This window comes from Streptomyces sp. NPDC041122 (assembly GCF_055592445.1).
Map to the genome: position 1 here is coordinate 443,493 of NZ_JBVIYQ010000004.1, position 55,710 is coordinate 499,202.

A 55,710-nucleotide genomic window follows, 5' to 3' on the forward strand; every position below is an offset into this window, starting at 1 on the left:
GGGCGGTGCTGGACGATCCGGTGGGTGTGGCCGGTGGCACGGGGCCTGGTGCGGGCCCATCTCGGTAGTTCTCTGCCCCTCCCTCGATCGGGTGGCGGAGATATCCACAACCACGCTGCTGTACACAGATCAGCGCCACCACCTTCCGCCTCAACCGGCAAGCGCCGTACCGTAATTCACGTGAGGCCAGCGGTCCCGACGCCAGAGCTGAGGCAGCGTCACTCGGGCTAAGCAACTCTCACACCCCGATGAATGCGTGCCACCACGACGGGCCCGATCAGCCGAGCAGAGGGCCGACCGGCCAGAGCGGAGCGAACCCGAAATGAGCGAACCCCGAGTCCTGACCGTGCGGCCCGAAGCTGACGACTGCGCCTGGACCTTCGGCGGCGCCCCGCCCGTGGCCCGCATCGCTCCAGGCACCCGGGCCCGGCGCACGGCGCGGTTCACTGTGCGGGACGGGGACGTCGACATCGACCTGCCCCTGGGCCCCCTGCACGGGACGGTCGGCGTCGCGCCCGCGCATCCGGAAGTGCGCTCGGCACTCGTGCACGACGCGCACGGCGGCTACACGGACACGCCCGAGATACGTGCCGGCGTCATCTGCTACCTCGGAGTCACCGTCGAGGGCGCACTGCCGAGTCTCGGCGACGGGCACGAACGGCAGAACAAGAGCGAGACATGCGGGGTCGCCGTCGAGTGCGCCATGAACACCGTGGTCATCGTCGAGCCCCTCTGCGACACCAACTACACCTGCGTGGCCAAGATCCGCAAGGAATGGCTGCCCAACCGCGAGACTCACCGTGGACTGTACGCGCGGCTGCGTGAGTCGGCCGCCGCGCTGCCCCACGGATCGGCTCCGTACACGTCCTAGAACCGAGCGCCTTCAGCAGGGTGGCCCTCCCCACCCTGTGTCCGGCGCCGTGGCTCCGCCGACGTGGTGGCCCACCGAGCCAGGGGGCGCCCCGGTGCGGTGGATCTCTCAAGTACAGCGCCAGCCCAGCCGTTCCCCCCACCGAGAGGCAGGCAAGTCATGGATCAAGCAAGACGCTTCCCCACCAGGCGCCGACTGCTGCAGGGTGCGGTCGCCGCCGCCGCGCCCGCGGCCCTCCTGCCCGCCGTCCGCGCGACCGCCCAGGCCCGCGCGGTCGACTATCCCCTGGCCGAGTGGAAGGCGGCCAGCACCTCCAACTACACCGCCGCGAACCGCCCCAGCACCTATCCCATCGACTACGTGGTCATCCACGTCACGCAAGAGACCTACGCGGACGCCATCGCCATCTTCCAGAATCCGGCAAAGCAGGTCTCGTCCCACTACGTGGTGCGTTCCAGGGACGGCCACATCGCCCAGTGCGTACGGGAGCGGAACGTCGCGTGGCACGCGGGCAACTGGACCTACAACACACGCAGCATCGGAATCGAGCACGAAGGGTGGGTCGACAAACCCGAGTACTTCACCGACGCCCTGTACGAACAGTCCGCAGCGCTGACCGCCGCGATCTGCGCGAAGTACGACATCCCAAGGGATCGCGAGCACATCATCGGACACAGTGAGGTTCCCGGCGCGGACCACACGGACCCAGGTCCGTACTGGGACTGGTCGCGCTACCTTCGCCTGGTCAATACCGCCTGATCGCGCCGAGGCTCCGAGGCCACCTTCGGAATCAAGCCGACGGCTTCGAATTCAGGAGCCGCCTGCGTGCCGCGTCCTTGTCGGCTCACGGCTCCGGGGCGACGATGGCAGTACCGCACCGCCGTCCCGGGAGGCCGTCTTGACCGAGCCATGGGTGGCCTTGGAAGCGGGCGCGGACCCGGCCGAGCGTTCGAAGGTGTTGCGCCGTGCGCATCAGAGGTTCACCGAGGGCGGGGCGATATCCCTGCCGGTGCGTTCAGTGGTCGCCGAATCCTGGCGCAGATCGGCCAGGGCCCGGGTCAGCCCCGAGGCGGACGGCGCGCCGGTGGAGCTGACCGACGGCGACCTCGGTGCCTATCGGGCGGAGCATCCGCTGACGCGGGTGATGCCTCTGTTCCGTGAGCTGATGGGCACCTTCGCGGCCGACGGGGAGCATCTCCTCGCGGTGTGTGACGCGCAGGGCAGGTTGTTGTGGGTCGAGGGCCATGCGGTGACACGGCGGCGCGCCGACCGGATGAACTTCGTGCCGGGGGCGCGGTGGGCGGAGTCCGCGATGGGGACGAACGCGCCTGGGACGGCCGTTGCCCTGGACCGGCCGGTGCAGGTCTTCGCCGCCGAGCACTTCGCGCGGCGGGTCCAGCCGTGGACGTGCGCGGCGGCCCCCGTGCACGATCCACGCACGGGGCGGCTGATCGGCGCGGTGGACATCACAGGTGGGGACGGCTTGGCGCATCCCCACAGCCTGGCCTTCGTGCAGGCCGTCGCGCGGGCCGGAGAGTCACAACTGGCGCTGCTGGCACCTTCGATGGTCGTCGACGCGACCGTGGAACTGGCCGCCCTCGGGCGGGACGAGGCCCTGTTGATCGCCGGCGGGCGCAGAGTTCGACTCAGCCGGAGGCACAGCGAGATCGTCGTGCTGCTGGCCCGTCATCCGGAGGGGCTGACGGGGGACGAGCTGTTGTGCGCGCTGTACGAGGACGAGTCGGTGTCGCAGGTGACGTTGCGGGCCGAGATGGCGCGGCTGCGGCGCATTCTCGGGGCCGAGTTGTTGCGCTCGCGACCCTATCGGCTGGCGGTTCCGGTCGAGTGTGACGTCGATGTCGTCGAGCGTCGCCTGGCAGCGGGGGCGGTGACGGCAGCAGCCGCGGCGTACGCGGGACCGCTGCTTCCGCAATCGCAGGCCCCTGCCTTGGTGCGGATGCGCAGGCGGCTGGCGGACCAGGTACGGGCGGCACTCGTGGACCGCAACGACCCGGATCTGCTCGCGGACTGGGCACACGCGCCGTGGGGGGAAGGCGATCTCGCGGTGTGGCGAGCGTTGGCCGCGCTGCGTCCGACCCCGCCGGTGCTGGCGTGCCTGAGGGAGCTCGACGCCGAACTGGCCGCACCGGGCCGCCGGCCCGCGTAGAAACGGAATGCTCGCAACGTCGATGCAACCTCCGCACACCTAGCCTCCGATCCACAGCTGCCCGACGGTGGGCAGCCTTTCCCGGGAGGCCAGCCAGCATGACCCGTTACGCAGCGCCCGGCACCGAGGGCGCGATCGTCGCCTATCAGTCGCGTTACGACCACTTCATCGGCGGCGAGTACGTGGCGCCCGCTCGCGGCCAGTACTTCGAGAACCCGAGCCCGGTCAACGGACGTCCCTTCACGGAAATCGCGCGCGGCACCGCGGAGGACGTCGAGCGGGCTCTCGACGCGGCGCACGCGGCGGCGCCCGCCTGGGGGCGCACCTCCGTCACCGAACGCGCGGACGTACTGCGGAAGATCGCCGACCGGATGGAGGCCAACCTCGAACAGCTCGCGGTCGCCGAGAGCTGGGAGAACGGCAAACCGATCCGCGAGACCCTGGCGGCCGACATCCCCCTCGCCATCGACCACTTCCGCTACTTCGCGGGGGTCATCCGCGCGCAGGAGGGGTCCCTGAGCGAGGTCGACGAGGACACCATCGCGTATCACTTCCATGAGCCGCTCGGCGTCGTCGCCCAGATCATCCCGTGGAACTTTCCGATCCTCATGGCGACGTGGAAGCTGGCGCCGGCTCTGGCGGCCGGAAACGCCGTCGTCCTCAAGCCCGCCGAACAGACGCCTGCCTCCATCCACTACTGGATGAGCCTGGTCGCCGACCTGCTGCCGGCGGGGGTCGTCAACATCGTCAACGGGTTCGGTGTCGAGGCGGGCAAGCCGCTGGCCTCCAGTCCGCGCGTCGCCAAGGTCGCGTTCACCGGGGAGACGACGACGGGGCGGCTGATCATGCAGTACGCCTCCGAGAACATCAAGCCGGTGACGTTGGAGCTGGGCGGCAAGTCGCCGAACATCTTCTTCGACGACGTGTGGGCGGCGAACGACGACTTCCGGGACAAGGCACTTGAGGGCTTCACCATGTTCGCCCTGAATCAGGGAGAGGTGTGCACCTGTCCGTCGCGGGCGTTGGTGCAGCGCGGGCACTACGGCGAGTTCCTCGAGGCGGCGATCGCGCGCACCGAGCAGATCAAGGCCGGGCATCCGCTCGACACCGACACCATGATCGGCGCCCAGGCCTCGAACGACCAGCTGGAGAAGATCCTCTCCTACCTGGACATCGGCCAGCAGGAAGGGGCGAAGGTCCTGACGGGAGGCCAGCGTGTGGAGTACGACGGTGAGTTGGCCGGCGGCTACTACGTCCAGCCGACGATCTTCGAGGGCGACAATCGCATGCGAGTTTTCCAGGAGGAGATCTTCGGCCCGGTCGTCTCGGTCGCGTCCTTCAACGACTTCGACGATGCCATCAAGATAGCCAACGACACGCTCTACGGTCTGGGGGCCGGGGTGTGGACGCGTGACATCAACACGGCGTACCGGGCGGGCCGCTCGATCCAGGCGGGCCGCGTATGGACGAACTGCTATCACGCCTACCCGGCGCATGCGGCGTTCGGAGGCTACAAGCAGTCCGGTATCGGCCGTGAGACGCACAAGATGATGCTGGAGCACTACCAGCAGACGAAAAACCTTCTGGTGTCGTATTCGCCGAAGAAGCTGGGCTTTTTCTAGGCAGCAGAAAAGGGCGCCTGACCAGGTGTTTCACCTGTCAGGCGCCCTCCCTGGGCACACCTTAGACCGTGAGGTCGATCGCGAAGTAACTCCCGATATCTCCCACTACTATCCCACCAGTGACCAGCTGTTCCGGGGCATTTCCGGGCCAAGGCCCGGCTCATGTGCTCTCTACGCTGCGGTCCTGCCCCTCCCACCTGCGCATCGAGTCCTCGATCAGACTGTTGGCGTGATTCCGCGCCTCGGCCAGAAACTTGGCGTAGTAGCGAAAGAGGACCTGGATGCTCTGCCCAGCGCGGCGCGCACACTCCGCGGGGTCGACACCGGAGGCAAGCCAGAATGAGATCCCTGCGTGGCGTAGATCGTAGGGGCGTTTCGCCAGCTCAAGGGCAAGTTCATCGAGAGTCAATGCCGCCTCACGCGCACGCCTCCATGTGATGTTGTACACGGAGGTATCGACGTAGTTCCCCGCGCCATTGCGGAACAGACGCCCATCAGGTGCAACACCGAAACTCTCTATGTGCTCGCGCAGCATGCACACCAGCACAGGTGGGATGGGCACGGGCCTGGTCGCCTTCGCCGCCCGTCGCTTCAGTGAGTGGACCTCGTGAACGGCACCGTTGTTCGTCCACTCCTTCCCCGCCGTGACGACCCCGCCCTTCAGGTTGAGGAGCCCCCACCCAGTCGCTGGCAGTCGGCACTGGGACTTCTGCAAGTGAATCACCTCAGCAGGGCGCATCGCGGCGTAATACATGCAACCAAAAAAGGCGTACAGGTGTGGGCCTCGACCGGCCAGCCCCCTGACGGCTGCTAAGGGCTGTCCCGTAAATGATCTTGGAGTTGGCGGGGGCGTGGCGGCTCGGTCGTCAGCGGCGTTGCCTATCCGGCGAGGTTGTGGTTGTGGAGGCAGGCGATGCCGAGCCTGGCGTGGTGGACGCCGTCGCCTTTCAGGCGGCAGTCGCGGAGAGTCTTCCAGCACTTCATGCATGCGAAGACGTGCTCGACGCGAGCCCGGACCTGTTTGTGTGACATGTTGTGCGCTTCCTTCCACTCGGGCAGTTCCTCGCCCTTGCGGCGCCGGTGAGGCATCACGAGTCCGGTGCCTGGATAGCCGCCGTCGGCAATCTTCATCGTCTTGCCGACGGCGGCTTTGGCCCCGGATTCCGCCCACGCCTTGCAGTCGTTGCGGTTGCCGGGCAGGGGCTGGCCGACCACGACGAGTAGGCGGGTGTCGGCGTCGATGACGACCTGGCGGTTGGTGGAGTACCGGTAGTTCTTCGACTGCTCGGCCACCGTGTGGTCGCGGGTCGGCACCAGGGTGCCGTCCACGATGAGCACGGTGTCCTTGCGGAACTGATCCGGGGCTTGAACGCGAGCAGGGGGCCGAGGTGGTTGATGATGCGGTCGGCCGCGGACTTCGAGACACCGAACAGCGGGGCGAGCTGGCGCAGGGGCAAGTTGGTGCGCCAGTACGCCGCGACCAGCAGCACCCGGTCCTCCAACGGCGAACCCCATGGCCGGCCCCGCCGGGCCGAGTCCGCCCCTTTACGGCGCAGTGTGCTCACCAACTTGCCAAAACAGCGCGGGTTCAGCCCGGTGAACGGGGGTATCCAGGACGGCTGCGACGCCGTGATGACACCAGCCACGCTGTGATCATTTCACTGTGACGGGGTGGGCAGAAGGCCGTCATCCGCCCTCTACGCCGTCGGCGAGACAGCGACGCCACCACAGATCAGAGCGCCACTGTCGATGATGGGCGAATGGATCGGGCAACGTGCGCCCGAGGTATGCGGCGTCCAGGAAGACCACTTGGCGTTTCAGCTCCAGGCGAGGTCGGGGTGGCAGCTCCTGAAGGACCTGTTCCAGCACGTCGCGTGCATGCCGCACGTCGTCGAAGGAACAACCGCGGCACGAGCACCGCGCGTACCGCGGATAGAGAGGGCCGCGTCCCTGCGGTGCCAGGAACTCTTGATACCGCCGCAACGCGCGTTCAGTGGCGCCGGGGTAGACGTAGTAGTCGCCGGAACGCCACTCCACCCGATGTATCGCAAGGCTGGTGGGGGCAGAAAGCCCGTGGATCCGGTTGGAGGACAGGGCCTCCCAGGTACGTGGGCCACATCGTTCGGCGCGCAGGGCGCCCGGCCGTCTACGCGGCATCGGCCTTTCGTTGTGCAGTCATGGAGGTCATCATGCCAGCCCCCACGCCCCTGCCACCGCTGGGCCGGAATAGCGGGACAGCCCTTAGATACAGCCCATTCCCATGGTGGAAGTGACCCTGTTTCCCGCGTAGATGTGCGTGCCGGTGCGGGCAGAATCCCGCGCACGTATTGGTCCTCCAGCAGCGGCGCGTAGACGCCACCACTCACGCAGTAACCGCTCCTGCCTTCGAGCCACCCGCGCACGTCACGACGCCGACCCACCATGCGCCCCCCGATCAGCGGGCTGCACACCCCCCGGTCAGCAGGTGAACCCCCCTGATTGACAGATGAGGGCATGGCGTCGACACGGTCCCGTTGTGCCCTCTTTGCGCTCTCTTTCTTGAGGCGTCGCAGGCCCCCGACCAAGATCAAGTCTCGGTCCCGGCAGACGCGCCGGACCGAGCCTTCGACGAGGAGACAACGTGCAGATCAAGGCGTCCCGACGTATCCGAACCGCCGGCGTCGGCGCGGTCACCGCGGCCGCTGTCCTGACCACACTCGCCCCCACGGCGCTCGCGGCGGAACCTGCTCACGGTGACGACAGAGGCAACGCCGCTGAAGGCGTCGCGTACAACGACCAGGAGATCGTCGGGCTCTTCGCGCTCGGCAGCGGTCGCGCCGCACAGGAAAACCCGGACGTGCTCAGCAAGTTCGGCATCCCGCACCAGAACGTGGACGCCGCCAAGACCGCCGCCTTCACCGGCGCGCTGCGTGCGGCGGACCCGCAGTTCCACGAGGCGGTCACCGAGAACGTGCAGAGCGGCGACCCGTACAAGGTCGACGCCGGCCTCACCCGTCTCGCGGCCGACGTGAACAAGGTGACCGACAAGAAGTCCCTCCCCGACGGCGTCGCGCGCGGTTCCTTCTGGGTCAAGACGGACAACGTCGTTCTCCAGACCGGCACGGTGGCCACCACGGTGGCGGCCGTCGCCGAGGTCGGCGTGGTCGTCGTGGTCGCGTACCGGCCCGCCGACGACACCTCGCAGTTCACCCGCGAGGCGCTGAATGTCGCGGTGGCCAAGGCTCTGTAAGCGTCCCGGTGGCCGAGGCGCGCGCTCGTGCGCCGAGGCTCCGTGCACACCGTGTGCCGGATGCCGCCCCTGCAAAGCGGGCGGCACCCCGCACATCCGAGGAAACGTACATGAGCGACACGTCCCAGGCCGTACGGCGAGAGCGCCGGGCCTTCGTCACAGCTGCCGCCGCGCTGTCCGCCGTCCTGATCGCCTCCATCTACTTCGCCATGCCGCGCAACGTGACCACGCAGCCGTGGATGCCTCCGGTGAAGACGGCCTTCTCCGCGTTCGTGCCGCAAGGCTGGGCCTTCTTCACCAAGGACCCGCAGAGCGAACAGTTCGGCGCCTACCGGCTGCGCGGCGGTGGAGCGCGGCCGGAGAACCTCTCCTTGACCCCGCAGGGCAGGCCAGGGAATCTCTTCGGCCTGTCACGGCGGCAGCGCGCGCAGGGGCCCGAGGAGGCGCTGCTCGCCTCCAAGGTCCGTGCTTGGGAGACCTGTCAGGGCTCCAACGACGATTGCCTGCGCGCGGCCGCCGCCCGGCCCGCCGCCTCGGTCACCAACCCCTCACCCCTGCCCTCGCTCTGCGGAGACGTCGTCGTGACCAACCAGAGGCCCGTGCCCTGGGCCTACCGTGAATTGCTGTCCGAGACCTCACGCGTGACCCGTGCGGCGCATCTGAGGATCCGGTGCGATGACTGAGACGACAGAGACCGGGCCGAGAGCGGCGCGAGCCTCGACGGCTGACGTCGACGGGCCGACGACCGAACCGAATACGGCGAAGACGGCGAAGTCGGCAAAGGCGAGCGGCGCCCCATCGGAGACCGGTCAGAGCAGGAAGACGGCCGCGCGAGCGGCGGATCCGCCACCGGGCCGGCTTCCCGACGCCGTGGACCGGGCGCTGCGCGAGTTCGACCCACGCTCGGTGTGGTTCGGCTGGGGCCGGACGGTCATCGCCCTGGCGCATCTGGTCACGCTGGCCTTCACTCCGTCCGCCGCGCTCCTCCACCCTCTCCTCGGCGAACAGCCCTACCCGCACTGTGCGGGCGTGCAGGCCATCTCCACGTACTGCGTGGGTGGTGACGCGGTCTCCCAGGAGTGGCGTCGCTGGATCATGGTCGCGCTGCTCGCCCTGGTCGCCAGCGGATACCGGCCCCGCTGGACGGTGTGGGTCCACGCCTGGATCGCGTACTCGATCGGCGTCAGCACCGCGTTGCCCGACGGCGGCGAGGCCATCGCGCGGATCGTCTGCCTGCTCCTGATCCTGATGGGCTTGGCCGACGACCGGCGTTGGCATTGGCAGCGGCCGACCACCGCGCTCGGACCGCGGCGTCGTGGCGTGGCCTTCGCCGCGTTCTGGGCACTGCGCGTACAGCTGGTGATCCTTTATCTGCAGTCCGGCATCAGCAAGTTCGGTGTCGCGGACTGGTTGAACGGTTCGGCCGAGTACTACGTGTTGCGCGACCCGGTCTTCGGAGTGGCCGAGCCGCTCGCCGCGCCGCTGCTGAAGATGTCCGGAAACGGGCTGCTGGTCAGTGCGATGACCTGGGGTGCGATCCTCATTGAGGTGGTCATCGCCGCATTGTTGATCGGCCCGCAACGCTGGCGGAAGTTGGCCTTCCGGATGGATGTGCTGCTGCACGGCGCCATCATCGCGACCATCGGGCTGTGGAGCTTCAGTCTGATCATGATCGGTGCCGCCGCCGTCGCGGCCACTCCGGACCGCGTGGATCCCGATCGAGAACCGAAGCCGACCTCAGAACCGAAGCCGACCTGAGAACCGAAGCCGCCCCTCACCCCCCACCCCGGCTCAAGGAGAGACACATGACTGCGGACACCATCATCGCGTGCGGAAAGGGCCACGTCTTCTGGGGAAGGTGGGTGCACGGAGCCTCGGTGACCACCATTCGCCTCGGACCGCGCCGGCTGGGCATGTGCAAGGCGGGCCGGCATCTGTCGCTGCTCCGCCGCGTCGACGAGAGGGACCTGACCGCCGCGCAGCGCGCCGCCCTCTTCGACGCACCGTGACGGGAGTACGCCTCGACGGGGTCGTCGCCGGATACCGCGGACGCCCGGTGATCGGCCCCGTCGACACGGAACTCGACCACGGAGTGCATGTCCTGCTCGGGCGCAACGGCGCCGGGAAGACCACGCTCATGCGGGTGTTGGCCGGTATTCTCCCGCCGCTCGCGGGCCGGGTGCTCATCGACGGCACCGACGTGGCCGACCACCGAGAGGCGAAGCGCGCCATCGGCGTACTGACCCACCGTGCCGCGCTCAGCCCGCAGCTGAGCGTGCGCGACAACCTGGAGTTCTGGGCCCGGGTGCAGGGCCTGGACGCCGCGCGACGCGGCACGCGCATACGGGAGGCGGCCGCGCGGTTCGACATCGAAGGGCTCCTCGACCGCCGTACCGCCCGGCTCAGCAGAGGCCAGCTCCAGCGCGCCGACCTGGCCCGGCTCACCCTGCCCGACCCTCATGTCCTGCTGCTCGACGAGCCGTTGACAGGGCTCGACCCGGTCAGCGCCGAACACACCCGCGCACTCGTACGGTCGTGGGGCGAGCGGAAGACCGTCCTGTACTCCACGCACAGCGTGCCGGAGGCGCTGACGCTCGCCTCACGGCTGCTGGTCCTCAAGGGCGGGGTGCTCACCGGACTGCCCACGGCCGCGGAGCCGGAGCGGAGCACGTCGCCCCCCGTGCACGACCTGCCGTCGCCCTCCGTGTACGACCTGCGGACCTCGCGCGGCGGTGGAGGCTGGGAGCGGATCAGCGTCGGGCCGGACACGACGATCGGTGAGCACATCGCCGGGCTCGTCGCCGACGGCGTCGAGGTCACCGGCGTACGCCCGGTTTCCGCGGTCGCCGTGGACACCGCTGACGCCCCCGACACCATCGGGACCCTCGACGGCCGTGCGGGCGGCATCGGGGGCGTCGCACGGTCCGCCGTCGAAACCGCCATCCATCGACTCCTGGATGATTCCTCATGACCACGGATGGACTCCTCGGCGCCCTCCTCCTCCGCACCTGGCGTCATCAGGGCCGCCAGGCCCTGCTCGTACCCCTGGCCGCCGGGACAGGGCTCGTTGCCCTGCTGCTCGTGCTGCCGCACGTCTTTCCCGACGCGGTCCATGGAGAGCTCGTCGCCGCCGACAACGGTCTGGTCGCCGTGTCCGGTCTCCACTCCGACACCGCCCGTGCGCTGAGCACCGCGCTGCTCGTCGCACCCACGCTGCTCGGCGTGGCCGCCGCGCTGATCACGGGAGCGGTCAGCCGCGCCGTGATCTCCGGGGATCTCGTCGGCGGCTCCATGGAGGCGCTGCTGGCCACACCGGTGCGCCTGCGTTCCGTGTATCTCGCCTATACCGCGTGCGCGTTGATCACGGGCGCGCTGTCCTGGCTCGTCCTGGTCCTCTGCTTCACCGGATTCGCCTGGGCGTCCCTGGCGTTGGGCGGCAGCAGCGTGCATCTCAGTGCCGGCTACTTGCTGTTGGGGCTGCTCGTCCCGGCCGCGTCCGTGATGTGGGCCGCCGCCGCCACCGTGTTCATCGGCTTCCGCTGGCCCGCCGGACTGCGGCCGACGTCGGGGTTGGGCGGGGGACTCGCTCGGGCGGTCGCCCTGCTTCCCGCCCTGGGAGTGACGACGGCCGGGAGCGTGGCGCCGGACGCATACACGACGATGACGGACTGGTACGTGAGCGGCACCGTCGCTCTGGCGGCCGCACTGCTCGTGCTGCTGCCGCTGGTGTTCCGGGCGGAACGGGTGCTGGAATAGCGGGTTCCGCCTGGAACAGCGGTTCCGGGAGGGCCCCCCTCGGCCGCTCAGGGACGTGCTCGCCCGGTTTGCGCAAGTCAGGGCCGGAATCCCATGATGGGTACTTGATCATCAGGGGACCGCGGGGGCGACGGGGGCTACGGGGACAGTGGCGGGCAGACGGGTGGGCCGACCTGGTGAGGTCATCGACGCCAGGGACTCCAGGGACTCCAGGGGTGCCGACAGCAAGAGCGCCAAGGATGACAGAGACGCCGTGAGCGTGATCGACGTCGTGATCGTCGATGACGAGGAGCTGTTCCGTACGGGGTTGCGGATGCTCCTGGAGACGGCCGGCGACATTCGCGTGGTCGCGGCGTGCGAGGCGGACGGCGTGCTGAAGGCCGTCGCCGCCCACTCGCCCGACGTGGTGCTGCTCGACATCCGAATGCCTCAACGTGACGGCCTCGCCGTGCTCGAGGACCTCAAGGGGCGCATCCCGACGCCGGCCGTGGTCATGCTGACCTCCTTCAGCGCCGACGCGTACGTGGTGCGGGCGTTGCGCGCCGGGGCGGACGGGTTCCTGCTCAAGGACAGCGATCCGGACGACCTCATCCGCGCCGTGCGCGCGGCGGCGGTGGGCGGTGGACGGCTCTCCCCGTCCATCGCCACGGCGGTCGTGGAGGGGTACGCCTCCTCGCTCGGTGCCAGTACGGTTTCGGGCGCGGAATCGTCGGCGGGGCCGCGCGGTCGGCGGGACGCGATCTCGTCGCCGTCCGACCTGTCGGAACGCGACGCCGTGGAAGGCGACGCATCGGGGCGCGATGTCGTGGAACGCGGCGCATCGGGGCACGACGTCGTGGGACGCGACGCTGCCGGTGCGGAGCAGCGGGCCGCGTCGCGTGCATTGCGGGGGCGCCTGGCCCGGCTCACCGCCCGTGAGCGCGAAGTACTCACCTTGCTCGGCACCGGCCTGTCCAACCCGGAGATCGCGGAGCGGCTCGCCATCACTCCCGGCACGGCCAAGGAGCATGTCAGCGCCACGCTGGCGAAGCTCGGCACGGACAACCGGGTACGAGCCGCGGTCATCGCCTACCGGGCCGGTCTCTTCGACGGGCCCGGCGCCGCCCCCATGCCGGGACGCGCTGACGAAGCGCCCCCGGAACCGGCGCGATGACCCCCGCCGTGCCCCGGCTCCGGCCCTTGCGTCGCCGCTGTGCCACAGAGGCCGTCGTGCTGCTTTTCACGGGCATCGACCTGCTGGTGGAGATCCTCGAGGGCGAGAAGCAGCGGCCGGGCCCGTACGGGCTGGCGCTGACGGTTCTCGCCCTGGCGGCGCTGCCGTGGCGGCGGCGCCGACCCGTGCTGGTGCTGGCCCTGACGCTGCCCGCGCTCCCGGCAGGCATGCAACTGGCCTCCATGGTGGCTCTGGTCGCGGCGGCTCGGGTGCTTCCGCTCCTGCTGGCGTCGCTCTGCGCGACCGTGGTGTCCGGGAGCGAGCTCCTGGACCAACTACTGTGGCGCGACGGAACGTCGCACGCGCCCGGCGATGTGCTGGAGGCGCTGGTGTATTGCGCCGTGTTCGGGGCGGCGCCGGCCGCGCTCGGGCAGTTGCTGCGTTCCCGGGCACGCGTGGCCGAACAGGTCGTGGCCCTGCGGCGGAGCCAGGAGCGTGCCCTGAGAAGTGAACGAGCCACCGTTGAGGAGGCCGCGCGAGCCGCGCTCGCCCGCGAGATGCACGACGTGGTGGGGCACGAGATGAGCCTGATCTCGGTGAGGGCAGCGGTGCTGGCGCGGCGGGCCCCGGACGCGGAGACCCGCCATGAGGCCGAATTGATCCGAGCGGTGAGCCTGCGCGCCCTGGACGAGACCCGGCACTTGGTCAGAGCGTTGCGGGGACAGCGTCCCGAGGAGTCGATTGTGCCGATCGGCTCGCGCCTGGCCGACATCCCCGTCCTCGTCGAACGCAGCGGACTCACGGTGCGGCCTCTGATCGTCGCTCCGGGGGCAGAGACCCATTGGCCCGCCACAGTGGAACTCGCCGCCTATCGCACGGTGCAGGAGGCGCTGACCAACATACTCAAACACGGTGACGTCGAGGTCCCGGTCGCCCTGCGCGTCGAGTCCGTGGACGGCGATACGTGCCTGGTCGTCGAGGTCCGAAGCGGGCTGACCTGGGGCGCCGGGGGTGCGGCCGCGTCCGACAACACAAGGTCAGCCAACTTCCCCGAGGGCGGCGGCCATGGTCTGACCGGTCTGCGCGAACGCGCCCGCATCCTGGACGGCGCGCTCACCGCGGGCCCGACTCCGGACGGATGCTTCCTGCTCCGAGCCGCGTTTCCGGCCCCGGGACACGGGCTCATGGGACCGGAGAACGAACGTGGGCGTGGTCGCCGTCGCCCCGGGTGATGCTCGTCCATCCCGGCCACCGCATCTTCGAGCAGCCCGCCCGCCCCTCGTCGAGCGCCCGGACGACGTCACACCACAACAGCGAGCTTGCCCTGGAGGTGTCCCTCGAGGAGCCGGTGGGCGTCGGACACTTGGTCGTACGGGAACGTGCTTTTCATGCTCTTGATGCTCTTGGTGCCCTTGACCCTTGACGCGGGTGGGGCGCCGACGTGAGGGCCTCGCTCGGCGAATCGCCGGGATGGCATCCAGGAGCGGCAGGAGTTGGGTGACGTCGTGTCGGTTGCCGCCCGTGAGCGTGACGGCGAGCGGGGTTCCCTCGCGGTCGACGATCAGATGGTGTTTGGAGCCAGGACGTGCGCGGTCGACCGGTGAGGGGCCGACATGATCCCCCTTTTGAGAGCCCGGATGTGCGATCCGTCCGCGAAGCAGTCGTCCAGCTCCAGCAGGCCCTCGTGTCGAAGCTCGGTCAGCAGCGCGGCGTGCAGGCGTGGCCAGACACCAAACTCGGTCCAGTCCCGCAGCCGACGCCAGGCCGTCACACCGGAGCAGCCCACGGACTTCTTCGGAACGTCGCGCCAGGCGACACCGGTGCGCAGCACGTACATCACGCCGGCGAGTGCCACTCGGTCGGGAACGCCCAGGCGCCCGGGGTGGCGTCGTCGTCGGTCGGGGGTGGGCGGCAGCAGAGGGGCCACGCGTTCCCACAGATCGTCCGGAACAAGATCAGTACGCACCCGGACACCTTGCCCACCGTGACCGCCAACGGCAAGACCCGCAGCTCGACTTGGCCCAGAAAGCGCCTGGTGTGGTGAGGCGACGGGCGCGAGCCGGATCAGTTCAGCGACGGCGGGACCCAGGCGTGGTGACGCAGGATCATGTGTATGGCGACCCGGGAGGGTGTCAGTCGCATTGCCGTGTTCCGCAGGGTGACGGCCAGCGGGTGGGACAGTTGCTGGCCCATTTTCCCGGCCTGACGGGCGGCTGCTGCAACAGCCTGGCTCCGCGGTCGGCGTTCGTCGTCGTAGCGGGTGAGCGCGGCCTCGATGGTGGGCTCCGAATCGAGGGCGGCGGCCAGAGTGACCGCGTCCTCCAGAGCCTGGCAGGCACCCTGTCCGAGGTTGGGGGTCATCGCATGGGCTGCATCGCCGAGCAGTGCGATCCGACCGACCGCGTAGCAGGGGAGAGGGGTGCGGAGTTCGTTCACGTCGTGATGCAGCACGGCCTCGGGGCGGGTCGCGTCGAGCAGAGCGGGGATCGGGTCGTGCCAGGTGTGAAATCGTCGGCGCAGTTCGGTCAGCGGGTCGGCGAACCACGTCCCGGCGGGAAGGCCGAGGACGGCGTGCCATTCGGCCTTCCCGTCCAGGAGAGCGATGTGTCCGAACTCCGCCCCCCGGCCCCAGGTCAGCTCGAAGTCGGTACGCAGATCGACCGCGTGCTCAGTGATCGCGCGCAGCACCGTCGAGCCGCTGTGGACCGGGCCGGGGTGGTCTGGGAAGAGTTGGCCGCGGATGTTGCTGCCGGTACCGTCGGCCGCGACTACTAGATCGGCCTCCAGGACGGTGGTGCCGTAGCCGACGCGAACCGTTCCCGGGCCGACCTGCTCGACCGTTGCCGCTTCGGAGCCGATCGCCAGTGCCCCCGCGGGCAATGCCTCGCGCAGCAGTCGGTGCAAGGTGGAACGGGGGATGCCCATGATCGGTGTGCCCACCGCCTTCTCCAGTGCGGAACCGTCCATCCGGGCCAGCCAGCCACCTCGGGGCGTCCGGGTGCCACCGCTGTACTGGCCCCGCGACGCGCCCCGGACCGCCCCGCCGACGCGGAGTTCGTCCAGTGCCCGCAGGCCGTTGGCAGCCAATGAAATGCCTGCACCCGCATCCTCCAGCAAGGCCGAACGCTCAAGGACCGTCACGTCCCAGCCAATGCGGTGCAGGCCGATCGCGGCGGCCAGTCCGCCAATTCCCCCTCCGACCACCACTGCCGTGTTGCCCATGACGGAGCCCCCTTCTTCTACATCTGTAGAAGCCGACTCTAGCCGGAGTCTCTACGGGTGTAGAAAGGGGGCATGGCTTCGGATCGGCGCACACTCCTCGCAGACGCAGCTCTCGACGTCCTCGCCGACGAAGGGATGCGCGGTCTGACCCACCGCGCGGTCGACCGCAGAGCAGCCATGCCGCCCGGCACCACCTCGGCCTACTACCGCACCCGCGCCGCGCTGCTGACCGGACTCGTCGCCCGCCTCGTTCAACTCGACCAAGCAGAACTTCACGCGACGGCCGACAAGCTGCCACCCGTGCGTACCGTCAAAGAACTGGTCGACGGCTTGGTGACACTCACCCAACAGCGACTCACCGGCGAAGGCCGCCGACGCTCACTCGCCCGCCACGCTTGCGCCATCGAGAGTGTGCGCGACAAAGAGCTGCGCGAGATCCTCGTACCCCGCGAGAACGCCGGCCGCGAGACCGTCCGGCTGTTCCTTGCCACGCACGGCGCCACCGACGTTGAGAACCGCACCCATGCTCTGCTGACCTGCATCGACGGGCTGGTCTTCGACCGGCTGGTGAACGGCGGCGAAGTGCAACGCGAGGCACTCGAAGGCCTGGTCGCCTCCGCACTGCGTTAAGTCCCAGTCGTCCATGATTCCGCTCCAACCAGCCGGCAGCCCCAGCCATCTCCGCCGCTTAAGAACCTCATTCTGAAACGATCAGTAAGAGGTCGTTTTGCTCTTGAGTGTGTTGTTATCGGCTGCTTTTGTTCGCGCCTTGCGATGGTACGCATGTGATTGCCGGGCTCACCGTGCTCTTTGAGACGAGTGGTGTGACCCCTGGGATGTGAGTTGCCTTGCGTCTGTCTCATCCCAGGACACCCCGTCTGTCCTGCGCTTCCACGAAGCCGGACACACGCCTGGGCGCACGCCCCCGAACGGCGGTACGCCTACGGCATGACACCTCGTCGTGCGTATCCGAGTGATCTGTCCGATGCCCGCTGGGAGTTGATCGAGCCCGTACTGACCGCCTGGCGCTTCGAGCGCCGCGGCCGAGCTCTGGACTTCGGCCGACCACCGCGCCACGACCTACGGGAGATCATGAACGCGATCCTCTACGTGGACCGCACCGGCTGCCAATGGGCCTACCTGCCGCACGACTTCCCGCCCTGGCAGTCGGTCTACGGCTACTTCGCGCACTGGCAAAAGGACGGCATCTTCGCCCAGCTCAACGGCCTGCTGCGCGAACTCGTCCGCCAGCAGGAGGGCAAAAGCCCTCACCCGTCGGCCTGCGTGATCGACGCGCAGAGCGTGAAGACCTCCACCAGCGTCCCCGCCTCCAGCCAGGGCATCGACGCGGGCAAGAAGATCGTGGGACGCAAACGCAGCATCATCACCGACACCCTCGGCCTGCTGCTGGCCGTCCTGGTCACCGCGGCCGGCGTCCAGGACTCCACCGCCGGCCGCATCCTCCTCGAACAGGTGGCCGCCGATCATCCCAGCCTGCGCAAGGTCTGGGTCGACGGCGGCTACCGCAAGCATTTCATCGAGCACGCAGCCACCCTCGGCATCGACCTCGAAATCGTCCAACGCACGCCCGGGACCAGGGGCTTCACCCCAATCCGGAAACGCTGGGCGGTGGAGCGAACCTATGGCTGGCTGATGCTCCACCGCCGCCTGGCCCGCGACTACGAAACCCACCCGCACCGCTCCGAAGCCATGATCCACCTCGCCATGACCGACCTCATGGCCCGCCGCCTCACCGGCGAGAGCCCCATCTCCTGGCACGACCCGACATCAGCACACCAAAGCCGCATTCCGGGATGAAACAACAGGATGAAACGACCTCTAAGCCGAAGCCTCCGGCCAAGCCGGAGAAGCCCAAGCCGACCGACAAGCCCAAGCCTCCGACCGCAAAGCCGAAGCCTTCAACACCCCCGTCGAGCGGGGGCACTTACACGGTCACTGAGGGCGACTCACTCTCCTCGATCGCCAACCGCTTCGGGGTGAGCCTGAGCCAGCTCGCGAGCTGGAACCCCGGCCTGGCGGACACCCCCACCTGATCTACCCCGGCCAGAAGGTGAAGGTCCGTGGTGGCAAGGACGCGGCCACCCCGACTCCGACCGTCACGAAGGAGCAGAAGCCTCGTGAGCAGTCCCATCTCTGCACGCCCGTCTCGAAGCCTGTTGCGCCTGCGGTTCCAAAGCCCTCACAGGATGACCGCCTGGCCCGGATCGAGACGGAGTTGCGAGAGGTCTAGGGCAAGCTCGATGAGGTCTCCGGGAAGCTCGACAAGCTGACTCCACAGCCCAGTCGGAACCCGCCCGCCAAGCCCTCCGAGCAGTCGAAGCCGGACGCGAGCGACAAGCCCGTGCCTACCAGGCCGGCCGTGCCGGTCCATCCCGAGTTCTCGAAGCCGGCACAGGTGCCCGTCGTCCCCCAGCTCGTCATTTATCTGCTACTCCTCGAACTGCTTCACGACCTTGTCCAGGATCGGGAGCTTGCTCGGGCAGTGCTTCTTGCAGACGGCCCGGTAGGCGTCCTCCGCGGCTTTGTCAGCCCTGGCGTCGGTCACTCCATTGTCAACCGCGAGGACGCTGATGGTGATCAGGTCGGCGCTAACCGCTGCCACTGCGCTGGCCTCATCCTTGGAGTCGGAGCACATCTTCTTGACGGACAGGCTCCGAACCGGCCCGGCTCTTCTCGTGATCGGGTGGCCGGCTCAGAAGACGTTGTAGAGGATGACGTACACCCACAGCAGCTGAGGGATGAGAAAAACCCCCTCGATCACCCACATGGAACGGTTTGTGAACCGCTGCCCGGGTTCACCGTCCAGCCATTGCTTCAGCTGGACCCGAGCCGGGTTGAGAGGGTCGTAGACGAGCTCGACCGCCTCGCCCATTTCGATCGGCATTCCGTAATTGGGACGAGTCCGATGTATCGACCGCGCACCTGCGGCGCCCACGTACCTGATGGTCGAGATCGAGGAGTTCTCATCCCATGAAATGCCTATGCATTCACCGGCGACGGCAACTCCGCGTTCTTTCAGAATGCGGGCGCGCCTCCACGGCGCGATCACGAATGCATAGAAGAATGGCAGAGGGGAGAGAGCCCCTAAACCCATGAAGAGAATGACACCCACTGCGGTAACAAACCCCCCAAGAAACTCCAAAGAGAGAGTCATCTTAACACCCGGAAACACTTCCATCGCTGACCCGATTTACGAGGATGGCCCGTTATGTGTGCAGCCAAGGATCCCACTCTTCCATCCCCGGGCGACAGCGTCCCCGGCTGGCTCAATGACCTGGGCAGGCTGTATTTCTCCAAGGATGACGGCGTCCAGGTCAAGGCCAAGATCAATAGGCTGAGCGTCGGCATCGATTATCTGAAGGTCGCCATCGGTGCGGCCGCTGTCGGCCTCACGTTGGTCAAGGCCGACTTCACCGCGCTCAACGTGGACGAGAAGGGAATCGTCCTCTTCGGAAAGCAGAAGGTGACCTGGCCGCACGCCAGGGATGACAAGGCCAAGGGCGAGGCGGCCGAGAAGTACATTGTTAACCGCATGGCGAAGATCGACGCCCGAGTGAGGGAGATCGAATCCCTCCGACGGGCTGGTCAGAACACATACCTGCGGCGGGGACCGGTGGAAGCAAGCAAGCACAAGATCGAAGGCCAGTAGCTTCTTCTCGACCAAAATGCCAAGCATTTCAAATTGATCGTGAAGTTGCCAGAACGAGTGACAATCGTCAGTACTCATGTTGGCCGGATCAAAATTCTCAGGCGATCCGAATTCGCCGCTTGTGAGACGGCGTCGAAATATCCGCGCCGCCGACACGTGGTACTTCTCCTGGAAGGAGAGGAGGAGTTGCACGTTCCGCGACAGGCGGGCTTCCTTGAACTGCGAATAGGTGAAAAAGGAGGCGGTGATCACGAATCCAGTGCCAACTGCGGCACTCGCAGCCCCGATAGCCTTCCAGATCCCTCCCATGTCTGCAGTTAAACATTGGTTCGGGTTCGAGGGTAGACGTTACAACGCAAGTCCCGCGCTTCCGGCTGCGCGGCTTCTACTCCTACGGACAGGTCCGGCGACGAGAGCAGAGACTCACACGCCACAGCCGCACCTTGTTCACTCGCAGCCCTGCTGGCTGTACCCGCTCGAAACCGGGCAGGTCCCTGCGCCACTACACAGAGATCAACAACCACACTGCGTACACGAACACAAGAAGTGGACCAGAGCCCCAACTGACATTCACAGCCACACTGCCGCGGAGAAGGCGCTGGACACCGTGTCGTACGACCCGGCGCCCGCCTGGTGCTCGTGGATGTCACCCGCCGACCTGGCTTCGGACGGCGGCCGGTGCCTCGCCAATCTCGGTCAGCGCCGCCAGGCTCACCAACTCATGAACGAGGGCATCACCCTTCTGCCCACCACCCGCTCCAAAACCAAATCCGTTCTTCTGGCCTACCAGGCCGAGACCTACCTCCGCGACTGCGAACCCGACATCGCCGCGGAGACAGCCACACGCTCCCTCGACCTGGCCGACATGACCGACGCCCCCGGTGCGTGGCGATGATCCGTGACCTCGAACCGGCCTTCGCGCCGTACGCACACACGGCAGGCGTGGGCGAACTCCTCGAACGCCTCCGAGCCGTTGGCTGAGGCGCATTCACCGGCTTCTCAGTCCTGCTCACAAGGTTCAGACGGATGGTCGTGAATCGGTACGTACGAGGATGCCGTCACGCAGCGGGGCCCCGCCGGCCACGAGCATCCAGGGCTTCCGGTCGGCCCGAACAGGTTCGGCGGTGCTCGCGCGGAGGGCGGCGAGGTATTTGCGGACCGTCTGGTGGCTGCCGCGGTAGCCGCGGGCCTGGATCTCCAGGAACAGTCGGGTGCCGCTGCCCTCCCAGGCGTCGCCTGCGGTCTTCCGGTCGGCGAGCTGACTCTCTAATTCGGGCCGACGGATACCGTGGGGGTATGCACACCGACCTCTCTTGGATCGGCGAACACGCCTACGCCGACACGTCGTCTCGCGACACACCAGGTATGCGTGACGGGATCTCGTTGACCGCGATACGCGGCATTGACACGTCCACGTGGCTGGCCCGCCTGGGAGCTGTCACGACCGGTACGCCGGTCGCATACCGGGACTACACCGTCCCGGACGACGTCGAAGGGTCGCTCGCCATGGTCGGCACCAGTGGCGACTGGTCCTTTGTCCTGGAGGACGGGGACGCGGCCACAGTGTTCCTGGCCCAGTTCGACGACGATGACGTTCTGTCCCGTGAAGGGGAGGAGATGGTGTGCGTGACGCTCAACCGCCACGATGCGCCTGCCATGATCCTCTACTCCTCTCCGGCCGATGACCGGATAGCTTGGTCGGCTGAGTTCGCCACGGCCTTCCTGGACGGATACTCCGCGCTTCCCGAAGACACCGCGGCCCGCCTGTCCGTTCTTGACGACGGGCTCGCTGCTCACGGTGCCGTCCATGCCCGGCTCGCTCCTCCGGCCCGTCCGTGGTCGGAGATGGGCCTGGCGGACTGGGCGACGGCCGTGTACCGGGCCGTCGGCCGCGTGTTCGGCATCCGGATCGACCGGGACGCCGTCGAACAGGGACAGCTGCCCGCGGTGGTACTGCCGGAGCCCGTGTAGACGCGACCAGGACATACAGAGGGAGCGGCACGCCTGGCTGTCGGTCGCATCCTGCATCGCGCCCAGGTCGCCGTACTTGTTGGCCCAGCCGTCCTCGTCGCAGACCACGGCGCGGTTCTTGCCGTTACGGCCACCGGGCAGGTAGTAGAGCGGCGTGTTACGGGTCTTGACGCCCATGGTGTTCGGCAGCTTCTCCTGCAGCAGCCAGGCGTGGGCTGCGGCCTGCGGGAACTTGGCCGCGTTGAACGTGTACGTGGGGGCGACGTTAACGAAGACGCATCCGCTCTTGCCGAGGTTCTTCTTCGTGTCGCAGCGGATCATTTCGAGGTCGGACGGGTCGTCCATGCTCCACTGGTAGCCGACGTCCTGGACGCCGGGCGTGTTACCGGCTTGGAGGATTCCGGCGATGCGGAAGTCGAAGGTCCGCTCCTTCTCCGTGTCACCCCAGGTAAACGTGGTCCTGAGGTTGTCTTCGTGGGTGTCGGCGGCCGACGTCCACAGCGCCTTGCCGGGCAGTAGTGCGAACTCTTCGATGAAACGGGAGTGTTCGCCGATCGCGACGACGCGGGCGTCCTTGACGAGGTCGCGCAGCGGTTCCAGGTCGTCGAGCGGAGCCCGGGGGTCCAGGCTTGGGTTGATGCTGGCGTGCGAGCTGCGCCTGGCCGAGAACGTCGCGCCGCGGAAGTACACCTTGCCGCCGGAGAACGTCGCGTTGTCGAAAGGCACCACGCTGCCGGAGAACGTCGTACCGCTGAAGGACACCTTGCCGCCCGAGAACGTCGCGTTGTTGAAAGACACCACGCTGCCGGAGAACGTCACCTGGTAAAAGGACACGTGGCGGCCGGAGAACGTCGCGTTCTCGAAGTACACGTGGCTGCCGGAGAACGTCGCGCCGCCGAAGTCCAGATCGCCGTCGATGGCGACCTCAGTGAGATCAAGAGAGCAGCCCTGCCACGAACGGTGAGCGCCCTGGGGAACGCGGTAGTGGTCTCCGATAGGTCGCAGGATCGTATGCCGGACCTCGCGTAGTGAGCGATACCGGTCTTTCTTGCCCTGGTGGGCCTCGCGCTGTTCTTCGGAGGACGTGTCGCCGGGAGGGTCACCCGGGTCGAGGGGGAAGGGCAGGCGGAGGTAGGCGCACAGGACGTCGATGCAGGTCTGGCGCAGGCTGTCGTCGGGGGCGTCGTCGGCGAGGCCTGCGAGGGCGTGGACGCCGCCGAGGCTGACGGCTGGGGAGTCGGAGCCGAGCTTGTCGACGGCCTGGGAGAAGCGTTCGGTGTGGAGGCGGGTGGCTTCGCGGTGGGCGCCGGCCTCGTCGACGCGCTGGCGCCGGTAGGAGACGACCAAGGCGACGAGCGCGCCCGCCCCGGCGACCACCCCGAAGGAGAGCTTCACCAGGTCGAAGAACGTCTTAGCGTCGAGCTTCGCTGTGCTGTCGATCTCCTCGAAGTCGAACAGCACCACCAGACCGTAGAAGATGCCGCCCGTGACCAGGACCGCAGCGGCGAAGGCAAGGCCCAGCGCCCAGCCGACCCTCCACAGCCGCAACTCCCGATCATTCTGGGCAGATCGGGGCTTCCGGTTGGCTGTCATGAAGCTGAAGACCAGGATGGGAAGTCAGCGGTTGCAGCCCAGTCTGCCAGGCTCCTCACCGCACGTCGGCAAGCCCGCCTCCAGCTCCCCAGCCGCAAGCCAGACCAGCAGCGCTGTCTCATGAGACATGCCTCCCCCGCAGGACGGCGACCGCCGGTCTGCGGCACGAGCGACGTACTGGGCACGGTCGAAGTCGACATGCCGTTCCCCCTTCCGGTCCCACGACGTGTCGCGTTGCCGGTACGAGGCCGCGCCAGGCCGTCAGAATCGTGAGAACGCCACAACCATCGGCAGGCCCCTATCGAGACACACCCCGCCAGCCCAGCACCGACAACGCACCATCCCCGGCCAACAGCCGACACTGCGAAATTCAGACGCTCCGGTCAGAGATGTCATGAGTCAGACCCCAGACCCGGGACAGCACCCATCAGTCCTCCCGCCCGCCACAGCATTCCCATCCGGAAACAGGGAGCATGCTCAGTCCCAGCTCTTACGACATCGTGATCTGACACCGGCCGATCGTTCGCGACCCATTCACAACAGGTAGCCGAGCAGCAGTGCTACTCACGACGGGCACTCGATACGCTCGCAGACGCCGCATCCGTAGGACCGGCACCTGTTTGGCAGAGACCTCACCTGTCACATTGCTGTCACAGCCCCCCCCTATGAGCGGGGTACTGGCTGCCACTGTGTGACCAGGTGGAAGACCTTTCGGGCCGCATAGCGCTTGAGGCGACGGACGATTTCTCGGCGGGTCTTACCCTCCTTGATCCGACGCTCGCAGTAGCCCTGGCTGCGCGGGTCGACCCGCGGAAGGCAACGCGCCGCGCCTGCGCAATGCCCTCACGCCACGCTGGGCAGCACGCGGGTCCGGCCGGTGGCGCCGAGCCAGGCGGCCGAGGGCTTGGGGGTACGGACGAAGGTCTCGCGGTCTACGGCGATCAAGCCGAAGGTGGGCTCATAGCGGCCCCACTCGTAGTTGTCCAGGGCGCTCCAATGGAAGTAGCCGCGGACGTCGATGCCGTCGTTCATGGCGTCGGCAAGGGACGCCAGGGCGCCGGTGGTGTACTGGATCCGGCGGGAGTCGTCGGCGGTCGCGATGCCGTTCTCGGTGACGATCAGCGGGGTGTCGCCGCTGATGAAAGCGCTGTGCCGCACGGCATCGCCCAGTGCCTGCGGGTAGTACTCCCATCCCATGAGGGTGCGTTCCGCGTCCTCGGGCACGGGCAGTCGGCCGTTCGGGCCGATGAGAGTGCGGGTGTACGCCTGCACACCGAGCCAGTCGTCGCCGCGGGCGGCTTCGAGGAAAACGTCCACACGTGGATGCCGGAATGCCGCGGCGACCTCCTCGGATCCGGGCAGGGCCTTGCACACCAGGTTGGCTACGGACCAGCCGGTGCTTACGTGCGGGGCAAAGGACTTGACCGCTTCGACGGCTCGGGTGTGCGCCCGTACCAGAGCGTCGGTGGTGGCCTCGTCCGGAGCCGGCGGGTCCTCGGCGAAGTTCACGGCCTGGCCGGAGGCGAGGGCGGCCTGGGCGGCGGCCATGACGGCGACGATGTTGGGCTCGTTGATGGTGCACACGTGCGCCACGTCCGTGGCGAAGATCGGTGCGGCCGCGGTGAGGTAGCGGGCGAACAGCTCGTCCGATCCGGTGGCGGCCCAGCCGCCGCGCCGGGCGAACCACAGGGGTGTCGTGAAGTGGTGCAAGGTCACCATGGGCCGCAGGCCGCGTTCACGGGCTCCCTCGACCATGCGCCGGTAGTGGGCGATGGCGGCGCGGGAGAACTCGCCCGGGGCCGGTTCGATGCGAGCCCATTCAATGCTGAACCGGTAGTCGGTGAAGCCGAGTTCGGCCAGGAGATCCATGTCCTCGCGCCAGCGATGGTAGCTGTCGCAGGCGTCACCGCTGGGCTCTTTGACGTAGGGGATGTTGCCGTGCTCGAACTCCCACCAGTCGCTGTTGGTGTTGCCTCCCTCGATCTGGTGGGCGGCGGTGGAGGCGCCCCACAGGAATCCGTCGGGCAGACGTCGTGCATGCGTCATGAGTTGCTTCTCTCTTGTGTGTGGCCACGTGCGTGACCAGTCGCGGCGAGCAGGCGGAACGGCGGTCGGGAGGCGGTTGCGGGTGGCGCCTGCGTGGGTCTGAGGGGTCAGGTGGTGGGGTCGAGGGCCTGTTCGCGGCGCGCGTGCAGTTCGCTCTGGACTCGGGCCACGTCCTCGGCGTATGAGCGGTGCAGGAGCGTCAGGACAATGCCGTTGACCAGCATGAGAATGACGAGCGCCCACAGGAAGACGGTGCGGAGCCCGATCGCGTCGCCGAGGAAGCCGGCGCCGAGGCTGAAGGAGGCCCAGGCGATCGCCTCGAAGACGGAGACGTAGATGGCGAAGGCGGCGCCGCGCAGCTCGGGTGGAGTGATGGCCATGACCATGGGGCGATTGACGCTCGGGTTGATGCCTTGGGCCGCGCCCATGAGGGCGAAGAAGACACCGAACAGGGCGATGCTCCCGTAGTCGAACTGGGTCCCGAGATAGGCGAAGCCCGCAAAGGCGAACTGGGCCGCCTGAAGGACGGTGACCAGGCCGTGACGGGGGCTGCGCCGGGTGGCCCAGTCCGCCGCGAAGCCGCCCAAGAGCGTGCCCAGGAAGTAGCCGATGCCGAAAGGGAGCAGCACGATGGACGCCTTCTGCGTGCTGAAGCCGTACACGTCCACCAGGTATACGACGCCGAAGGTGCCCACCAAGAGATGTCCCGACAGGAGACGGGAGACCAGGAGGACGACCAGACTGCGGATCTTGAGGAGCGAAAGCGCCTTGGTCCAGGTGAGCTTCGAGTGGGCGTTGCGCGTGGTGCGGTCGAGGCCGGCGAGCTGTGCCTCGGCCGCACCCCGTCCCGGGTCGCGGAACCACAGCCAGATGGCGAGGCCGAGCAGAATGTTGAAGGTGCCGATGGCCCGGAGGCCCCAGCGCCAGCCCTCGTCGATGCCCGCCAGCTGGCCCTTGAGCGGGCCGATCACCGCGCTCACCAGGGAGACGGCGCCGTAAACCGCACCGATCGCGCGGCCGCGGGTCGATCCTCCGAAGAGGTCGCCGATGAGTTCGGTGATGATGGGGTGCGCGGCCGCGTAGCCGGCCGCCAGGATGGTGTAGAGGACGAGGAGCTGGGTGAAGTTCTGTGAGAAGCCCGCGGCCACGCCCCATACACCCCAGAGCCCGGTGGCCACGACGAGGACGCTCTTGCGCGACCAGCGCTCCGCCACCCACACCCACAGGGGCCCGGTGAAGGCGCCCGCTATCTTCCCGGCGGCGGTCAGTACGCCGAGCGAGCCCAGCGAGACCCCGAGGGACTGCCGGATCAACGGGAAGAGGCTGCTGACCAGGCTTGCCTCGGTGCTGTCGACCAGCATGGTGCCGCCGAGCAGGGACAACTGCCGCCAGCGTCCTTTCACCTGCACCTCGGGTTTAGGCAGGACGGGGCTCTGGCTAAGCTCTGACATCGGGCCGTCTCTCTTCTCTGTGACTTTCTTCGCGGGAGGTCTGCGGGAAGGGGAGGTCGTACGCCGGTGGCGGGGCTGCAACCCCGTCACCGGCTCAAGTGACCGCAGCTGTCTCAGAGTTGGGCGAGTTCCTCGGCGACCCTGTGGAGACTCGGGGGCGGGAACAGCGCACCCGCCATGGCGGCGACGTCGATGAGCGGTGTCGCGCCGATCATCTGCAGCAGCTCCGAGTCGGCGACACCGGGCAGGTGGGTGCGCAGCACCTCGACGGCGACCGGATCGGAGATCAGTGCCTTGAGTGGGGTGCGCAGCGAGAGGCGGCCCTGCGGATAGTCCTCGGCCCGCGGCAGTGGCTGCGCGGCACGCTCCGCCTGCTCACGCTGGGAGCGGACCAGCAAGTGCTGCTCGGTGACCGGTCCAAGGGCGGGCAGGCCGAGGCGTTCGTACTGGCTGGGCGGGGCGTCGTTGGCCCGCATCAGCTCCACCAGCAGGGTGGCCATGCGCAGTTCGGCTGCGTCGTCGATCAGCGGAGTGCTCTGGTCGGGGGCGGTTTCCAGGTCGAAGAGGAGCGTGCCGTGGTGGTAGGGGTTGACGAGGGTGCGGCCCGGCACACGCAGGGTGCGCACGTTCTTGGTGAATCCGAACGGCTCGGCCAGTTCCAGGTCCACAAGTTCGGCGGGTGAGAAGCGGCCCCGCATGTGGGTCGGCATCAGGGTGTGTTCGTACAAGGGCGCGTTGTCGGGTGAGGCGGGTGCCCGCATGTAGACGTAGCGGCCGTCCGTGATGTTGACGTGTCCGCCGTGGATGCCGAACAGGCCCGCCTCCCGCACCGGGGTGTCGTGGGCGACCGGGAGTGGCGCTCCCTGCATGTCGGTGGGACGGTCGACGCCGAAGAACTCCAGCAACGTCGGCGCCACGTCCACGGTCTGCACCAGCGCCGAACGCCGCTGGCCCGCGGCGCGGTTGCGCGGGTCCCAGGCGAACAGCGGCAGATGGACCAGTTCGTTGAACCATGGCTGGACGCTCTTGCCCCACCAGCCCTTCTCCCCCAGCAGCAGCCCGTGGTCGGTGTTGACGATCAGCAGGGTGTCGTCCCACAGCTCCAGCTCGTCCATGGTGTCCAGGACCCGGCCGAGCGAGTGGTCGCACATCGACAGGAGCGCCCCGTACTCGAAGCGGGCGTGCTCCACCTGGCCATCGGTCTCGACCACACGCTTGTAGTCGGGCCAGTCGAAGTGCGGGCCGTCGTAGTCGTGAGGGTAGAGGTCCTTGTAGGGCTGGTGGCTGAAGAACGGCTCGTGCGGGTCGAAGGTCTCGATCTGCACGAACCACCGGTCGGCGTCCTGGTTCGTCCGCACGAACTCCAGGCCCGCGTCGAAGGTGAGGGTCTGCGGGTGCCGGTCCTCCGTCGCCATGTGGGGCCGGTTCACCCAGTCCTGGCGGTAGGAGCCGAACCGCATCCGCTTCAGGTCGTCGGGTATCTCCGGGTCGGACACCTGGCCCTTCCAGGGGTCACCCTCCTGGCCGCGGAAGAACTCCCAGGTGTTGTAGCGGCTGTGGTAGGTGGCGCCGCCGTCCTCCCAGTAGTGCGGGTGGTCGCTGACGAGGTGGGTGTAGACGCCGTTCTGCTTGAGGAGTTCGGGCATCGAGTCGTCGAACGGCTCAAGGGGGCCCCAGCTGCGGTGCAGGAAGTTGTGCCGCCCGGTGTGGATCTCGCGGCGGGCCGGCATGCAGGGCATCGACCCGGCGTACGCATTGTCGAAGGTGACGGCCCGCTCCGCGAGGCGGGCGAAGTTCGGTGCGTGGGTCCAATCGCCTCCGTACGGCGGCAGCATGTGCCGGTTGAGGCTGTCGAACATCACCATGATCGCCCTCATCGGACGGGTTTCCCTTCTGTCAGGTTGCGCAGAGTCCGCTGCAGCCAGGCGACCCAGCGGTCCATGGCGGCCGCGCCGAGCGTGTGGAGGGCCTCGTGGACCTGCAGGTCGAGGTCCTGGTCGAGGCCGGGTGCCGGGTCCTCGTAGTGCAGGGTGCGGTCGCGGTCCCGGTTCTTGGCGATCTGCGCGCGGCGGTGATCGAGTTCGGTTCCGACGATCCGGATCGCGGCGTCCTTGTCGAGGGGCGCCGCGACGCTGAACCGCGCGAGGAAGTCGATCTCCTGGAAGCGGCTGGGCGGCTCGTAGGGCGAGCGCACCCATTGCAGGAGGACCTCGCGCCCGCGCGGCGTGAGCCGGTACACCTTGGCGTCCGGGCGACCTTCGCGCGCGTCGACGTCGTGGCGCACCCAGCCGTCGGCCTCCATCTGCCCGAGCTTGCGGTAGATCTGGCTGTGGTGGGCTCGCGTCCACAGGAACTGCCCCTCGACCTCGAGCCACTTGCGCAGGTCGTACCCGCTGTAGGGGCGACGGGCCAGCAGGCCGAGCAGGACGTACTCGAACTTCACGGACGTGGACTCCCTTGTGCGGAAGCTGTGTGCGACATTTATATGTGCACTTTCACCTAGGTGAGAATTCATATACTCACGTCATGGAGACGTCAATGGGATGTTGCGTACCGGAAACCCGGATCTGCTCCACCGGCCCGCTGCCCGCCCCGGCCGGCGTGCCGCCCACGCATCCCCAAGTTGGCCTGCCCGGCGGCGAGTTTCTAATGGGCGACTCCTTCGGCGAGGGCTATCCGGCGGACGGTGAACAGCCGGTGCACCCTGTGCGCGTCACCCCGTTCGCGATCGACGTCACGACCGTGACCGTGGCGATGTTCCGGGCCTTCGTCGACGACACCGCGTACGTGACCGTCGCCGAACGGGAGGGCCACTCCGCCGTGTTCCACCTGGCCGTCGCCGCCGAGCGGGCCGACATCATCGGGAACGACCCCGCCGCCCCCTGGTGGCTGGACGTACGGGGAGCCGACTGGCGCCACCCCCATGGACGGCTGTCCACCGCGGAGCCGGACCACCCGGCGGTGCACGTGGCATGGGACGACGCTCTGGCGTACTGCGCGTGGGCGGGCCGCCGACTGCCGACCGAGGCCGAGTGGGAGTACGCGGCCCGCGGCGGACTCGAGGGCCGCCGCTTCGCATGGGGAGACGAACTCATTCCCGAAGGACGGTGGTTGTGCAACATCTGGCAGGGAACGTTCCCGTACGCCAACACCGGAGCGGACGGCTGGCTGGCGACCGCGCCGGTCCGCACGTACCCACCCAACGGCCACGGCCTGTATGAAGTCGCCGGGAACGTCTGGGAGTGGTGCGCGGACTGGTTCGCCCCCGACTACTACGCCCGCTCCCCCACCGCCGACCCCAAGGGGCCGCGGAGCGGCGAGCGCCGTGTCATGCGCGGCGGCTCCTACCTGTGCCATCACACCTACTGCCACCGCTACCGCGTGGCCGCCCGCTCGGCCAACACGGCCGCCTCCAGCAGCGGAAACTGCGGCTTCCGGACGGTCGCCGCCTGAGGGGTGACGCCGGGGTCAGAAGGTCTCCTTGCTCCCCGTGCCCGTGGCCGACCTCACCGTCTCGACCAGTTCCTGTACGTCGTCGAAGCCCAGGGGGACGATCGGGAGCCCGGCGAGCTGGCTGAGGCGCATGTTGGCCACCATCCGGTGGCGGGGACTTCCCTCCTTGGGGTAGGCGTCGCCCATGGACTTCTGGATCCGGCGCAGCAGTGCCTCGACGGCCGGGCCGCCCACGGGGTGGGCGAGCCACACCTCGACGGTCGAGTCGGCGTCCGGCTGCTCGGCGTAGGTGTCGCCGGTGACCGGGACCGTCGCGCTCAGCCGGATGTCTCGGCTGGAGGCCCCGACGTCGATGCGGTGGTCGGCGTCCTCGACGAGCCAGGTGTCGGCTGCGGTGTCGAAATAGGCGAGGTCGGCGCGAGTGACACGGACGGTGACGTCCTGGGTCTCGCCAGGCGTGAGCCACACGGTGGCGAAACCCTTCAACTCCCTCACTGGGCGCCGGGCCCGCTCCCCCGGCGCGGCCACGTACACCTGGACGACCTCGTGACCGGCCCGCTTTCCGGCGTTGGTGACGGCCACGGTGACGTCGATCCCGGCGGCGTCCGAGGCGACCCGCAGGTCCGCGTAGGCGAAGGTGGTGTACGAGAGGCCGTGCCCGAAGGGGAAAGAGACCGCCATGTCGCGGGCATCGTAGTGGCGATAGCCGACGAACAAGCCCTCGCTGTACCTGACATGACCCTTCTCGCCCGGCCAGGCCAGGTACGCCGGGGTGTCGGCGAGGCGCTGCGGGATCGTCTCCGCGAGACGCCCCGACGGGTTCTCCCGGCCGAACAGCAGATCAGCGGTGGCCGAGCCGCCGGCCTGACCGAGCAGCCAGCCCTCCAGGACGGCCGGTACGGCATCGATCCACCCGGCCAGGCGGACCACACCACCGTTCGCGAGAACCACGACGGTGTTCGGGTTCACCGCGATCACTGAGGCGAGCAACCGGGTCTGCTCGACGGGGAGTTCGATGTGCTCACGGTCATAGCCCTCGGACTCCAGGCTCGGCGGAAGACCGAGGAAGAGCACGGCCACGTCCGCGCTCTCGGCCGTACGGACGGCCTCCTCGTGCAGCGCGACCGCGTCGGCGTCCGGAGCGTCGACGGGGAAGCCGGGAGCAAAGGAGATGTACGCCGCGGGCGCGGCCTCACGGAGCGAGGTCAGTGCGTCGTCGAGCCGGATCGGGGTCACGCGCGAGCTGCCCTCGCCCTGGTAGCGCGGCGTGCGCGCGAACTCGCCGATGACCGCGATGCGTTGGGGGGCGGCGGGGTCCAGGGGGAGGAGTGCGCCATCGTTCTTGAGCAGTACCGCCCCGCGCGTGGCGACCTCGCGGGCCAAGTCGTGGTGGGCGGCCGGGTCGAAGGCCGCGTCGGGGCGCACGTGCGCGGCCGTCTTGCGGGCGAGTGTCACGATCCGGGCGGCGCTGCGGTCCAGTGCTTCCGCGGAAAGTTCACCGGATTCCACGGCCGTGACGACCCGGGCGGGGCCGGCGCCGGAGGAGGACGGCATCTCCAGGTCGAGCCCGGCGGTGAGGGCCCGCGCCCGGTCGACGACGGCTCCCCAGTCTGAGACGACCACGCCATCGAATCCCCATTCATCGCGCAGGACGTCCGTCAAAAGCCACGGATTCTGTGACGCGTGCACTCCGTTGACCCGGTTGTACGCGCACATGACGGTCCAGGGCCGAGCTTCGGTCACCACGCGGCGGAAGGCCGGGAGATAGATCTCGCGCAGGGCCCGTACGTCGATGTCCGCGCTGACCGACATGCGGCCGGTCTCCTGGTTGTTCGCGGCGAAATGCTTGACCGAGGCCCCGACACCCTGCGCCTGCAGTCCCTTGACCCAGGCCGCACCCAACACCCCACTGAGCAGCGGATCTTCGGAGAAGTACTCGAAGTTGCGGCCGCACAGCGGGCTGCGCTTGATGTTGACGCCCGGTCCGAGCAGCACGTGCACACCGTGTGCGAGGCACTCGCGGGCCAGCGCGCCGCCGACCCGCCCCGCAAGGTCGGTGTCCCAGGTGCAGGCCAGGGTGACGGCCGGCGGAAAGCAGGTGGCCGGAGCGCTGCCGTTGATGCCCAGATGGTCGGCCTGGGTGTCGTTCTGCAGCCGCAGTCCGTGGGGGCCGTCCGAGAGGCGGAACGCCGGGATCCCGGCGTCGGGGAGTGCGGCGGTGTGCCACCAGCCCGCGCCGGTGGTCAGATCTGCCTTCTCGGCAAGGCTCAGCCCGGCCACCGTCTCGCCGGGCGTCTGCGCCGACAGATTCGGGTTGTTCATGCTTTCTCCTTGGAGCGTTGCGGGTTGATGCGCGGTGCGGACGTTGCGGTGGTCGGCGGCGGTCAGCGGACCCCCTTCACTCGCAGGACCGCCACAGCGCCGAGCAGGCCGAAGGCCATGGCGAGGGGGAAAAGCGTCCGGTACCCGCCGAGCCAAAGGACGACGGCTCCGGCGATGGCGGGAGCAAGGACCTGCGGCAGGGTGGCCGCGACGTTCACGACGCCGAGGTCGCGGGCGAAGGACCGCTCGGATGGCAGCACTTGAGAGATGAGGGCGGTGTCAACGCCCTGGAAGCAGCCGAAGCCGATGCCCACCAGGAAGGCCATCGCGGTCATTCCGGTCATGGTGGGGACGGCGAAGGGGATGAGCATGGCGCAGCCGACGACGGACGCCGAGGCCACCACGAACACCTTCCGCCGGCCGAGTCGGTCCGACAGGGGCCCACTGATGGCGGCGGCCGGGAGTAGCCCCGCCACGGCGCTCAGCGCGAGTGCGGGGACGTGGTCGATGGCCTCGTCGTGCAGGCCGATGTAGTCCTGGAGGATGTAGAGCTTGTAGCCGATGACCAGGAAGTACGACAGGTTGGGGCACAGCCTGCCGATGAACACCCAGAAGAAGTCGGGATGTTTGCGCGGGTTCGGCAACAGAACCCCCAGGAACTCGCGGGCCCGGAAGGGCTCTTGGGGTTCGTTCCAGCTCGGGCGGTCCGGGTTGAGGGTCACGAGGACGACCGCCAGGGTCGTCGCGAGCGTGGCGAGCACTACGTACGCAGTGGTGACCCGGTCCTCGAAGACGGCGGCAAAGACCTGGCCGAGCAGCGAGCCGCACATGGCGCCGAGGCCGAAGACGGTGGAGAACAGGCCCCGCTTCTGCGGCGGCACCCGATCGGGCATGACGGCCGAGAGCGGGCCCATCGCGAAGTTGTAGCCGATCTGCACCAGGCACCAGAGGGCCAGCGTCGCCGGTATGGAGCGGGTGAACGCCATGCCGATCAGGGCCAGGCCACCGGTCGCCGTGCCGGCCACGATCCAGGGCCCGCGCCTCCCGAAGCGGCTGCGGGTCCGATCCGAGACGGCTCCCGCGACGGGCTGGGCGCCCATCGCGACGAGCGCGCCCACCGTGGTGACGATCGCGAGCGTGCCGACCTTCGCTTCCTCACCGGCCGTGCGCTGGATCTGGAGGGCCAGGAGGGTGCCGGGGACGGCTCCCCATACGAGGGCGATGCCGAGGTTGGCGGGGCCGATGCAGGCCATGAGGCGCCGCAGCGCCCGGCCGTCGACCTGCGGGGCCGCTCCCGCCGGATCGGCAGGCAACGCGGAGGGAGCACGGAGCTCCCGGGGGGGTCTCGCCATCGGGACCTTCTCTCGGTGGGCCGCACCTGCGACTGGCGAGAAACAGTACGGCGTACTGTTTTCGTAGACAAGGGTTTGCGCAGGCGGAATAGGGTGGGCGCGTGAAAGCCAGAAGCTCCTACCCCAAGGGGGTCGCCAAGCGCGAGGAGATTCTCAAGGCCACCCTTGAGATCTTCGGCCGCGAGGGCGAGCGGAACACCACGCTGCGGATGGTCGCCAAGGAGAGCGACATCAGCCTGACCGGATTGATGCACTACTTCGAGTCCAAGGACCACCTGCTGACCGAAGTCCTGCGCGCCAGCGACCGGGCGGCCGAGGCCCGCTTCCACGGCCCGGACGCCGTGCGTGATCCGGGCGAGTTCCTTGCTCGGGCCCTGACGGCGAACGCCGCCAACTCCGCCCGCGTACGCCTCTACGTCACTCTCGCCGCGGCCTCGACCGACCCCGCACACCCGGCCCACACGTACTTCAGGGAACGCTTCGCCCTGCTGCGGGCCACGATCGCCGAGCACGTCGCGGCCGAGCAGCGGGCCGGCCGGGCGAGTGCCGGGCTCGATCCGCACTTCACCGCCTCGGCCCTCGTCGCGGCGTCCGACGGCATCCAACTCCAGTGGCTGAGCGACCCCGGCATAGACATGGCCGATCAGGTCCGCCGCGTCTGGCGGATGCTCGTGGCGGCGCCCAGCCCGTCGGACCCCGCCGCATCACGCACTACGTAGCACCTCAGCCATGGCCCGCCACGCCGTGCCCCGTCACCGCGCGGGCGTAGGCGCGCAGGGCGGTGATCACTTCGGCGCGGGAGCGGCGGCCTGCGAGGACTTCCATCTGGTAGCCGTCCTCCATGGCCACGAAGCTGGCGGCGAGCAGGCGCGGCGGGTCCTGCAGCATGAAATGCCCCTGAGCCTGCCCCAGGACCAGGATTCCTGAGTAGACGGCGATCTGACGTTCCGTCAGCGCACTGTCGAGGGCCGCGGCCTTGGCGTCGCGCAGGCAGCGCGGCCAGTACTCGAAGAGCAGCCGGGTCAGTACGTCGTCGGGTCCGCTGGCGACGCCCTTGTCGATGCAGGCTCCGAGTTGGTCGCGGGCGTCGGCGAAGTGACTCGCGGCCTCTTCGCGTTCCCGGCTGTAGCGCTCGATGGCCTGCTGATAGGCCGCGTGGACCAGAGCGTCCAGGTCGCCGTAGTAGAGCACCGCGGCGGGGGTGACCCCCGCCTCTTCCGCGACATCACGCAGCCGCAGCCCCTCAAGGCCACGCGCCACCAGAGCGCGCTCCACCGCCTTGCCCAGCTCGGCCCGACGGGCCTCCTTGCTGCTGCCCTTGCTAGCGGCCACGCCGATCCCCTCACAGTTCCGTTACATCAAGATTTAACGATAGCCCGAGAACTATTGACCAGCCAGCTCCTCAGGTCTTAAATCTGCGTTTAACAAACCTGCGTCCCACGGAGGCACCATGCCCAACCCAATCGACGCCGGGGCCAGAACGGGACCTGCGCCCGGCTCGGGCAAGGGGCTGCGCGGGGGCTCGGTGGGCCTGCTCGCGTCGGTCACTCTCGGGCTGTCCTGCGTCGCCCCGGCCTACAGCATCGCCATCACCCTCGGCTTCGTGACCCTGACCGTCGGGAACCTCGCGCCGGCCGCACTCCTGCTCGGCTTCGTCCCGATCCTGCTCACCGCGTTCGCCTTCCGCGAGCTGAACCGCGAGATGCCGGACTGCGGCACCACCTTCGTCTGGACCACGCGAGCGTTCGGGCCACTGACCGGCTGGCTCACCGGCGGCTGGGTGGTTCAAGTCGCCACCCTGATCGCGATGACGGCCCTCTCCCAGGTCGGCGCCACCTACCTGCTGCAACTGCTCGGCCTGCACTCCCTCGCCGGCAGCAGCCTGGCCGTGACGATCACCGCGGTGGCTCTGCTCGCGGCGGTCACCTCGATCGCCTACCGGGGCCTGCATCTCGCGGCGTCCGTCCAATACGTACTGCTCGGCCTGCAGTTGACCGCCCTGCTCGGATTCGGGGCCGCCGCCTTCGCCCGCCACGGCGCCACCGCCCCGTCCCTGACCTGGCTCAACCCCTTCGCCTTCGACGGCTTCGGCCCCTTCGCCGAGGCGGTGATGCTGTGCCTGTTCATCTACTGGGGCTGGGACGCGCTGATCACCGCGAACGAGGAGACCCGCGACGGGGAACGCGTCTCAGGCCAGGCCGCCGTCATCTCCACCCTCGTACTCCTTGGGACCTATCTGTTCACCGCCTTCGCAGCGATCAGCTTCGCCGGCACCGGCACCGGCGGCACCGGGCTCGCCAACCCCGACAACGCCGCCGACATCCTGTCCACCCTCGCCCCACCGGTCCTCGGCACGGCACCGGCCAAGGTGATGCAGCTGGCCGTCTGCGTCTCCGCGGTCTCCGCCCTGCTCACCAGCCTCGTCGGCTCCTCCCGCGGCACTCTGTCCATGGCCGCCCACGGCGCCCTGCCGTCCGCCTTCACCCGCATCCATCCCCGGCACCGCACCCCCGGCTTCGGAACCGTCTTCATCGGCTCGACGGCCGCCTGCCTGCTCGTCCTGCTCACACTCGTCTCCGCCGACTTCCTCGGCGACGCCATCTTGTGCATCGGACTGCTGATCGCCTGCTACTACGGCACCACCGCGCTCGCCTGCGTCTGGTACTTCCGCAGGCGGCTGCGCAACTCGCTCCGCGACCTGTTCCTGCGCGGGATCCTGCCCCTGCTCGGTGGGCTGATGATGCTGGCCGCCTTCGCCCGCAGCGCCCACGACATGTACGACCCTGCCTACGGCAGCACCTCCTTCCACGGCATCGGCGGCGTCTTCCTCCTCGGCGCCGGCTCCATCGCCGCCGGAGCCCTGGCCCTGGCCGTCGCCCGCACCCGCTTCCACTGCTTCTTCCGCGACGGCCGCACCACGGTCGCCGAACTCACCATCACCGAGGACTGACCTACTCATGCGCACGCTCGCCATCGCCGCCCTGCAGACCACCCCCGTACCCCACGACCTCGAGGCAAGCTGGCAACGCTTCGCCGACCAGCTCCGCACCACCCGCGACCTGTTCCCCCACGTCCAACTCGTCATCGCTCCGGAGCTTCTGCTCGCCGCGGAAGGCGTCCTGCTCCAGCCGGCCGCCGACGACTGGATGGAGCAAGCCGCCGTCGCGATCCCGGGCCCGCTCACCGACCGGATCTGCGCCCTGGCCACGGAGACCGGCCTGTGGCTGGTGCCGGGAAGCGTGTACGAGCGCGCCGAGGACGGGCACATCTACAACACCGCCCTGGCCGTCTCACCGAAGGGTGAGATCGCCGCCCGCTACCGCAAGGTCTTCCCCTGGCAGCCGTACGAGAAGTCCACCCCCGGTCACGAGTTCACCGTCTTCGACATCCCCGGTGCCGGCCGCGTGGGCCTGGCCATCTGCTACGACGGATCGTTTCCCGAAACGGTGCGCCAACTCGCCTGGCTGGGCGCGGAGATCGTCCTCCAGCCCACCCTCACCCCCACCCGCGACCGGGAGATGGAACTGGTCTGCGCGCGGGCCAACGCCTGGACCAACCAGGTCTACGTCGTCAACGTCAACGCCGGCGACCCGGCCGGGGTCGGACAGAGCGTCATCGTCGACCCAGAGGGCACTGTGCGCCAGCAGGCCGGCCCCGGCGAGGAAATCCTCGTCGACGTCCTCGACCTCGACACCGTCACCCGGGTACGCAGCTACGGCTCCGCGGGCATCAACCGCCCATGGACCCAACTCGCCCGCTACGGCGAGTCGGTGAAACTCCCGATGTACGGCGGCAGCGGAATCCACACACCGGACTGGCTCAAGGGCGAGGCCCCGTAACAGGGGACCGCCCCGTAGGAGCCGGTCCCTTCCACTCCGGCCCTCCTCACCACACCCAACCCCCTTGCCCACTTCAGCAGATCCCGGTCCCCGGCCCCGATGGGCGGGAACTCGGCCGATCAGCCCCGCGCCAGCGGCCCCTCAGGCCGACAGGGGTCAACATCTGTCACGTCCGTGTCACCAACAGCGCCGACGCACCTGGACCACGAAAGCCAAACCCGCGTGAACAGCATTGAATTGGACCCTGTGGACACCAGAAGACGGTTCTGCCTACCTGCGCCATGTGGTACCGCGAGGCCCACTCGCTAGCACCACTGAGCCCTTTCCAACCTCCCATGACGGCCGGGGCAGTTGGGCTGACAGACAGATGAAGCCCCTGGTAGATGGGTTTTCGACCAAGAGAACCGTCTCCACCAGAGGCTTCGCATGCTTGTCTACCCGTCCGGCGTCGACGTGTCCAGCGCTGCCCTGCGCTTCCTCGCCGCCCGGCTGAGGGAACACCGCCGCGCTCTCGGAACACGATGGCGCCGCCTGAACGCGGGCCGACAGGCCCTGCTCACCCTCGCCCACCTGCGCAACGGGCAGCCCTACGCCCAGCTCGCGGCCGGATTCGGGATCGGCACCGCCACTGCCTACCGATACATCACCGAGGCCGTCAACCTCTTGGCCGCCCTCGCTCCCACCCTCACCGAAGCCGCACGAGCGGCGTCGACGAAGGCGTACGTGATCCTGGACGGGACACTCCTGCCGATCGACCGAATCGCCGCCGATCGCCCGTTCTACTCGGGCAAACACAAGAAGCACGGCATGAACGTGCAGGTCATAGCTGATCCGCAGGGGCGTCTGATATGGGCTCCACCAGCCTTGGCGGGCGCCGTTCACGACGTCCGTGCCGCGCGCGAGCACAGCATCATCGAGGCACTCGCCGAGGCCGGCATCGCTTGCTGGGCAGACAAGGGCTACCGGGGTGCAGGCGGCACGGTCCGTCTCCCTTACCGCGGCCGATGGGACAGCCTCTCCACCGGCCAGCAGGCCGTCAACAGGTCCCACGCAAAGATCCGTGCATTGGTCGAGCAGGCCATTGCCACCCTCAAGTCCTGGCGACTCCTGCGCAAGCTCCGCTGCTCGACGACCCGGATCACGAGCCTCGTCCAAGCCGTCCTGGCCCTCCAACTCGCCGCCTCGGGCTGAGATCAACCCGCAGCATTGACCAGGTCCGTCAATTCGGCCTCGGTCATGCCCGCCCGCAGACGAACGTCGAACGTGTAACCCTCGTCGCAGAACACCAGGTCAAGGTCCGGGAGTGTCAGCCCGCGGAAGACGATCGCCAACCAGATCGCGTCTTCCTCCGAGACGTCCATGTACAGGCAGGTATCGTCCTCGTGCAGATACGCCTCACCTGGGCCGTTCTCCGTCTCAAACTGCCATACGAGGCTGCGCACTTCACTGCGGTGAATAGAGTCGATCTCAGCCTCAGACCCTCGGGCACGGATCGCTTCTGTCAGCGCTTCTCGATCGATGCGCCATCCGCCCACATCACCCTCGACCACCGCCAAGAACGTCATAGCCAGGGTCTACCAGACGTCCGTGACACAGCGTCGATCGGCTGCCGCACGAAGTTGGAATGGGCTCACTATCGGCCTTCTCGTGATGGTGGCTGAGGTCGCCCGAAAATCGCCCGGCCGGTGGGCAGCATGGCCAACAGCGCTGCGCCGTGGACGAAGTACGGCCGCAGCTTGAAGAGTTGCTGTTCTCCTCGGTGGAGGACGTGTTGGTGGAGTCGATCACGGTTACCGACGCGGTGGTCCGGGTCGAGGCCCGGACCACGGTCCGGCAGGTGGCCTGCCCGGGGTGCGGGTGCCGGTCGGGGCACGTACACGGTTCCTATCTGCGGTTTCCTCATGATCTGCCATCGGTCGGCAGGCTCGTTGTGGTGGCGTTGAGAGTGCGGCGGTTCGTCTGCGGAGAGGAGTCCTGTCCACGCAGGACCTTCGTCGAGCAGGTCTCGGGGTTCACGCGCCGGTTCGGCCGTCAAACGGAACGGCTGCGATCGACGCTCGTCTCGGTCGGACTCGCGCTCACGGGCCGGGCCGGAGCCCGAATGGCGGACGTCTTCGGCACTCCGGTCAGTCGCAACACCCTGCTGAGACTGGTCGCTTCGCTCCCGGAGCCGCCCGCCGTCGTGCCCCGCGTGGTCGGCGTGGACGAGTACGCCCAGCGCAAGGGCCGCATTTACGGAACCGTGCTCATCGACGTCGAGACACGCCGCCCCATCGACCTCCTGCCGGACCGGGAGGCGGACACGCTCGCGGCCTGGCTCGCCGAGCGCCCCGGCATCGAGATCATCTGCCGCGACCGGGCCCCGTTCTTCGCCGACGGCGCCACCCGCGGCGCCCCGCAGGCCCTCCAGGTCGCCGACCGGTGGCACCTCTGGCACAACCTGGGTGAAGCCGCCGAGAAGTGCGTCTACCGGCACCGCGGCTGCCTGCGCCCGATGCCTGCGGCGCCGGACGCACCGCGGGAGACGGAGGAGCCGACGGTGTCGTCGCCCTGGCCGACGGGCCACCGGTTCGCCGAACGAACCCGCGCCAAACACGCGACCGTTCACGCACTCCTGGCCGCGGGCCACAGCAAGGGATCCGTCGCCCGACAGCTCGGCATGGGCCTCAACACCATCCTGCGCTTCTCCCGCGCCACCACCCCGGAGGAGCTGTTCACCGGCCAGTGGCGGAACCGTGTGACCAGGCTCGATGGATTCAAGCCCTACCTCGACCAACGGTGGCAGGACGGCTGCACCAACGCCTGGAAGCTCTGGGAAGAGATCCGCGAACAGGGCTACCCGGACGGTTACAGCAGCGTCCGCGACTACGCCAAGAAGACTCTACGGGGCAAGCCTCAGCCCATCGGGCCCCGGCCACCGTCAGCCCGCGCCGTGTCCCGCTGGATCCTCACCCACCCCGACGCCCTGGCCGAACACGACCAACTTCAGCTCAAGACGGTCCTGGCCAACTGCCCCGAAATGACCGCGCTGGCCGAGCACGTACGCTCCTTCGTCCGCATGGTCACCGAGCTGGAGGGAGACCGACTGCCGGAGTGGATCGAGTCCGCCCGAGACACCACCGACCTGCCCACCTCAGCCGGTTCGCTCAGCACCTCGAACGCGACCTCGACGCAGTCATCGCCGGTCTCACACTGTCCTGGAACTCCGGCGTCGTCGAAGGCCATGTCAACCGGATCAAGATGCTCAAGCGTCAGATGTTCGGCCGCGCCGGATTCGCCTTGCTCCGCAAGCGAGTTCTCCTCGCTCCGTGACCGATGTCAGTGGCTACTGGAATGCTGCCTTCCCCAGCGATACCGATATCAGGAGCAGCGCATGGGAACGTGGGGAACCGGTCCGTTCGACAGCGACCTGGCCGAAGACTTCGTCGATGGACTTGAGGGGCTGTCTTCCCAACAGATCATCAATGTGCTCGCGCAAGCGTTTCTACGCGTCACGAACGCCAAAGCCCGTGTGGACGGCGGAGATGGCATCCAAGCCGTCGCTGCTGCGGCCCTCGTCGCCAGCGCCCTCCCTGACGCCCGGATTCATATCGACCCTGATGACGGCCCCAAAGAACCCCTGCCGGAGCTTCCGGTGTCGTTCCGGGCGGCAGCCCTGCTCGCGCTCCAACGGGTACTTCAAGATGGATCAGAGATGGCAACAGGTTGGGTGGACAGCGACGACGCCGACCAGTGGCGCCACGAAGTCCAACAAGTGATTGACGCCCTGGAACCACCCACCAATCACTCCAAGTGACCGCCTCACAGGAAGTGGGCCAGAGCCTTAGTTGCGAAAGCAGTTGTCGATGAGTTTGAGCAGCACTTACCGATCTTCGGCGCATTCGTTGTTCAGCAGTTTTGACGGCAGCCGAGAGTAGGTGAGTCGGCCCGCCCTGCAGTCCGGCTCCGTGTGGTCGCTAGGTTCGGATCATGACGATCACGTGTGAGTGGCGAGGCGACGTCGACAACTCAGCTCTCAACAAGCTGCATGCCGAAGGGTTCGATCATCCGGTCGGGCAGACGGACTGGCGTGCAAGGCTTCAACGTCACAGCCTCGGCTGGGTCTGCGCCTGGGAGGATGATCGTTTGGTCGGCTTCGTTAACGTCGCCTGGGACGGCGGCGTCCATGCGTTCGTCCTGGACACGGTCGTAGCTCAGCGCAATCGTTCGAACGGGGTGGGAGCCGCGCTGGTCAAGGCGGCTGCTGAGGGATGCCGTGCTGCAGGGTGTGAGTGGCTGCATGTCGACTTCGAAGAGCACTTGCGATCGTTCTACTTCGATGCCTGCGGCTTTAGAGAGACGGCGGCAGGGCTGATCGCCTTGTGACCTTGGGCCTCCCGGCCCTGGGGATGTGTCCGGAGACCGGGAGGGAAGATCTTCAGCTGGCGATGTGCTCTTCGGCCCGGGCCCGGGTGCTGGCGAGGCGGTAGCGCCAACCGGTGATGCGGCGGTCGGACAAGCGGAGCTGGGCCTGGTCCGTGAGCGTGAAACGCGCGGGCACGGTCAGCATCGCCATCACCGCGACGACCTACTACCGCGACAGCAACAGCGTGCTGGCCGAGACGAAGCCCAGGATCGTCAAGGTCACCGTGCCGGAACCCGCCCCCGGCCCAGGAGCGCGCGCGGCCAGCGTGTGGCACTGGCTGGTCAATACCGTGAGCAGCGCGGCGGTGTTGGCAGCGGCCGTCCCTGTCTTAGCCGCCGCTGCCGCTGCCGTCATCGCACTCCGGCGCGGGGCCCCCCGGGCACAGGGGCGTGCCCCCCAGAACCCGCCGGCGGAACCCGGCGGGACAGGTTCGCACCACAGCAGCCCGCCGGAGGCGACAGGAGCAACAACCTCCTCGCAACTAGCGTTCCGAATCAGAATCCGCCCGTCAGGCCACCCGCCCGCCGTCGGGGTCCGGCTCCACGGCAGCAAGTGAGACCTCGAAGCCGGTGCCGGCGGCGTCACGGAACCAGACCGCCTCGTCGCCGGGCGCGGCCGGGGCGACGAAGGTGATGTGCGGGCTGGAGCGCAGCGCGTCGGCGATGCGGACAACATTGTGGTCGCCATCGAGCAAGGAGCTCTTGCCGCGGTCGAAGGACGGGTGAGCCTAAGCACGGAAGTTGTCACCAGGGGAGCCAGAAGAACCGGTGTACAGGACCGTCGAAGCGGCCTGGTTGTCACCAGCGAAGCACGCGGCTTGTCACACATGCTCACTCGGCACCCCTTCTGTCACCAGGAGCGAAGATCGACAGACTCTGGCGCCCCGAGGCGGTTCCATGCGGCGACACTTCACCACAACCGCGTCCTGCTCCTGCGCGTCCTACCACTGAGCGCCGACAGGAGTCGGCTACCCGGGGGATCAGGACGCGAGTCATGCAGAAGTACGCGATCGTCCAGCACATCACACGGTTCTTTTGGCCTTGGCATGGTGCGAGGAGACAGCCGCCCACGTCCGTCCGGCGACTGGTGGGGCTCTGGCTGTTCGCGCTTGCCTTCGGGGCCGGGTTCACCGCGCTCGGCTGGGATGATTTCGACGGCAGCTTCCTCATGGCGCTGCTGCTCCTCTTCTATATCGTCGACGACATCAGCGACGGGGTACCACACTGCTGGCCAGCCGCACTGGTTGCGGTAGCAGTCTTGTGGGGTGCCACCCGGCTCACCAGCGCCGTCCTGCCCGGCTCCCTCGACGATGCCTGGGCGCAGAGTTTCGCCGCCGCTGTCGGTGTCACGCTCGGGCTGGCAGTGAGCGCCGCGATCACACGGCTTCCGGAGCGCCGACCCCGCAGGCTCGTCGAGGGGCACGACGCCGAGTCCGGCGCGCAGGGCTCTCTATGAAGAAGACGCCCGCCGGCCTCAGTGACAACAACCCCGCCTTTGTGACAACTATCGTGCTTCAGCTCGACGGGAATTCTGTGGTCACGATTTTTTCGCTCGGAATTCAGAATTAGATATCCAGGTAGTCGATGTCGTTGATTTCCACGTCCGATAGTTCCGCAGCCCGGGCGCCGCCGTCCTGGAAATAGACTTCCTTGAATCCCTCAGCGATGATTCCGCGCATCTGCTGGTCGCTGGCTCCGGCGTCGCGGGCGTCGAAGAGGCGCTGCGCGTAGGCCGCGGGCAGGTGCACGGTCAGGCGGCGGAAGCATCCGTCGTCGGTCGTGCCGACGGGCGCGGTGCATCGATCTTCGCGGCGACGTCGGCACGGGCGTGCTTGCGGGCCCCGCGCCGGTAGCGGTTCACCGAGTCCGCGGTCACTCCGAGCTCAGCCGCGACCGCGCGGGCGCTGCCCAGCTGCTGCAACAGATAGCGGATTTGGCCCTCGAGGGTCTTGGGCGGGTCCTTGGTGAACGCTTCCCGGTCGGCGCGCTCGATGGCGTCCTCGATCTCCCCCACGGGCTACTCCCCTTCGTCCAGACCGGGCCCACGGGTCGGAGGGCGTCCGACCACCGCGCGGTCTGTGCGCCTCCGCGGGCGACGCACTGTGTGACCCGGTAATGCCAGGTTCCCTGCAGAGACCGTCGAGACGCCCGGAATACCCCGCACCGCAAGGGGGTTCAGAGGGTGCCCGCTACAGAGCGGCGTCATCCCCGGGTGCCGGCCGACTGTCTCCAGGGGCGATCGAAGGAAGGGTAGGAGATGAAGTCCGTCATCCGGACCGCTGCCGGCGGCCCCGAGGTCCTCAAGCTCGTCGAGCGTCCGGTGCCGGAGCCCGGCCCCGGCGAGGTACGGATCCGCGTACATGTCTCTGGCGTCAACCCCACCGACTGGCGTAGCCGCAGACGAGCGCTGCCGCAGGGCATGGACGAGCAGGTGCCCCACCAGGACGGGGCCGGGGTGATCGATGCCGTTGGTTCACAGGTCGACCCGGAGCGGCTCGGACAGCGGGTGTGGATCTGGGAGGCCGCGTGGGAGCGGCCCTGGGGGACGGCACAGCAGTACACACTCGTCCCGGGCCGGCATGCCGTGGCCCTGCCCGACCACGCTCCGTTCGAACTCGGCGCCGCCCTGGGCGTCCCGGCCCTGACCGCCCACCGCGCGCTGACCGTTCATGATGGCGGACCGGGGCGTATCGCGCCCGGCACCCTGCGGGGCTCCACCGTGCTAGTGGCGGGCGGCGCCGGCGCTGTCGGCAACGCTGCCATCCAACTCGCCCACTGGGCCGGAGCACGCGTCATCACCACAGTCAGCAGCCTAGTCAAGGCCGCACTGGCGCGCGCGGCCGGCGCCCACCAGGTGGTCGACTACCGCACGCAGGACGCGGCCGCAGAGATCCTGGACTTCGCCCCCGAGGGCGTCGACATCGTCGTGGAGGTCGCACCGGGCGCCAACTCTGAGCTCGACATCGCCGTGGCCGCCCGGGGCGCTGTGGTGGCCTACTACTCGGGTGGCGAGGGCGAGCGGCTGTCCGTCCCGGTGCTCTCCTCGCTGTCGGCGAACCTGCGCTGGCAGAGCGTCTTCGTCTACACCGTGCCACCCGCGGCGAAGCAGCAGGCACTCACCGACGTCGCGGCCGCCGTAGGTGCGCGGGCGCTGCGAGTGGGCGAGGAAGCCGGGCTGCCGCTGCACCACTTCGAGCTGGAGCGCGTCGCCGACGCCCACGCCGCGCTTGAGCAGGGTGTCGTGGGGAAGGTCCTGCTCGACATCCCGTGACCGTGGCACCGCCTGCTCGGCGGGGTGTACCTGTGTCCCGTCGCAACGGAGTTGGCAGATTTCACTCGATCTCAGTTGATGGCACGACCACGAGGCAGTTTCACGCGACGGTTAGCCTTGCTCGATCCGAGATCACCGCACCGCAGGCGAGCGCTGCTGCGGCGACTCTCTGGGCTCGCGGGGGAGTCAAGTCACGTTCCGCACCCGGCGCGAGGCACCCTGCTCCCGCGACCAGGGACTCGTCGCCGGTTCCGGCCTGTCCTCCACCGTGACGAAGCTTGCGTCCGCGGACACGACCGACCGAGCCACTGAGCCGCCTCCTACTCGCCTCCCCGGGAAGGAACCCGCCTCGGGCACCGTCCGCTGCCTGCAATTCGACGGTCTCCACCGCACAAAGGACGGTCTGAAGGCAGACACTCCCTTCCGGTACGCACGAACAGATGACGGCACGGACCTCCCCGCAATCCACCACTCGCAAGCGCACTGGCTGGCCCTGTCCCATTGGACGTAACCGCGGTCTGGTCCTCAGGGATCAGCCTGATCAACGATGCCACCGGTGGAGACAGCGCAAAGGGCACCAGGGGTTGATCGAGTCGTGGCCAAGGGCGAAGCCGGGGCGTGCGGAGCGGTGGCTGGCGGGTGGCCTCTGACTGGGTCGTGCTCGGGCCAGGGGACTCACTGGTGCGGGCGTCGACGCCGGTAGTGGCCGAGGACGTAGTGGGCGGGGATGAGCGTGAGCCAGAACCACATGGCTGCTTCCGTGCTGACGAAGGCCAAGGGAATGGAGAGGCCAAAGATCAGAACGCTGGAACCGAGTTGCGCTGTGAAGCGGCGGCGTGCCATGGCGGCGGATGACGCGGGCGAGGGGTGTACTTGGTGTTGCGTGAGCAGCAGCAGGGTTGCGTGCACCGCGTGGATCGCGGCCATGGCACCCGCGTAGAGGGCGACGGCCTCGGGCTGAGAGGCGTACGCGGCCAGGAGTCCAGTGGGGAAGGGCAGCAGCGCGACCAGGCCGAGACCGAGGAGGATCAGGCGGGTGACCACGGCCGTCTCGATGGGTAGTGCGGTGAGGATGCGGCGGTGGTCACGCCAGAATCCGGCGATGAGGGTGAAGCTGAGTGCGAAGGCGCCGAGGCTGGGCAGCGCATCGCTCAGGGCCTTGTGGAATGCGGCGTCGTCCATATGTGCGGGGACCACCACATTGATGACGAGCAGTGTCATCGCGATGGCATATATGCCATCGGACAGAGTGACCAGGCGTGACGCGCCCGGGGCGTTCTCGTGTGTGTGCGTCTCTGGCACGGGGTCCGTCATGTCGACGACAGTAGGGCGTTGTGCCCAGGCTGCGATGCATCGGCCAGGGATTGGGCGGCTTCGCCTGTGGGTGGCCGACTATTGCTGAATGTCGCACGTGGTGGCCGAGCTGGAACGAACCGATTCCGCACTCGCTACCCGCCTTCGAATCATGGCCGCAGAGCTCCCGGCCGAGGTGAGTGAGTGACTGGTCCCTCGAAACGGGACCACCGGCAACCTCCGGCGCCAATTATCGCGACCACGTGTCACGTGCCTGGCAGAGTCACAATCCGCCAACTGGCGTGCTCAGGCCCGCCAGTCCAACCGCTGACCCGCCAAGCAGAGCGTTCGATCACACAACGATGAAGATCACGATCCACAGCTGGAGTGCAAGGTGCTGTTCGCGGTACGGGTCATGAGGTTGAGGTGAGGTGCCTCAACCTCATGACCCGTACCGCGGCCCGCACACGAGCGGCGACCGACGCCCCAGCGCTGTGTTGGGTTCCTCACCAAGCAGGTCGAGAACGGTCGTACAGGTGAGGATGACAGCGGCCTGGAGGACTTGGCCCGCGGCCGCCGTGCGGTGCCCACGTACCGAAGCCTCGCCCCGAGCCGACTGAGTATGGCCGTCCCGGCGTGGAGATCGGCTACTGCTTCTTCAGGCGCCAGAGCCGGTTCGCCTGGTTGTTCCCGCAGGCGTACAAACCGACCTGTGTCCCGTCGGCGTGGCCGTCGTCCCGCACGTCCAGGCAGTGGTGGTCCTCGATGTTCGAGAACGCGATGTACAGCACATCGCTCGATGAGGTGGAAGTGAATTGCTCCGCCTGGCTCCCATTGCACAGTTGCACCGACGCGGGACCGAAATCGCTGCCCGGGTTGGAGTCCCCCCAGACGCGGTAGATCAGTCCACTGCTCGGATCGACCGTCTGGATCTCGAACTGATTGGGATTCTCGACCGAGTCACCGACGCTACGGAAGTGCTGGTTGGTGCCGTTGTGGTCGTGGTAGACGATCAAGGGGGCACCGCTGTGGACGCTTCCGCTGACGTCCAAGTCTTTGCCGCTGCTTTTGCTGACGATGGTGTAGATGGTCGAGCTCCCGCTCGGGGACTGCGGCTCGGCCGTCGCCGAGGCGGTGGAACCGGCGAATGCACACGTCGCGGCCACTGCCACCAAGAGCGAGCTCCCGCGCCGCCGTCCCACACCAGTCCCGGAACGGTGCGGCGGACCCTGTCGGGCCCGCCGCACAGCCCGACCCCCGTCCGGCTCCGGCGTCCTGCGGGGTTCGTAGTCCAGGGCACAGGCGATTGCGGCCTCGTTCAGCCGCCTCCTCAGCAGGAATTCTCCGACCTTGGCCGTCGAGCCGTTCATCGCTATGGGCTGCTCCTCTTGCCTTTGGCCGCACCGATCTTTCGGGCCGCGAAGGCGACTCGAGCTGATGCGATGTCAGAAGTGACGTTACGCCCGAAGGCGCAACACGCGACCGCGCCTCCGCCCGATCATGTGCTCGGCGACAAGGGATACAGCTCGGAAGCGATCCGGGACTGGCTCCGGCGAACGTGCCGACCAGATCGCCGCCAACCGCCTGCGGCGCGGCCGCTGAGGCGGCCACCCGCCGGCCTTCGACCCGCAGCTCTACAAGCACCGCAACGTCGTCGAATGCGGGATCAGCCGTCTCAAGCAGCACCGGGCCGTGGCCACCCGGTTCGACAAACTTGCGGTTCGGTTCGAGGCCGACGGTTCAGGTCGCGGCGATTTATCTGTGGCTGTGAACCCTCAGTCTGCCGTCGTGCGGATGCCCCAGCAGGAAAGGACGGGCCTGCGGTCATTACTGAGGAACAGCGCGTTTCCTGGCATTGACACGGGGCGGCGTGTATGGGGCTGCACCTTCCGTAGCGGCATGTGGCCCGGTGGACTTACGTCCCGGTCCCTTGAGGAAAGGTCCTTGCTCATGCATTCGCCGTTCATGCCACCTCGCCAGGTCAAGATCGGTGACGCGGCGGCCTTCGCCGGCACCACGCCGCGGGCGATTCGCCATTACCACGAGATCGGCCTGCTCCCCGAGCCCGAGCGGGGCGGCGATGACCGCCGCCGCTACGGATAGGAGGACATGATCCGCCTGCTGTGGATTCGCAAGATGGCCGACGCCGGGATCGCCCTGGACGACATCCGTGACGCCTTTACCACCGGCACGGATTCCGCCGGTGCGGACAGCGGAGACGGTATCGCGGGCATCCTGGAGCGGCTGGAGGAAACCCTCGCCGAAAAGGAGGCGGAATTGCGGCGGCAGCGGACCGCCGTGCAGCGGATGCGCACCGAGGGCAGCCGGATGGGCCTGCTCCCCGACTTCGTCACCGACCGCCTCAAGAGCCTGCCTGAAGGCTCCCTGCGTCAGGCGGACCTGGACAGTCTGCTGGTCACTGAGCGGATCTTCGGCCCGCTCGGCGCGGCCATCCAGGCCACCCGCAGGCCCTGGCGCCCGAGGGGATCACCGCCACAACCGACCTGTTCGGAAGGGAGGCGGCCGAGACTGCCCTCAAGCTCGGCGTGGCACCCGAGCGGATCTCCGTCGTAGCCGACGGCCCCGCCCCGCCGCCCGGTGTCAGCAAGGCGGGCGCCCTCGACGCGGGTCCGGGCGCCCTGGAACAGATCGCCGACGCGATCCATGCCGGCGAGATCACGGTTCCGATCGCGGCGACCTTCCCGGTCGAGCAGATCCGCGAAGCCGTGACGACGCAGGCCGAGAGGCACGTCCACGGCAAAATCGTGATCGCCCTGTGAACCGGCACAAGGTGGGCTCGGCGACCAGGATCCACTTTCGCGACAAGCCCTAAGTAGGGTCGGGGACTGGCGCGGTGGCTTCCGCTCCGTTCCCAGCCCCCGACCCTACTCAGTCAGGGGTGGAGGGCATCGCGCAGGGTGCGTACCTGGTCGGTGAGGTTGTGTTCGCTGATGCGGGCCTGGGGGAAGAGGAGGTCGAAGCCGTGGACGGCGCCGGGGACCTGGACGAGTTCGGTGGTGACGCCGGCGGCTGACAGGCGTGCGGCGTAGTCGCGGCCCTCGTCGCGCAGCGGGTCGATCTCGGCCACGGCGATATAGGTGGGCGGCAGGCCGCTGAGATCGGTGGAGCGGATCGGGAAGGCGTACGGGTCGGCGTGGCCGTCCTTCGCGTAGTGCTGCACGGCCAGTTCCAGCGCGCCCCGGTTGAAGACCGGGGTATCGGTGAACTCCCGTGCCGAGGCGCTGGTGAGACTGCCGTCGAGGCTGGGGTAGGTCAGGGACTGGAAGAGCAGGTGCGGGCCCGCCTGGTCGCGGGCGCGGAGCACGGTGGAGGCGGCGATGTTCCCGCCGGCGCTGCCGCCGGCCACCGCGATGCGTGTTGGGTCTCCGCCGAGTTCGGCCGGGTTGTCGGCGATCCAGGTCAGGGCGGCGTAGGCGTCGTCGGCTGCGGCCGGGTAGGGGTGTTCGGGGGCGAGGCGGTAGTCGACGGAGGCGACGACGGCGTGGGCGTCGCGGGCGTAGCGCAGGGAGCGTCCCTCTTCGGCCTCGGGGGATCCGTAGGTGAAGGCGCCGCCGTGTATGTAGAGGACCATCGGCAGGTCTTCGGTGGTGTCGGGGCGGTAGACGCGTAGTCGCAGTTGTCCTGCGGGGCCGGGGATGTACAGGTCTCGCACCTTGACCTGGTCGTCGACGGGGGTGTCGGGGTGTGCGCGCAGCAGTGCGTAGCGCTGGGGGTCGGCGAGGACGGCGTCCAGGCCATGAACGGGGAAGACGCCGGTGTCGGCGGTGTCGAGCAGGGTCTGGATCTCGGGATCGACAGCGGGGGCAGTCATGGCTGGATGGGTACCTTCCGGGTGTTCGACCGGGTGCTGCCCGGCCTGTTGTGCGTCTGTTGTGCGGAGCTGACATCAGTCTCTGCCGATCACGAGCGGCACAGAAGTGGCCCAAGAGCCACTATGTGCAACTATTGGGCCATGACTGTTGCGGCACCGCATCATGTGGCCGTCCTGGCCCTCGCACCGGTGGTGGCCTTCGACCTGAGCATCCCGGCCCAGATGCTTGCCTCGGTCGAAACCCGCGCGGGCACCGCGGCCTACGAGGTACGCACCCTCACCCCGGACGGATCCCCAGTACCGACGGTGAACGGGTATGGCGTCACGCCGCAGGGCGACCTGTCCCTGCTGGAGCACGCCGACACGGTGATCGTCGCCGGCACCCGCTGCCCGGAGGTACTGGACGCCGGCGCGGTGGATGCCTCCGTCGCCGAAGCGCTGCGCCGTGCGGCCCGGCGCCGTGCCCGGGTGGTGTCCCTGTGCACCGGCTCGTTCGTACTCGCGGCAGCCGGCCTGCTGGAAAGCCGCCGGGCCGCGACCCACTGGCGCTACGCGCAGCAGTTCAAGCGGCTCTTTCCGGCAGTCGACCTCGACACCGACCCGCTCTACATCGCCGATCGCGGCATCCTGACGTCAGCCGGCGGCGCGGCCGCCATCGACCTGTGCCTGCACCTGGTCCGGGAGGACCACGGCAGTTCCGTGGCGAACCGGGTGGCGCGGTACAACGTCGTCGCGCCCATGAGAGACGGAGGGCAGGCACAGTACATCGAGCACCCGGTCAGGGAGGACGCGGACACCTCGACGGCCGGGGCGCGGACGCTGATGACGGAGCACCTGGACCGGCGGATGTCCCTCCAAGAGCTCGCGGCCCACTGCCACATGAGCGTACGGACCTTCACCAGGCGCTTCCGACAGGAGACCGGACTCTCCCCGGCCGAATGGCTCGCCTCGGCCCGTTTGGCACACGTACGCCATCTGCTGGAGTCGACCGAACTGCCCGTTGACGACATCGCCGCCAGGGCCGGCCTGGGCAGCGGCACCAACCTGCGTAAACACATGCGCACCGCCCTGGACATCACCCCGTCCGCCTACCGGAGGGCATTCCGCTCGGCCACCACTGCCTTCGCACCGCCCCTCTCCGAGGACCAACGGGTCCGGTCCGCAGGCACGTGACGCCGTTCGGCGCGGGGTGCCCCGGGAACACGACCGCTTGCACGGGGAGTGGGCGGCACCGAGAGGCCGCGGAGCGCGGGCGTACGGCGGCGGTCAGGTCGCCCTGCCGGATCGCGACCGACTGCCACGGCTTCGCCCTCAAGAGTGATCGCCCCCCGCACACTGCCACCTCGTGCACTCTTTCCTCCAAGCCAGCGACACGTTGAACTGTTTCGCCATGGATCGTGTAGTTGATCGTTGTACAGACTCACCGTCAGACTGTTCTCGCCGTCGAGGGTGGCGGCTCACTGATCTTCCTCATCGTCGGCATCGTCGTGGTAGCAGGGCTGCTCGCCATGTTCATCAGCGGCCGGCGCCGCGCTGACCGCCGCACCGAACCAACCGCCGCAGACGCTCAAGGTGCCCCCAGACACCGCACCGGTGTAAACGCACCTCGCCGCTGGCGAACGCTCGGAGCTGAATGCGCGCTGGGCGACCGAACCAACGTGGAAACGTCATGCGCAGTCCGCTTCCCGTTGCGCCCACCGCGACATACGGAATTCCTCCACGCACCATGCCGCCGGCACTGCCGCTCGATGCAGCAGTGCCCGAAATCCTCGCCCCCTCCCTCGCACCCCTCGCCGAGGAGGAGTCACGCAAGGACGGCGACCTGCCACACACGACGGTCAGGCACCCGACGCATGGGAGCGGCTGCAACGTCTGACCGAAGGGAAGCAACTGCTCGGTGGCACACGGGGCAAGAGCCATACTCGCCTGAAGCAGGATCGGCGAACAGCTCGCCGGCTACTGGAAGGCACCCGCCGCACCCAGCTCAACAAGCGCGAGCGCAGGGTTCTGCGGGAGACACAGGCCCTGCTCGAGAATGCGGTCGCCGGAGCGCAAAAGGCGGAGCAGCAACGCCAGAAGACGTCCGGCGAAGACAGAAGGCTGAATTGCCCTGTTGCGCCATCGAAGCCGGACCAGCAAAGACACACGGCCCGGCCGCCAAAGGCCAAACAGACAACGGACCCGACCTCAGCCCAGGATGTGCGCCAGCGGCTGATCGCAGTCGCACAAGCAGCTGGCACCACCCACTGGCTCCTGCTGGCCGATGGCAAGAGCCAGATCCCACAACCGCCCGACAGGGCAAGGAACCGGTCCGGATAGTCACGGTGGTCGATGACGTCGAGCTCCTTGGCCAACTCGCGACGCGTGCGGCCAGGAATCCCCACATAGTCGAGCCCGCTCCACACGACATCCTGCAGATCCCTCAGCTCGATGAACGAAAGCCACTGCCCTGCGAGGGCCTTGGTCAACGTCACGTGACATGGCACACCTATAACAGGGGCGCTGGATACAGACCCGACCCGGATGGCTGACCTCTCGGGTGTCTTGACCGGAGGCCCCGCCGGAACACCGGCGGGGCCTCTTCGTGTCACCGGCGAGTCACCAACCCCATATACGCCCTCCCGCCCCGTGGCCCAGAACTGGACATACGTGTTCGCATTGGACTGGCTGGACGCCAAAAGACGGTTCTGCCTACCTGTGCCATGTCGTATCGCAGGGGTCGCACCTCAGCGCGACAAACCACGCCCCAAGATCCGGACCAGGTGCGGGCCGACTCAGCCCAGCAGCAGACGATTCCCGCCTTGGCCGCAGGTCAGAGGCGGTGGTGGGCGTGTACCACCAGCAGACGAAGAACCTGCTCGTGTCGTACTCACCGAAGAAGCTCGGCTTCTTCTAGCCGCACGAAAAAAGGCGCCTGACCTGGGCTTTGCCGGTCAGGCGCCTTCCGCTCGGCCCGCTCAGAGCAGGGCCCGGTTTACGGCGCAACTCCCCGTTCCTCCCACCGCTATCCCGCTTCTGACCAGCTCTTCCGGATCAGTCACGGACCGCGCATTCTCTCGCTTACCTGCGCCACATCATCGGTACCGATCGCTCCGGCCCCACCGGCCACACCGATTGGGAAACGGCGCAGACCGCCCTCGCCGGTGACTCCCACCCGCTGGGACGATTGGAACCGAAGGAACCTCCTGCATCCGGACCCGGTTCAACCAGCGGCGGTCACAAGGACATCACCAGGCAGTAGACGACGCCGACGATGACCGGCGACATGTAGATCATGACTGGATGACCTCCTTGCGTTGGGTCGGACCAGGACCGGCAGGGCTGAGCCGCCGCAGTGCGAGCAGCCCGCCCACTCCGGGGAGGGCAGCGAGCGCCCTGGCGGCGGGCGTCGCCTCGTCCAGCCGCCAGGTCGCGATCACGACGAACAGGTAGGCGCAGCCGTGAGTGGGGCCCATCAAGGACGAGATGGGCTTGAGGTGGACAGTGAACAGGTTGGCCAGCATGACGAGCAGCGAGAGCAACTCGGCGTGGGCGGCGACGCGCAGATGGCGCGGAGATCGCGGGTCCATGGTCACACTCCCGTGGTGGAGCCGGGTCGGATGATCATCAGTACGGTGACCGCCGCCCACAGCAGGTTGAAGATGCCGGTGAGCAGGGCGAGGCGCCCCGGTGTCAGGGGAGTTGGCGACGGCGACAGCGGCGGCCCGGCGTAACTCGCCCTCTCGGCCAGGGCGCGGTCCTGAGCGGGCAGGATCAACAGGACCAGGACCGCGGCGGCCGCCGCGGTCAACAGGATCGAGGTGATGAGCCAGGCGTCGCCGAGGACGCCGAGACTGCTGGCTGTGGCGAAGCCGAAGAGAGGGACGGCGATGCCGATGCCCGCGTACACCCGGCAGATGCGGTGCAGTGTCCGCAGGATCGTCAGGGCGTCACCGCCACCGCCATAGTCGCCGTCGCCGCCATCGCCGACGGCGCGCCGGAGCGTCGCGGGGAACATGCTCGCGGCGACGGTGACCGGGCCGACGGCGACTATGGCCGCCAGGACGTGCAGCGACAGAAGAAGCTTGGTCACGCCTGGCGCTCCCGGGCGGACCAACGCTCCGGGGCGGGCCGACGCTCGCCGGTGACCTTCGAGGACGGAAGGCGGCCGGCCTTGGACGTGCCCTGGAGGGTGTCGCCGTCGACCGTCACGTCGAACGCCAGGTTCAACCGCACGGGCTTGGTGATGGCCTGCTTCCAGGTGAGCCGGTCGGCGTCGAGGGTGAGGTCGCTGAGTGGTACTTCCTCGCCGGCTCCGTGTGCGGTGCCGGTCAGGGTGCCGCCCTGCTCACGGAGTTCGACCACGGCCTTGATCTTGCCGATGGGGGTGGAGATGGACACGTTCCAAGTGCCTTCGACCGACATGCTGATGTTTTTCCTGACTGTGCGCTGCGCACAATGCACCTGACTGGGCACTGTGCATGGGATGCGGTGAGCGGCTGACTTGCCGAGCGCCGGGTGTTCAGAGTGCGGCGGGCGTCGGGCCCTGGGCGCGCCAGACGGTGCCGCGCCGCTCGTGGGCGAAGAGGTCCTCGACGGCGTGCGCGACGCGGGGGCCCACCTCGCGTTCCAGCAGGTACAGGGCCAGATCGAGCCCGGAACTGACGGCGGCGCCGGTGATCAGGTCTCCGTCGTCCACGATGCGGGCGCGGACGGCGTGGGCGCCGGTGGCGTCCAGCATGTCGAGGCCCAGGTGGTGGGTGGTGGCGTGCCGCCCTTCGAGCAGGCCCGCCAGGGCGAGTACGAGCGAGCCGCCGCAGACGGTGGCGACGGTGATGTCCGGGTCGTCCATGGCCTGCTTGAGGAGTGCGGGGAGATCGGTGTTCAGCGTGCGGCGCAACAACACGGGAATGAACTCGTCCCGCCTCCATTCTCCGGGGACTCCCTCGTCTTCCGGAACCTCGCCGGGTTCACCTACGCGGCCGGAGGCACCGGGCACCAGAAGCATGTCCGCGCGCTCCAGGTCCAGTGCACCGGTGGCGCGCAGTCTCAGTCCGCCGGTGCCGCTGATCACCTCGCGAGGGCCCTCTGCGGAAACCAGTTCGACGGTCACCGCGCCGTCCGACGCCGAGCCGCCGGCGTACAGCACCTCGTAGGGGGCGATGGCATCGAGCGGGTCGAATCCGTCGAACAGGACAACCTGGATGTGCATGG

The 55,710-nt window shown here is 68.2% G+C and carries 51 protein-coding genes and 6 pseudogenes (1 of these 57 cut by a window edge); 31 read left to right on the forward strand and 26 right to left on the reverse strand.

All coding sequences use genetic code 11. The features are described from left to right. From ACZ6B8_RS18070 to exaC, 5 genes are all read left to right on the forward strand, one after another. Positions 1-68, forward strand: partial view of an ROK family protein gene (locus tag ACZ6B8_RS18070; RefSeq protein ID WP_471607811.1) — the end only. Its footprint begins 1,165 nt before the window's first position; the window shows 68 of its 1,233 coding nt (coding positions 1,166-1,233); its start codon lies beyond the left edge, outside the window; its stop codon occupies positions 66-68. 254 nt (positions 69-322) lie between these two features. Then, positions 323-871 carry a hypothetical protein gene (locus ACZ6B8_RS18075; protein ID WP_471607812.1) on the forward strand — a complete coding sequence of 183 codons (549 nt, stop codon included), beginning with the start codon at positions 323-325 and terminating at the stop codon, positions 869-871. 159 nt (positions 872-1,030) lie between these two features. Further along, entirely contained in the window at positions 1,031-1,630 is a 600-nt protein-coding gene (locus ACZ6B8_RS18080) for an N-acetylmuramoyl-L-alanine amidase (protein WP_471607813.1), read from the forward strand. 139 nt (positions 1,631-1,769) lie between these two features. Continuing rightward, a complete protein-coding gene (locus ACZ6B8_RS18085) occupies positions 1,770-3,038 on the forward strand; it encodes a winged helix-turn-helix domain-containing protein (protein ID WP_471607814.1) in 1,269 nt (422 codons plus the stop codon). Positions 3,039-3,136: 98 nt separating this feature from the next. Then, the gene (gene exaC / locus ACZ6B8_RS18090) at positions 3,137-4,660 is read left to right on the forward strand and encodes an acetaldehyde dehydrogenase ExaC (protein ID WP_471607815.1); all 1,524 of its coding nucleotides are present in this window, start codon (positions 3,137-3,139) and stop codon (positions 4,658-4,660) included. A 160-nt stretch (positions 4,661-4,820) separates the two neighbouring features. Here the strand turns inward: exaC and ACZ6B8_RS18095 are convergent, their stop codons facing one another. Continuing rightward, complete coding sequence (locus ACZ6B8_RS18095; protein ID WP_471083008.1) at positions 4,821-5,375, reverse strand: hypothetical protein; 555 nt, start codon at positions 5,373-5,375, stop codon at positions 4,821-4,823. 164 nt (positions 5,376-5,539) lie between these two features. After that, positions 5,540-6,306 (reverse strand): annotated as a pseudogene (locus ACZ6B8_RS18100) (transposase). 974 nt (positions 6,307-7,280) lie between these two features. Between ACZ6B8_RS18100 and ACZ6B8_RS18105 the strand changes: the two are divergent. The 8 genes from ACZ6B8_RS18105 (at position 7,281) to ACZ6B8_RS18140 (ending at position 14,030) form a co-directional block, all read left to right on the forward strand. Further along, complete coding sequence (locus ACZ6B8_RS18105; protein WP_471607816.1) at positions 7,281-7,889, forward strand: hypothetical protein; 609 nt, start codon at positions 7,281-7,283, stop codon at positions 7,887-7,889. 110 nt (positions 7,890-7,999) lie between these two features. Continuing rightward, the gene (locus ACZ6B8_RS18110; protein WP_471082999.1) at positions 8,000-8,572 is read left to right on the forward strand and encodes an SdpA family antimicrobial peptide system protein; all 573 of its coding nucleotides are present in this window, start codon (positions 8,000-8,002) and stop codon (positions 8,570-8,572) included. Further along, on the forward strand, positions 8,565-9,647 hold the full coding sequence (locus ACZ6B8_RS18115) for a sporulation-delaying protein SdpB family protein (protein ID WP_471607817.1): 1,083 nt from the start codon (positions 8,565-8,567) through the stop codon (positions 9,645-9,647). The genes ACZ6B8_RS18110 and ACZ6B8_RS18115 overlap by 8 nt, the downstream gene beginning before the upstream one ends. Positions 9,648-9,694: 47 nt before the next feature. Beyond that, positions 9,695-9,898 carry a hypothetical protein gene (locus ACZ6B8_RS18120; RefSeq protein ID WP_471082993.1) on the forward strand — a complete coding sequence of 68 codons (204 nt, stop codon included), beginning with the start codon at positions 9,695-9,697 and terminating at the stop codon, positions 9,896-9,898. Beyond that, entirely contained in the window at positions 9,895-10,860 is a 966-nt protein-coding gene (locus tag ACZ6B8_RS18125) for an ABC transporter ATP-binding protein (RefSeq protein ID WP_471607818.1), read from the forward strand. Before ACZ6B8_RS18120 ends, ACZ6B8_RS18125 begins: the two co-directional genes overlap by 4 nt. Further along, a complete protein-coding gene (locus ACZ6B8_RS18130) occupies positions 10,857-11,645 on the forward strand; it encodes a hypothetical protein (RefSeq protein ID WP_471607819.1) in 789 nt (262 codons plus the stop codon). Before ACZ6B8_RS18125 ends, ACZ6B8_RS18130 begins: the two co-directional genes overlap by 4 nt. Positions 11,646-11,898: 253 nt before the next feature. Next, positions 11,899-12,798, forward strand: a complete 900-nt coding sequence (locus ACZ6B8_RS18135; protein WP_471082984.1) for a response regulator — start codon at positions 11,899-11,901, stop codon at positions 12,796-12,798. Then, the gene (locus tag ACZ6B8_RS18140; protein ID WP_471607820.1) at positions 12,795-14,030 is read left to right on the forward strand and encodes a sensor histidine kinase; all 1,236 of its coding nucleotides are present in this window, start codon (positions 12,795-12,797) and stop codon (positions 14,028-14,030) included. The genes ACZ6B8_RS18135 and ACZ6B8_RS18140 overlap by 4 nt, the downstream gene beginning before the upstream one ends. 194 nt (positions 14,031-14,224) lie before the next feature. Here ACZ6B8_RS18140 and ACZ6B8_RS18145 read toward each other — a convergent pair. Further along, positions 14,225-14,764: pseudogene (locus ACZ6B8_RS18145) on the reverse strand (IS5 family transposase); the annotation flags it as partial. A gap of 98 nt (positions 14,765-14,862) precedes the next feature. Next, positions 14,863-16,020, reverse strand: coding sequence for an FAD-dependent monooxygenase (locus ACZ6B8_RS18150; RefSeq protein WP_471607821.1), 1,158 nt, complete (start codon positions 16,018-16,020; stop codon positions 14,863-14,865). 72 nt (positions 16,021-16,092) lie between these two features. Here ACZ6B8_RS18150 and ACZ6B8_RS18155 point away from each other — a divergent pair, with 72 nt between their 5' ends. Continuing rightward, positions 16,093-16,650 carry a TetR/AcrR family transcriptional regulator gene (locus tag ACZ6B8_RS18155; RefSeq protein WP_471607822.1) on the forward strand — a complete coding sequence of 186 codons (558 nt, stop codon included), beginning with the start codon at positions 16,093-16,095 and terminating at the stop codon, positions 16,648-16,650. Between the two features lie 318 nt (positions 16,651-16,968). Continuing rightward, complete coding sequence (locus tag ACZ6B8_RS18160) at positions 16,969-17,838, forward strand: IS5 family transposase (RefSeq protein WP_471607823.1); 870 nt, start codon at positions 16,969-16,971, stop codon at positions 17,836-17,838. Positions 17,839-18,469: 631 nt separating this feature from the next. Here the strand turns inward: ACZ6B8_RS18160 and ACZ6B8_RS18165 are convergent. Both ACZ6B8_RS18165 and ACZ6B8_RS18170 read right to left on the reverse strand, forming a co-directional pair. Beyond that, positions 18,470-18,643, reverse strand: coding sequence for a hypothetical protein (locus ACZ6B8_RS18165; RefSeq protein ID WP_471607824.1), 174 nt, complete (start codon positions 18,641-18,643; stop codon positions 18,470-18,472). 90 nt (positions 18,644-18,733) lie between these two features. Further along, positions 18,734-19,195 carry a hypothetical protein gene (locus ACZ6B8_RS18170; protein ID WP_471607825.1) on the reverse strand — a complete coding sequence of 154 codons (462 nt, stop codon included), beginning with the start codon at positions 19,193-19,195 and terminating at the stop codon, positions 18,734-18,736. Positions 19,196-19,249: 54 nt separating this feature from the next. Between ACZ6B8_RS18170 and ACZ6B8_RS18175 the strand changes: the two genes are divergently transcribed. Next, positions 19,250-19,690 carry a hypothetical protein gene (locus ACZ6B8_RS18175; RefSeq protein ID WP_471607826.1) on the forward strand — a complete coding sequence of 147 codons (441 nt, stop codon included), beginning with the start codon at positions 19,250-19,252 and terminating at the stop codon, positions 19,688-19,690. 607 nt (positions 19,691-20,297) lie between these two features. After that, positions 20,298-20,585, forward strand: a complete 288-nt coding sequence (locus ACZ6B8_RS18180) for a hypothetical protein (protein WP_471607827.1) — start codon at positions 20,298-20,300, stop codon at positions 20,583-20,585. Positions 20,586-20,956: 371 nt separating this feature from the next. Here the strand turns inward: ACZ6B8_RS18180 and ACZ6B8_RS18185 are convergent, their stop codons facing one another. The 5 genes from ACZ6B8_RS18185 to ACZ6B8_RS18205 all read right to left on the reverse strand — a co-directional run bounded on the left by ACZ6B8_RS18185 (position 20,957) and on the right by ACZ6B8_RS18205 (position 29,194). Then, positions 20,957-23,254 carry a pentapeptide repeat-containing protein gene (locus tag ACZ6B8_RS18185; protein ID WP_471607828.1) on the reverse strand — a complete coding sequence of 766 codons (2,298 nt, stop codon included), beginning with the start codon at positions 23,252-23,254 and terminating at the stop codon, positions 20,957-20,959. 843 nt (positions 23,255-24,097) lie between these two features. After that, on the reverse strand, positions 24,098-25,300 hold the full coding sequence (locus ACZ6B8_RS18190; protein ID WP_471082973.1) for a glycoside hydrolase family 1 protein: 1,203 nt from the start codon (positions 25,298-25,300) through the stop codon (positions 24,098-24,100). A gap of 107 nt (positions 25,301-25,407) precedes the next feature. After that, positions 25,408-26,751, reverse strand: a complete 1,344-nt coding sequence (locus ACZ6B8_RS18195; RefSeq protein WP_471082970.1) for an MFS transporter — start codon at positions 26,749-26,751, stop codon at positions 25,408-25,410. A gap of 113 nt (positions 26,752-26,864) precedes the next feature. Further along, complete coding sequence (locus ACZ6B8_RS18200) at positions 26,865-28,628, reverse strand: sulfatase (RefSeq protein ID WP_471082967.1); 1,764 nt, start codon at positions 28,626-28,628, stop codon at positions 26,865-26,867. Continuing rightward, entirely contained in the window at positions 28,625-29,194 is a 570-nt protein-coding gene (locus tag ACZ6B8_RS18205) for a PadR family transcriptional regulator (RefSeq protein WP_471082964.1), read from the reverse strand. The genes ACZ6B8_RS18200 and ACZ6B8_RS18205 overlap by 4 nt, the downstream gene beginning before the upstream one ends. An 83-nt stretch (positions 29,195-29,277) precedes the next feature. Between ACZ6B8_RS18205 and ACZ6B8_RS18210 the strand changes: the two genes are divergently transcribed. After that, positions 29,278-30,204 carry a formylglycine-generating enzyme family protein gene (locus tag ACZ6B8_RS18210; RefSeq protein ID WP_471082961.1) on the forward strand — a complete coding sequence of 309 codons (927 nt, stop codon included), beginning with the start codon at positions 29,278-29,280 and terminating at the stop codon, positions 30,202-30,204. Positions 30,205-30,219: 15 nt separating this feature from the next. Here ACZ6B8_RS18210 and ACZ6B8_RS18215 read toward each other — a convergent pair whose 3' ends face one another. Together ACZ6B8_RS18215 and ACZ6B8_RS18220 are read right to left on the reverse strand one after the other, a co-directional pair. Beyond that, on the reverse strand, positions 30,220-32,526 hold the full coding sequence (locus tag ACZ6B8_RS18215) for a glycoside hydrolase family 3 C-terminal domain-containing protein (protein WP_471607829.1): 2,307 nt from the start codon (positions 32,524-32,526) through the stop codon (positions 30,220-30,222). Positions 32,527-32,588: 62 nt separating this feature from the next. Further along, positions 32,589-33,878 carry an MFS transporter gene (locus tag ACZ6B8_RS18220; RefSeq protein ID WP_471607830.1) on the reverse strand — a complete coding sequence of 430 codons (1,290 nt, stop codon included), beginning with the start codon at positions 33,876-33,878 and terminating at the stop codon, positions 32,589-32,591. A 101-nt stretch (positions 33,879-33,979) separates the two neighbouring features. Between ACZ6B8_RS18220 and ACZ6B8_RS18225 the strand changes: the two genes are divergently transcribed. After that, complete coding sequence (locus ACZ6B8_RS18225; RefSeq protein WP_471082952.1) at positions 33,980-34,597, forward strand: TetR/AcrR family transcriptional regulator; 618 nt, start codon at positions 33,980-33,982, stop codon at positions 34,595-34,597. A 4-nt stretch (positions 34,598-34,601) separates the two neighbouring features. Here the strand turns inward: ACZ6B8_RS18225 and ACZ6B8_RS18230 are convergent, their stop codons facing one another. Further along, a complete protein-coding gene (locus ACZ6B8_RS18230; protein WP_471082949.1) occupies positions 34,602-35,210 on the reverse strand; it encodes a TetR/AcrR family transcriptional regulator in 609 nt (202 codons plus the stop codon). A 118-nt stretch (positions 35,211-35,328) separates the two neighbouring features. On the opposite strand from ACZ6B8_RS18230, the gene ACZ6B8_RS18235 reads away from it, so the two are divergent. The 3 genes from ACZ6B8_RS18235 (at position 35,329) to ACZ6B8_RS18245 (ending at position 38,908) form a co-directional block, all read left to right on the forward strand. After that, a complete protein-coding gene (locus tag ACZ6B8_RS18235) occupies positions 35,329-36,828 on the forward strand; it encodes an APC family permease (RefSeq protein ID WP_471607831.1) in 1,500 nt (499 codons plus the stop codon). Between the two features lie 7 nt (positions 36,829-36,835). Beyond that, entirely contained in the window at positions 36,836-37,717 is an 882-nt protein-coding gene (locus tag ACZ6B8_RS18240; RefSeq protein ID WP_471607832.1) for a carbon-nitrogen hydrolase family protein, read from the forward strand. A gap of 426 nt (positions 37,718-38,143) precedes the next feature. Continuing rightward, complete coding sequence (locus tag ACZ6B8_RS18245) at positions 38,144-38,908, forward strand: IS5 family transposase (protein ID WP_471607833.1); 765 nt, start codon at positions 38,144-38,146, stop codon at positions 38,906-38,908. 2 nt (positions 38,909-38,910) lie between these two features. Here the strand turns inward: ACZ6B8_RS18245 and ACZ6B8_RS18250 are convergent, their stop codons facing one another. After that, positions 38,911-39,282, reverse strand: a complete 372-nt coding sequence (locus tag ACZ6B8_RS18250; RefSeq protein ID WP_471607834.1) for a hypothetical protein — start codon at positions 39,280-39,282, stop codon at positions 38,911-38,913. Between the two features lie 149 nt (positions 39,283-39,431). On the opposite strand from ACZ6B8_RS18250, the pseudogene ACZ6B8_RS18255 reads away from it, so the two are divergent. The 3 genes and pseudogenes from ACZ6B8_RS18255 (at position 39,432) to ACZ6B8_RS18265 (ending at position 42,082) form a co-directional block, all read left to right on the forward strand. Then, positions 39,432-41,029: pseudogene (locus ACZ6B8_RS18255) on the forward strand (ISL3 family transposase). Between the two features lie 61 nt (positions 41,030-41,090). After that, the gene (locus tag ACZ6B8_RS18260) at positions 41,091-41,513 is read left to right on the forward strand and encodes a DUF4259 domain-containing protein (protein WP_471607835.1); all 423 of its coding nucleotides are present in this window, start codon (positions 41,091-41,093) and stop codon (positions 41,511-41,513) included. A 173-nt stretch (positions 41,514-41,686) separates the two neighbouring features. Then, positions 41,687-42,082, forward strand: coding sequence for a GNAT family N-acetyltransferase (locus ACZ6B8_RS18265; RefSeq protein ID WP_471082937.1), 396 nt, complete (start codon positions 41,687-41,689; stop codon positions 42,080-42,082). A 52-nt stretch (positions 42,083-42,134) separates the two neighbouring features. Here the strand turns inward: ACZ6B8_RS18265 and ACZ6B8_RS18270 are convergent, their stop codons facing one another. From ACZ6B8_RS18270 to ACZ6B8_RS18280, 3 genes are all read right to left on the reverse strand, one after another. Further along, positions 42,135-42,272 carry a hypothetical protein gene (locus tag ACZ6B8_RS18270; RefSeq protein WP_471082935.1) on the reverse strand — a complete coding sequence of 46 codons (138 nt, stop codon included), beginning with the start codon at positions 42,270-42,272 and terminating at the stop codon, positions 42,135-42,137. 15 nt (positions 42,273-42,287) lie between these two features. Continuing rightward, entirely contained in the window at positions 42,288-42,476 is a 189-nt protein-coding gene (locus ACZ6B8_RS18275) for a hypothetical protein (RefSeq protein WP_471082932.1), read from the reverse strand. Positions 42,477-42,630: 154 nt separating this feature from the next. Beyond that, positions 42,631-42,816 carry a hypothetical protein gene (locus ACZ6B8_RS18280; protein WP_471082929.1) on the reverse strand — a complete coding sequence of 62 codons (186 nt, stop codon included), beginning with the start codon at positions 42,814-42,816 and terminating at the stop codon, positions 42,631-42,633. Between the two features lie 299 nt (positions 42,817-43,115). Between ACZ6B8_RS18280 and ACZ6B8_RS18285 the strand changes: the two genes are divergently transcribed. Then, positions 43,116-43,577 carry a hypothetical protein gene (locus tag ACZ6B8_RS18285; RefSeq protein WP_471082926.1) on the forward strand — a complete coding sequence of 154 codons (462 nt, stop codon included), beginning with the start codon at positions 43,116-43,118 and terminating at the stop codon, positions 43,575-43,577. 109 nt (positions 43,578-43,686) lie between these two features. On the opposite strand, the pseudogene tpg reads toward ACZ6B8_RS18285, so the two are convergent. Further along, positions 43,687-44,135, reverse strand: a pseudogene (tpg, locus tag ACZ6B8_RS18290) (telomere-protecting terminal protein Tpg). Between the two features lie 243 nt (positions 44,136-44,378). On the opposite strand from tpg, the gene ACZ6B8_RS18295 reads away from it, so the two are divergent. Beyond that, positions 44,379-45,392: an NADPH:quinone reductase gene (locus ACZ6B8_RS18295; RefSeq protein ID WP_471607836.1), complete on the forward strand. Its 1,014-nt coding sequence runs from the start codon at positions 44,379-44,381 to the stop codon at positions 45,390-45,392. Positions 45,393-46,067: 675 nt separating this feature from the next. Here the strand turns inward: ACZ6B8_RS18295 and ACZ6B8_RS18300 are convergent. Both ACZ6B8_RS18300 and ACZ6B8_RS18305 read right to left on the reverse strand, forming a co-directional pair. Next, positions 46,068-46,706 (reverse strand): TMEM175 family protein, encoded by a 639-nt coding sequence (locus ACZ6B8_RS18300; RefSeq protein ID WP_471607837.1) that lies wholly within the window; start codon positions 46,704-46,706, stop codon positions 46,068-46,070. Positions 46,707-47,332: 626 nt separating this feature from the next. After that, a complete protein-coding gene (locus ACZ6B8_RS18305) occupies positions 47,333-47,857 on the reverse strand; it encodes an RICIN domain-containing protein (RefSeq protein ID WP_471607838.1) in 525 nt (174 codons plus the stop codon). A gap of 321 nt (positions 47,858-48,178) precedes the next feature. On the opposite strand from ACZ6B8_RS18305, the pseudogene ACZ6B8_RS18310 reads away from it, so the two are divergent. The 3 genes and pseudogenes from ACZ6B8_RS18310 to ACZ6B8_RS18320 all read left to right on the forward strand — a co-directional run. Continuing rightward, positions 48,179-48,544, forward strand: a pseudogene (locus ACZ6B8_RS18310) (transposase); the annotation flags it as partial. Positions 48,545-48,635: 91 nt separating this feature from the next. Then, positions 48,636-49,151 (forward strand): annotated as a pseudogene (locus tag ACZ6B8_RS18315) (MerR family transcriptional regulator); the annotation flags it as partial. Between the two features lie 80 nt (positions 49,152-49,231). Then, positions 49,232-49,465 (forward strand): zinc-binding dehydrogenase, encoded by a 234-nt coding sequence (locus ACZ6B8_RS18320; RefSeq protein ID WP_471607839.1) that lies wholly within the window; start codon positions 49,232-49,234, stop codon positions 49,463-49,465. 113 nt (positions 49,466-49,578) lie between these two features. On the opposite strand, the gene ACZ6B8_RS18325 is transcribed toward ACZ6B8_RS18320, so the two are convergent. Then, entirely contained in the window at positions 49,579-50,517 is a 939-nt protein-coding gene (locus tag ACZ6B8_RS18325) for an alpha/beta hydrolase (RefSeq protein WP_471082911.1), read from the reverse strand. Between the two features lie 141 nt (positions 50,518-50,658). Here ACZ6B8_RS18325 and ACZ6B8_RS18330 point away from each other — a divergent pair, with 141 nt between their 5' ends. Next, entirely contained in the window at positions 50,659-51,690 is a 1,032-nt protein-coding gene (locus ACZ6B8_RS18330; RefSeq protein ID WP_471082908.1) for a GlxA family transcriptional regulator, read from the forward strand. 2,099 nt (positions 51,691-53,789) lie between these two features. Here ACZ6B8_RS18330 and ACZ6B8_RS18335 read toward each other — a convergent pair. From ACZ6B8_RS18335 to ACZ6B8_RS18350, 4 genes are all read right to left on the reverse strand, one after another. Then, positions 53,790-54,086, reverse strand: a complete 297-nt coding sequence (locus tag ACZ6B8_RS18335) for a DUF3817 domain-containing protein (protein WP_471607840.1) — start codon at positions 54,084-54,086, stop codon at positions 53,790-53,792. Between the two features lie 2 nt (positions 54,087-54,088). Next, a complete protein-coding gene (locus tag ACZ6B8_RS18340; protein ID WP_471607841.1) occupies positions 54,089-54,589 on the reverse strand; it encodes a hypothetical protein in 501 nt (166 codons plus the stop codon). After that, the gene (locus tag ACZ6B8_RS18345; protein ID WP_471607842.1) at positions 54,586-54,921 is read right to left on the reverse strand and encodes a hypothetical protein; all 336 of its coding nucleotides are present in this window, start codon (positions 54,919-54,921) and stop codon (positions 54,586-54,588) included. The genes ACZ6B8_RS18340 and ACZ6B8_RS18345 overlap by 4 nt, the downstream gene beginning before the upstream one ends. Before the next feature lie 97 nt (positions 54,922-55,018). Next, positions 55,019-55,708: a DJ-1/PfpI family protein gene (locus ACZ6B8_RS18350; protein ID WP_471607843.1), complete on the reverse strand. Its 690-nt coding sequence runs from the start codon at positions 55,706-55,708 to the stop codon at positions 55,019-55,021. Positions 55,709-55,710: the final 2 nt, after the last annotated feature.

What these genes read in the sequence shown, in the direction of transcription:
- exaC (WP_471607815.1), top strand. Translation starts at nt 3,137, where the DNA reads ATGACCCGTTACGCAGCGCCCGGCACCGAGGGCGCGATCGTCGCCTAT.
- ACZ6B8_RS18345 (WP_471607842.1), bottom strand. Translation starts at nt 54,921, where the DNA reads ATGTCGGTCGAAGGCACTTGGAACGTGTCCATCTCCACCCCCATCGGC.
- ACZ6B8_RS18265 (WP_471082937.1), top strand. Translation starts at nt 41,687, where the DNA reads ATGACGATCACGTGTGAGTGGCGAGGCGACGTCGACAACTCAGCTCTC.
- ACZ6B8_RS18275 (WP_471082932.1), bottom strand. Translation starts at nt 42,476, where the DNA reads ATGACGGCAGCGGCAGCGGCGGCTAAGACAGGGACGGCCGCTGCCAAC.
- ACZ6B8_RS18250 (WP_471607834.1), bottom strand. Translation starts at nt 39,282, where the DNA reads ATGACGTTCTTGGCGGTGGTCGAGGGTGATGTGGGCGGATGGCGCATC.
- ACZ6B8_RS18285 (WP_471082926.1), top strand. Translation starts at nt 43,116, where the DNA reads ATGCAGAAGTACGCGATCGTCCAGCACATCACACGGTTCTTTTGGCCT.
- ACZ6B8_RS18245 (WP_471607833.1), top strand. Translation starts at nt 38,144, where the DNA reads ATGCTTGTCTACCCGTCCGGCGTCGACGTGTCCAGCGCTGCCCTGCGC.
- ACZ6B8_RS18235 (WP_471607831.1), top strand. Translation starts at nt 35,329, where the DNA reads ATGCCCAACCCAATCGACGCCGGGGCCAGAACGGGACCTGCGCCCGGC.
- ACZ6B8_RS18170 (WP_471607825.1), bottom strand. Translation starts at nt 19,195, where the DNA reads ATGACTCTCTCTTTGGAGTTTCTTGGGGGGTTTGTTACCGCAGTGGGT.
- ACZ6B8_RS18190 (WP_471082973.1), bottom strand. Translation starts at nt 25,300, where the DNA reads ATGACGCATGCACGACGTCTGCCCGACGGATTCCTGTGGGGCGCCTCC.
- ACZ6B8_RS18295 (WP_471607836.1), top strand. Translation starts at nt 44,379, where the DNA reads ATGAAGTCCGTCATCCGGACCGCTGCCGGCGGCCCCGAGGTCCTCAAG.
- ACZ6B8_RS18140 (WP_471607820.1), top strand. Translation starts at nt 12,795, where the DNA reads ATGACCCCCGCCGTGCCCCGGCTCCGGCCCTTGCGTCGCCGCTGTGCC.
- ACZ6B8_RS18260 (WP_471607835.1), top strand. Translation starts at nt 41,091, where the DNA reads ATGGGAACGTGGGGAACCGGTCCGTTCGACAGCGACCTGGCCGAAGAC.
- ACZ6B8_RS18240 (WP_471607832.1), top strand. Translation starts at nt 36,836, where the DNA reads ATGCGCACGCTCGCCATCGCCGCCCTGCAGACCACCCCCGTACCCCAC.
- ACZ6B8_RS18325 (WP_471082911.1), bottom strand. Translation starts at nt 50,517, where the DNA reads ATGACTGCCCCCGCTGTCGATCCCGAGATCCAGACCCTGCTCGACACC.
- ACZ6B8_RS18270 (WP_471082935.1), bottom strand. Translation starts at nt 42,272, where the DNA reads ATGGCGATGCTGACCGTGCCCGCGCGTTTCACGCTCACGGACCAGGCC.
- ACZ6B8_RS18120 (WP_471082993.1), top strand. Translation starts at nt 9,695, where the DNA reads ATGACTGCGGACACCATCATCGCGTGCGGAAAGGGCCACGTCTTCTGG.
- ACZ6B8_RS18220 (WP_471607830.1), bottom strand. Translation starts at nt 33,878, where the DNA reads ATGGCGAGACCCCCCCGGGAGCTCCGTGCTCCCTCCGCGTTGCCTGCC.
- ACZ6B8_RS18335 (WP_471607840.1), bottom strand. Translation starts at nt 54,086, where the DNA reads ATGGACCCGCGATCTCCGCGCCATCTGCGCGTCGCCGCCCACGCCGAG.
- ACZ6B8_RS18195 (WP_471082970.1), bottom strand. Translation starts at nt 26,751, where the DNA reads ATGTCAGAGCTTAGCCAGAGCCCCGTCCTGCCTAAACCCGAGGTGCAG.
- ACZ6B8_RS18110 (WP_471082999.1), top strand. Translation starts at nt 8,000, where the DNA reads ATGAGCGACACGTCCCAGGCCGTACGGCGAGAGCGCCGGGCCTTCGTC.
- ACZ6B8_RS18080 (WP_471607813.1), top strand. Translation starts at nt 1,031, where the DNA reads ATGGATCAAGCAAGACGCTTCCCCACCAGGCGCCGACTGCTGCAGGGT.
- ACZ6B8_RS18075 (WP_471607812.1), top strand. Translation starts at nt 323, where the DNA reads ATGAGCGAACCCCGAGTCCTGACCGTGCGGCCCGAAGCTGACGACTGC.
- ACZ6B8_RS18150 (WP_471607821.1), bottom strand. Translation starts at nt 16,020, where the DNA reads ATGGGCAACACGGCAGTGGTGGTCGGAGGGGGAATTGGCGGACTGGCC.
- ACZ6B8_RS18160 (WP_471607823.1), top strand. Translation starts at nt 16,969, where the DNA reads ATGACACCTCGTCGTGCGTATCCGAGTGATCTGTCCGATGCCCGCTGG.
- ACZ6B8_RS18115 (WP_471607817.1), top strand. Translation starts at nt 8,565, where the DNA reads ATGACTGAGACGACAGAGACCGGGCCGAGAGCGGCGCGAGCCTCGACG.
- ACZ6B8_RS18200 (WP_471082967.1), bottom strand. Translation starts at nt 28,628, where the DNA reads ATGAGGGCGATCATGGTGATGTTCGACAGCCTCAACCGGCACATGCTG.
- ACZ6B8_RS18210 (WP_471082961.1), top strand. Translation starts at nt 29,278, where the DNA reads ATGGAGACGTCAATGGGATGTTGCGTACCGGAAACCCGGATCTGCTCC.
- ACZ6B8_RS18215 (WP_471607829.1), bottom strand. Translation starts at nt 32,526, where the DNA reads ATGAACAACCCGAATCTGTCGGCGCAGACGCCCGGCGAGACGGTGGCC.
- ACZ6B8_RS18155 (WP_471607822.1), top strand. Translation starts at nt 16,093, where the DNA reads ATGGCTTCGGATCGGCGCACACTCCTCGCAGACGCAGCTCTCGACGTC.
- ACZ6B8_RS18330 (WP_471082908.1), top strand. Translation starts at nt 50,659, where the DNA reads ATGACTGTTGCGGCACCGCATCATGTGGCCGTCCTGGCCCTCGCACCG.
- ACZ6B8_RS18350 (WP_471607843.1), bottom strand. Translation starts at nt 55,708, where the DNA reads ATGCACATCCAGGTTGTCCTGTTCGACGGATTCGACCCGCTCGATGCC.
- ACZ6B8_RS18300 (WP_471607837.1), bottom strand. Translation starts at nt 46,706, where the DNA reads ATGACGGACCCCGTGCCAGAGACGCACACACACGAGAACGCCCCGGGC.
- ACZ6B8_RS18130 (WP_471607819.1), top strand. Translation starts at nt 10,857, where the DNA reads ATGACCACGGATGGACTCCTCGGCGCCCTCCTCCTCCGCACCTGGCGT.
- ACZ6B8_RS18175 (WP_471607826.1), top strand. Translation starts at nt 19,250, where the DNA reads ATGTGTGCAGCCAAGGATCCCACTCTTCCATCCCCGGGCGACAGCGTC.
- ACZ6B8_RS18185 (WP_471607828.1), bottom strand. Translation starts at nt 23,254, where the DNA reads ATGACAGCCAACCGGAAGCCCCGATCTGCCCAGAATGATCGGGAGTTG.